The sequence below is a fragment of the Kitasatospora sp. NPDC050463 genome (assembly GCF_040655255.1).
Taxonomy (GTDB): Bacteria; Actinomycetota; Actinomycetes; order Streptomycetales; family Streptomycetaceae; genus Kitasatospora.
The window spans coordinates 56,878-112,267 of record NZ_JBFAJO010000028.1 but is presented as its reverse complement, the minus strand read 5'-3'; the positions used below and the strand labels follow the sequence as shown (position 1 = coordinate 112,267).

29 protein-coding genes are annotated in these 55,390 nt (G+C 74.7%); 9 read left to right on the top strand and 20 right to left on the bottom strand.

Going from position 1 to position 55,390, the window contains the following annotated elements:
* The 9 genes from AB0J08_RS19520 to eccD all read right to left on the bottom strand — a co-directional run.
* The coding region (locus AB0J08_RS19520) for an EndoU domain-containing protein (RefSeq protein ID WP_360635241.1) at positions 1-18,104 on the bottom strand (18,104 nt) is incomplete at its 3' end.
* A gap of 203 nt (positions 18,105-18,307) precedes the next feature.
* Complete coding sequence (locus tag AB0J08_RS19515; protein ID WP_360635238.1) at positions 18,308-18,622, bottom strand: hypothetical protein; 315 nt, start codon at positions 18,620-18,622, stop codon at positions 18,308-18,310.
* Positions 18,615-19,055, bottom strand: coding sequence for a YbaB/EbfC family nucleoid-associated protein (locus AB0J08_RS19510; RefSeq protein ID WP_360635235.1), 441 nt, complete (start codon positions 19,053-19,055; stop codon positions 18,615-18,617). Before AB0J08_RS19510 ends, AB0J08_RS19515 begins: the two co-directional genes overlap by 8 nt.
* Before the next feature lie 73 nt (positions 19,056-19,128).
* Positions 19,129-21,192, bottom strand: a complete 2,064-nt coding sequence (locus tag AB0J08_RS19505; RefSeq protein ID WP_360635232.1) for a hypothetical protein — start codon at positions 21,190-21,192, stop codon at positions 19,129-19,131.
* Between the two features lie 96 nt (positions 21,193-21,288).
* On the bottom strand, positions 21,289-21,699 hold the full coding sequence (locus tag AB0J08_RS19500) for a hypothetical protein (RefSeq protein WP_360635229.1): 411 nt from the start codon (positions 21,697-21,699) through the stop codon (positions 21,289-21,291).
* A 5-nt stretch (positions 21,700-21,704) separates the two neighbouring features.
* Complete coding sequence (locus tag AB0J08_RS19495) at positions 21,705-21,998, bottom strand: hypothetical protein (RefSeq protein ID WP_360635226.1); 294 nt, start codon at positions 21,996-21,998, stop codon at positions 21,705-21,707.
* Between the two features lie 56 nt (positions 21,999-22,054).
* Positions 22,055-22,399 (bottom strand): hypothetical protein, encoded by a 345-nt coding sequence (locus AB0J08_RS19490; protein ID WP_360635223.1) that lies wholly within the window; start codon positions 22,397-22,399, stop codon positions 22,055-22,057.
* 132 nt (positions 22,400-22,531) lie between these two features.
* On the bottom strand, positions 22,532-23,986 hold the full coding sequence (eccB, locus tag AB0J08_RS19485; protein WP_360635220.1) for a type VII secretion protein EccB: 1,455 nt from the start codon (positions 23,984-23,986) through the stop codon (positions 22,532-22,534).
* Positions 23,987-24,050: 64 nt separating this feature from the next.
* A complete protein-coding gene (eccD, locus tag AB0J08_RS19480; protein ID WP_360635217.1) occupies positions 24,051-25,424 on the bottom strand; it encodes a type VII secretion integral membrane protein EccD in 1,374 nt (457 codons plus the stop codon).
* Positions 25,425-25,693: 269 nt separating this feature from the next.
* On the opposite strand from eccD, the gene eccCa reads away from it, so the two are divergent.
* From eccCa to AB0J08_RS19460, 4 genes are all read left to right on the top strand, one after another.
* A complete protein-coding gene (gene eccCa, locus AB0J08_RS19475) occupies positions 25,694-29,809 on the top strand; it encodes a type VII secretion protein EccCa (RefSeq protein ID WP_360635250.1) in 4,116 nt (1,371 codons plus the stop codon).
* 220 nt (positions 29,810-30,029) lie between these two features.
* Entirely contained in the window at positions 30,030-33,245 is a 3,216-nt protein-coding gene (locus tag AB0J08_RS19470) for a hypothetical protein (RefSeq protein ID WP_360635214.1), read from the top strand.
* Positions 33,246-33,334: 89 nt separating this feature from the next.
* Positions 33,335-34,348 (top strand): chitosanase, encoded by a 1,014-nt coding sequence (locus tag AB0J08_RS19465; protein WP_360635211.1) that lies wholly within the window; start codon positions 33,335-33,337, stop codon positions 34,346-34,348.
* A 106-nt stretch (positions 34,349-34,454) separates the two neighbouring features.
* Positions 34,455-36,341 (top strand): acyl-CoA dehydrogenase, encoded by a 1,887-nt coding sequence (locus tag AB0J08_RS19460; RefSeq protein ID WP_360635208.1) that lies wholly within the window; start codon positions 34,455-34,457, stop codon positions 36,339-36,341.
* A 119-nt stretch (positions 36,342-36,460) separates the two neighbouring features.
* Here the strand turns inward: AB0J08_RS19460 and AB0J08_RS19455 are convergent, their stop codons facing one another.
* Together AB0J08_RS19455 and AB0J08_RS19450 are read right to left on the bottom strand one after the other, a co-directional pair.
* Positions 36,461-37,741, bottom strand: coding sequence for a hypothetical protein (locus tag AB0J08_RS19455; RefSeq protein WP_360635205.1), 1,281 nt, complete (start codon positions 37,739-37,741; stop codon positions 36,461-36,463).
* 134 nt (positions 37,742-37,875) lie between these two features.
* Positions 37,876-38,682 (bottom strand): hypothetical protein, encoded by an 807-nt coding sequence (locus tag AB0J08_RS19450; protein ID WP_360635203.1) that lies wholly within the window; start codon positions 38,680-38,682, stop codon positions 37,876-37,878.
* A gap of 223 nt (positions 38,683-38,905) precedes the next feature.
* Between AB0J08_RS19450 and AB0J08_RS19445 the strand changes: the two genes are divergently transcribed.
* Together AB0J08_RS19445 and AB0J08_RS19440 are read left to right on the top strand one after the other, a co-directional pair.
* On the top strand, positions 38,906-40,087 hold the full coding sequence (locus AB0J08_RS19445; RefSeq protein ID WP_360635200.1) for a MinD/ParA family protein: 1,182 nt from the start codon (positions 38,906-38,908) through the stop codon (positions 40,085-40,087).
* A gap of 609 nt (positions 40,088-40,696) precedes the next feature.
* Positions 40,697-43,756 (top strand): AfsR/SARP family transcriptional regulator, encoded by a 3,060-nt coding sequence (locus AB0J08_RS19440; RefSeq protein WP_360635197.1) that lies wholly within the window; start codon positions 40,697-40,699, stop codon positions 43,754-43,756.
* A gap of 38 nt (positions 43,757-43,794) precedes the next feature.
* On the opposite strand, the gene AB0J08_RS19435 is transcribed toward AB0J08_RS19440, so the two are convergent.
* Positions 43,795-44,268, bottom strand: a complete 474-nt coding sequence (locus AB0J08_RS19435; RefSeq protein WP_360635194.1) for a hypothetical protein — start codon at positions 44,266-44,268, stop codon at positions 43,795-43,797.
* Between the two features lie 28 nt (positions 44,269-44,296).
* Positions 44,297-44,803, bottom strand: coding sequence for a DinB family protein (locus AB0J08_RS19430; RefSeq protein WP_360635191.1), 507 nt, complete (start codon positions 44,801-44,803; stop codon positions 44,297-44,299).
* A 293-nt stretch (positions 44,804-45,096) separates the two neighbouring features.
* Between AB0J08_RS19430 and AB0J08_RS19425 the strand changes: the two genes are divergently transcribed.
* Positions 45,097-45,906: a class I SAM-dependent methyltransferase gene (locus AB0J08_RS19425; protein ID WP_360635188.1), complete on the top strand. Its 810-nt coding sequence runs from the start codon at positions 45,097-45,099 to the stop codon at positions 45,904-45,906.
* Positions 45,907-45,915: 9 nt separating this feature from the next.
* On the opposite strand, the gene AB0J08_RS19420 is transcribed toward AB0J08_RS19425, so the two are convergent.
* Positions 45,916-46,062, bottom strand: a complete 147-nt coding sequence (locus AB0J08_RS19420; RefSeq protein ID WP_360635185.1) for a DUF3237 family protein — start codon at positions 46,060-46,062, stop codon at positions 45,916-45,918.
* A 236-nt stretch (positions 46,063-46,298) separates the two neighbouring features.
* Between AB0J08_RS19420 and AB0J08_RS19415 the strand changes: the two genes are divergently transcribed.
* Positions 46,299-47,702 (top strand): condensation domain-containing protein, encoded by a 1,404-nt coding sequence (locus AB0J08_RS19415; protein ID WP_360635182.1) that lies wholly within the window; start codon positions 46,299-46,301, stop codon positions 47,700-47,702.
* Between the two features lie 105 nt (positions 47,703-47,807).
* On the opposite strand, the gene AB0J08_RS19410 is transcribed toward AB0J08_RS19415, so the two are convergent.
* The 5 genes from AB0J08_RS19410 to AB0J08_RS19390 form a co-directional block, all read right to left on the bottom strand.
* Positions 47,808-49,340, bottom strand: coding sequence for a M1 family metallopeptidase (locus AB0J08_RS19410; RefSeq protein ID WP_360635179.1), 1,533 nt, complete (start codon positions 49,338-49,340; stop codon positions 47,808-47,810).
* A gap of 204 nt (positions 49,341-49,544) precedes the next feature.
* Positions 49,545-50,417, bottom strand: a complete 873-nt coding sequence (locus tag AB0J08_RS19405) for a sulfurtransferase (protein ID WP_360635176.1) — start codon at positions 50,415-50,417, stop codon at positions 49,545-49,547.
* A 90-nt stretch (positions 50,418-50,507) separates the two neighbouring features.
* A complete protein-coding gene (locus tag AB0J08_RS19400) occupies positions 50,508-51,587 on the bottom strand; it encodes a class I SAM-dependent methyltransferase (protein WP_360635173.1) in 1,080 nt (359 codons plus the stop codon).
* A gap of 281 nt (positions 51,588-51,868) precedes the next feature.
* Positions 51,869-52,195 carry a hypothetical protein gene (locus AB0J08_RS19395; RefSeq protein WP_360635170.1) on the bottom strand — a complete coding sequence of 109 codons (327 nt, stop codon included), beginning with the start codon at positions 52,193-52,195 and terminating at the stop codon, positions 51,869-51,871.
* Positions 52,196-52,361: 166 nt separating this feature from the next.
* Positions 52,362-53,276, bottom strand: a complete 915-nt coding sequence (locus tag AB0J08_RS19390; RefSeq protein ID WP_360635167.1) for a polysaccharide deacetylase family protein — start codon at positions 53,274-53,276, stop codon at positions 52,362-52,364.
* Between the two features lie 174 nt (positions 53,277-53,450).
* Between AB0J08_RS19390 and AB0J08_RS19385 the strand changes: the two genes are divergently transcribed.
* Positions 53,451-54,305, top strand: a complete 855-nt coding sequence (locus AB0J08_RS19385; protein WP_360635164.1) for an SAM-dependent methyltransferase — start codon at positions 53,451-53,453, stop codon at positions 54,303-54,305.
* A gap of 91 nt (positions 54,306-54,396) precedes the next feature.
* Here the strand turns inward: AB0J08_RS19385 and AB0J08_RS19380 are convergent, their stop codons facing one another.
* Positions 54,397-55,266, bottom strand: a complete 870-nt coding sequence (locus tag AB0J08_RS19380) for a DNA-formamidopyrimidine glycosylase family protein (protein WP_360635161.1) — start codon at positions 55,264-55,266, stop codon at positions 54,397-54,399.
* Between the last annotated feature and the right edge of the window lie 124 nt (positions 55,267-55,390).

Below are 55,390 nucleotides of genomic sequence, written 5' to 3'. Positions count from 1 at the left end.
TGCATGGTCCGCTTGGCGCCGAAGCCCAGCTTGCGGCTGGCCTCCTGCTGGAGCGTGGTGGTGCGGGACGGCGCGCCGTCGGTCCGGCGGGGCGCGGGGCGGATGACCTCGTGGGGCGGCGGGGTCAGGCCCCGCTGGTCGTCCGAGGGGCGGAAGGAGACGAACGTGCCGCCCTCGCCCAGCTCGCCCTCGATCCGGACACCGTCGTACTCGCCGGTCCAGCGGAAGCCGGTCGGTGTCGCGTCCACCGCGCCGTTGCGGCGGGCGTCGAGGTAGGCCTGTTCGGCCGCGTACACGGCACGTTCCCCGGTCCAGTGCGCGGGGAAGAGCGTGCGCTCCCGCCCCGGGGCCGCCTCGTCCCCGATCTCCCTGACCCGCAGGGTGCCGTTGGCGTTGCGGTGGAACACCTCGCCCTGCTCGGCGTGCGGGGACGCGCCGCGCAGGGCGGCCGTCCGGACCTCCTCGCCGAACTCCGCCCTGGCCGGTGGCAGGTTGCCGGCGTGGTCGCCGCCGGGGTGGCCGAGCGCCTGGTCGACCAGGTCGCCCAGTTCCCGCAGCCGTTCGGCCGACGGGACCGGGACGGCCCGGTCCGAGCCGCCGACGAGGAGGTGCTCGACCGGCAGGCCGAGCTGCCGCCCGAGGTGTCGGAGCATCGTCTCCGGGGAGGTCGTCAGACCCCAGGATTCCGGGGACCGGCGCGCCGTCCCGGGTTCCAGGTGAATCGTGCGATGAGCGGCTTCCGGGTCTTCGGTGAACTCCGTTCGCACCCGGAGCAACGTCCCGTCGGGCAGCCGGTGGCCGGTGTTGAAGGCCTCTGCGGCCTCCCTGGCCGTGGTCTTGAGGTGCTCCGCGATCCGGTTCAGGACGGCAGTGTCCTGCTGGGGCCCGGACGGCAGGACCAGGCGCGTGCGCAGGACGAGGACGGTGGCCTCCTCCCCGCTCTCGGCCAGGACGCCGCGCCGCACCTCGAACGGCCGCTGCGGGCGGCCCGCGGGTGTGACCTCGGCCGACGCGTGGCCGGGCTGCAGCACCGACCTCGGATCGGGCACGGTCGCGTGCTGCGCCACGGGCTGCGCGACCGGCGTCGGCGTCGGCGCGTGCGAGGTCTGGAGGCCCGGTTGCTCCACCGCGTGCACCCCGCCGGCAGCCGTCGACTGCGGGGGGAACATCATCCGGTCCCGTGCGAGCCGCGCCTCCTCGGGATCGTCCGCCGGAAGCACTCGCGAGTCCGCGTCGGCGGCCTCGACCCCGGCCGACTGCCGGAGCGTGGCCGACGGGCCGGCCGCCCTCGCCGGCGCGGACTGCCGCCCCTCGGCAGCGGGTGCGGGCTCCGCTCCGGGCAGCCGGCGCACGGGGGTGTCCGGCCCGGGGGCCGGTCCCTCGACCGGCGGCAACGCGTCGACCCGGGCGGTGGCGGGCGGGCGGGTGCCCGTGCCCGCCCGCCCCGGCTCGGCCAGGTCGGCGGCCCGGTGACCGGCCACGTGGGGGGTCCAGTCGCCTTCGCCGGCCGCCTCCTCCGCGAAGACCCTCGCCGTCTCCGGGAGGTCGCCGTCGACGTACGTCATGAAGTCGGGCAGCAGGGCGTCCAGCGTCGGAAGGCTGGAGTCCGCCGGGATCCGGTGGCTGGAATGGGCGCCGTCCGCGCTGTCCGTGAACCTGAGTTCCAGTCGGATCAGCAGGTCGTCGTCCGGGCGCCGTTGGGCGGCGACATAGCGGTCCGCGGCCTTCTGCAGCCGCTCCCTGACCGCCACCCGTTCCGCGGCGGACAGGGCGGGGTCGAAGTCCAGGTGCACCGGCGCGGTGAGGTGGGCACCCACCTGGCCGCTGTGGAAGTAGACCTGACGGACGTCCATCGTCCGCTCGACGTCGTCGCCGAACTCGACGGCCTTGAAACCGGAGCTCCGGTCGATGTCGTCGGGGCCCCACTCGCGGTGCGGCTGGTCCGTGGCCGGACGGTGGACCAGGTGCACGCCGTCCCGGGTCAGGCCCTCGATCCTGACGCCGAAGGCCTCGCCCTCCCAGCTCTCGATGCCGGTGGCCGGGTCGAGCTCCCGCTCGGCCTCGCCGTACGCCCTGCGCACCGCGTCCGCGACGTGGTCGGGCGTCCAGGCCTCGGGGTACAGGGTGTGAGCCTGCCAGTCCTCGTGCCGGTGCCAGTTGCCGGGGAGGTCCGCCTCCGCCGATCCCGGCTCGACGCGCGGGTCCAGGAACCAGACGGCAGCCCGGTAGGTGCCGTTCTCGTAGGTCTTCCAGGCCTGGTCGACGACGACGCCGTGCTCCCGGGCGAGCGCCGCCGGGGGCGCCTGGTGGACCCCCGCGAGCGTCTGGCGGTCACCGAACACGGCCAGTTCCTCGGCACGGTGGCCGAAGCCCGCCGGGGCGGGGCGCAGCCGCGCGAACCGGGGCGCGTCGAGGCCCGTCTGGTCGTCGGCCGGTCGGAAGGACGTGAACTCGCCGTTCAGCAGCTCACCTTCGATCCGGACACCGGCGTACTCACCGACCCAACGGCGGACTCCGCCGTCGGCCGGCTCGGCGACGCGGTTGTTGCGGCGGGCGTCCAGATACGCCTGCTCGGCCGCGTAGACCGCCTCGTCCGCGGTCCAGTGCGCCGGGAACATGGTCCGTTCCCGTTCCCGTGCCGGGGCCGGGGCGGCGGGGTCGCCCACCGGGTCGTGACCGGTCGTGCCGGTCACCCGGTCCACCGCGCGGAAGGTGCCGTTGTGCTGGCGGTCGCCCACCGGCGCCGGTGCGGGGCGGCTCTCGCCCGGTCCGGGGGTGAGGTGGGCGCCGGTGCCGTCCGGCCCGCCGTACAGCACGGCGTGGCGGACGTCCGCGCCGAAGCCGGCGCGCGGCGGAGTTCCCGTCCCGTCGCCGGCCGGGGCGTGGCCGGCGCCGCCGAAGGCCGCGTCGAGGACGGCGCCGAGATTCCGCAGATCGCCGGGCCGGAGCGCGGAGTTCCACTCGACCGAGGCGGCCGGTGCGTGGCCGGGCCGGTCCACGAGGTGACGGCCGAACCGTTCCTCGCCCCGTAGACCGAGCAACCGGCCGAGCTCGCGGACCACGGCGGGCTTCGTGGCGTCGAGGCCCCACCTTCCCCGGTCCAGCTGGTCCCCTCGGGGGTCGAGCTCGATGGTGTGGTGGGCCTCCTCCGCACGGTGGACGAGTGTGACGCCGACCTTCAGCAGGTCACCGTTGGGCAGCCGCTGACCGAGGTTGTAGAAGTCCTCGGCGCCCGCCCTGAGCCTGGCCTTCATCCGTTCGGCCTTGTCGGTGAGCCTCGCGTCCACACCGTCAGGACCGGTCAACCGGGTCTCGTCCACGTACACCCTCAGGGTGAGCACGGTGGCCGTGTCCCCGTCGAGCAGTTCGACTCGGCGGGCCGCGAACCGCGGTCCGCCCCCGTCACCGGCGTCCTCGGCCGGGACGACCTCGGCGTCGGCGAGCCGTCGTTGCGGCTCCGGCACCGGGTCAGTGCGATCGTTCACCACCGTCAGGCCCGGCTCGCCCCAGAAGTCCTTGATCCGGCCGCCTTCCACCCGGACGTTGACCGGAACGAAAACGTGCTGACCGTAGACCACTCCGTCGGAGAGCGGTGGGCGGCCCTGCTCGGCGAGCGCGGCGTTCTCCTTCCGGAGCACCGCCGAAGCGGCGTACCGGGCCTCGTCGTCGGTCCACTGCCGGGGCAGGCTGCGGCCCGCCTCCTGCCAGGCGGAATCGGTGAACTCGGTCCGCCGGCCCTGGACGTCCATCGTGTTGTGCACCACGGCGGGCAGTTGCTCGCCGGGGCGCAGCGACCCCGGTTCACGCAGGTCGGCGGGTACGTGGCCGGGACGGGCCGCCGCCCGGATGTCGTCCAGCGCGGGGGCCATGGTCTTGAACTGGGCCATCAGGTCCGGGAACCCGGTGGCGAGGACGACCCCCGGCAGGTAGTGGTCGAGGGGGCGGAGCCCGGCGCCGGGGGGGATCGGGGTGCTGGAGTAGGCGCCGTCCGGTTCGTCGACGAACTCCAGTCCCAGCTTCATCAGCGGCCCGCCGGGCTGCTGATGAGTGGCGACGTACTGATCTGCGAACTGCTGCACAAGCCTCCGCACTTCCGCGACCTCTCGCTCCGTCATCCCCGGCCGGGGAGTCAGGTGGAGCCGGGCGATGACCTCGACGCCTTCCCGGCCGTCGGCGAACAGAGCCTGCCGCACCCGCAGCGGGCGGTCACCGAGCGTGACATCGGCCGTCGCGGTCAGACCGGTCAGGTCGCGGCCCGGCCAGGCGGCGTCGTCGTGGGGCTGCGAGTCGGCGGGGCGGTGCGTCAGGATCCGGCCGTCGCGGGCCAGTCCCTCGATCCGGACACCGTCCACCTCACCGACCCAGTACGTCGTACGTCCGTCGGGCAGCGTCACCGTCCGGTCGCGGTCCTCGAACGCCCACCGCACCCGCTGAAGCACCTCTTGGGTGTTCGCCCAGCTGTCCGGGTACATCATGTGTCCCGGCGAGCCGTCGCGTCGGCGCCAGCGCGCCGGAAAGCCTCTGCCCATCGTGGAGTCCGGCTCGACCTTGGGGTCGAGGAACCAGACGTGCGCCCGGTAGGTGCCGTTCGGGAAGGTCTGCCTGGGCTTTCCGATGCTCACACCGTGCCGCTCCGCGACGTCCTCCGGCAGCTTGTGGTGCACACCCGTGAGAGTGTGCCGATCCCCGTAGCGGGCCATGTCCTCGGCCCGCTGGCCGAAGCGGAGGGGCTGCATGAGGCTGCTCGGCGCGTGCGCCGGCGGGCTGACGTCCGGCTGGTCGTCCGTGGGCCGGAAGGAGAGGAACCGGTCCCCGTGGATCAGACCCTCGATCCGTACCCCGGCGTACTCGCCCTCCCAGCGCATGACCCCGCCCCCGGCGGGGGTCACGGCCCTTCTGGCCCGAGCGTCGAGGTACGCCTGCTCGGCCGCGTACACCGCGTGCTCCTCGTTCCAGTGCCCGGGGAACATCGTCTTCGTACCGTCGTGCACCGGCGTCGCGAGGTCGCCGGCCCGCGAGTTCGAGTCGACGTGGAAGGCGGACGACGACGTGACCTCGGACGCGTAGCGCGCCCGGAAGGTGAGGTTCGCCTTGGGCTCGCCCAGCACGGCCGGGCGGACCCGCTCCGACCCGAGCTCCGGCCAGAGGTGGCCACCCTCACCGCGCGACGTACCGTACAACGCCCTGCGGCGGACGTCCTCGCGGAAGGCGGCACGGGGTGGGAGACCGCTCTCGTCCCCGGGCACCCGGGGACCGAACGCCCCGTCGATCGACGCGCCGATCTCCCGCAGGCTACGCGGGGCGAGGATCGTCGACTCCTCGGCCGACTGGACGAGATCCGTCTCCATATCGACCCTGATCCGGCCGAAGTAGTCGCGTGACGCCGCGGACATCAGGCCACCGTCGGCATGCACGGGCCGGGCGCCCTTCGCCCGCTCCCGGTACTCGTCGGGCAGGCCCAGCAGGTGGCCGAGCTCGTGCGCCACCGTGCGCGGCTCGGTGGCCAGGCTCCACTCCCGCGAGTGCTCCCGGTGCTCGGGGTCGTCGTTCAACCGCACGGTGTGGTGCGCGGCCTCGGCCGAGTCGGTGAACTCGACCCGCACCCTCAGCTCGTCGCCGTCGGGGAGCCGCTGACCGATGTTGTAGACCTCGTTGACGCCCTCGTGCGCCCGGTCCTTCAGCTGCTCGATCCGGTCCTGGTGGTCGACCTCCTTCGGCAGACCGGTGGTGTCGAAGTGGATCCGGACCACGATCTCGGTGGCCGACGCGCCGTCGGCGCCGGGCAGCGTGCCCCGCCGCGCGTCGAACCCACGGGAGTAGTTGTTCGACACGCGCCGCAGGAAGGGGTCCTCCGGAGAAGTGATCCGCTGAACCGTGTACCCGTCGACCAGGTAGGACCCGGGGGCCGCGACCGGGGCCGGCGTCGGCTCGGGCTGCGCGACCGGCGTCGGCGTCGGCGCGTGCAGCATCCGCGGCTCCGGCCGTTCCGCGCGGGGGCGGGGCCGGTGCTGGTCCGCGAAGACCTGGTCCGGCGTCCCCGCGAAGTCGGTGATCTGACCGTTCGTCAGTTCGACCCGCAGGGAGACGCCGGCGAAGCTCCCCTCGACGGTCTGCGACGGGTTCGCGGTGAGGTCGGCCTGTGCCGCGACCCTGCGCGCCGCGTGGCGACGTTCCACGGCCGTCCACTCGGGGGGCAGGCCGCGGCCCGCGTCGGCGGCGAGGGTGGCCCCGAAGTCCGGTGCGGCGGCCAGGCCCAGGTCCCCGCCGGCCGCCGCCCGGCTCACCGTCGGCGGGCGCTCACCGGTGCCGGGAGTCCCCGGCGGGCGCAGCGGCGCCGCCGGCGCCGTGTCGTCCCCGATGAGGCGGTCGGCCCAGGTGAGGGGGCGGACGAGGTCGAGGAGGTTGTCGCCGAGACTGCGCCTCAGATCGGTGCCGAACAGCATCAGGTTCGCCCGCAGCGGCGCCACCGGCTCCGAACCGGGATCCCCGTCGACGAAACGCAGCGTCAACCGGACCGAGCCGTTGTTCCGGGGAAGCGACCGCGCGGTGTAGTCGTCCGCGGCCAGCCGGAGCGCCTCTCTCATCTCGCCCGTCTCCGCCCCCCGGACCCGGACGATCACCTCGGTGCGCAGCCGGCCGTCGCCGAGCAGCACGCGGCGGACGGTCGCGGGGGCTTGCCGGCCGTCGTGTGTCACCGGGTGCTCGGCGAACCGGGTCACCACCGTGTCCCCGCCGTAGGGCCGGAAAGGCTGCCAGGTGGTCGGCCGGTGGACGAGGTGCTGTCCGTCGCGGAAGACGCCCTCGATCCGGACGCCGTCCGGGGTGGTTCCGATCCAGTGCAGACTCCCGTCGGCCGACTCCGTCTCGTGCTGCCGGTCCCGGAAGGCCCGGTCCACGCGGTCGAGGAGCTGCTCGGGCCCCCATTCCCTGGGGTAGAACATCTGGCTCGGCTCGTCGGCCCGACGGTGCTCCCGGGAGGGGAACTCGCTCAGCGGGGCGTGCGGCGACACCGTCGGGTCCAGGTACCAGACGGTCGCCCGGTAGGTGCCGTTGGCGTTCTGCGGCTGGGCGTCGGCGATGCGCAGACCGTGGTCGGCGGGGGTCATGGCCGGCCCCTGGTGGTGGACGCCGGTGAGGGTGTGCCGGTCGCCGTAGCGGACCAGGTCCTCGACCCGGTGGCCGAAGGCGGACGCCTCCCCGGGCCGCAGCCAGTACGGGGTTTCGAGCCCGCGCTGGTCGAACGAGGGCCGGAAGGACGTGAAGTCGGCCCCCCGGATCTCGCCCTCGATGCGGACCCCGGCGTACTCGCCGGTCCAGCGGTACGAGGCGAGGCCGGTCTCGGTCAGATTGCCGGTCCGCCGGGCGTCCAGGTACGCCTGCTTCGCCGCGTACACCGCGTCGTCGGCCGTCCAGTGGTCGGGGAACATCATCCGCCGCGACCGGCTGTCCAGGCGTCCGGCCGGCGCGTCCGCCAGCCGGTCGCCGAGGACCTCGGCGCCGGCCACCAGGTAGGTGCCGTTGCGGTTCGGAGCCCCGGTGGGCTCCGGCCGGGGCCGGTCGGAGCCCACCGGCGGGGCCAGGTGCCCGCCCCGGCCGTCCGGCCCGTCGTGGAGCGCGACCCGCCGGGTGTCCTGGCCGAACGACGCCCGTGCGGGGAGCTCGCCGTGCTGGGGGTGCCGGGGGGCGGTCCCGAAGACGCCGTCGAGCACGACGCCCAGCTCGTCCAGGTTGTGCGGCCGGAGCGCCGTCTCGCGGTGGGCGGTCCCCGCCCCGTCGGCGAGCGGGTGGTCCGCGTCGTACCAGACCCGGCCGCGCTGGTCGAAGGTGGGAGCTGTCATGAGGCCGCCCTCCGGGTAGACCGGCCGGGGGCCGGCCTCCGCACGCCGGTACTCGTCCCCGAGGCCGAGCAGGTGGCCGATCTCGTGGCCGATCACCCTCGGGGCGGAGTGCACGCCCCAGTTCAGCGCGCTCTCCTGCGGCTGGTCGAGGCGCACGTGGACGACGTGGTGGGCCTCCTCCGCGTGCTCGACGAACTGGACCGCGACCTCCAGCACGTCGCCGTTGGGCAGCCGCTGGCCGTGGTTGAAGACGTCCCGGACGCCCTCCTCCGCGGTGAGCCGCATCCGGTCGAGGTTCCGCTCGATCTCGACCTCGGTGGCGCCGATGTCGACCGGTCGCGGGAGGATCCGGACGGTGAGGACGGTCCTGGTGTCGCCGCCGGGCTCCTCCACCCGGCGGGCCTCGTAGGACTGGATGTACTGGGCCCGCAGGCCGAGGAGGAACGGATCGGCGGGCGGGCGGACCTCCGCCGTGGCCAGCGTCCGCACCGGCAGGGGCGCCGGAGCGGCCGAGGCCTGGTCGCCGAGGCGCTGGCCGGGCTCGGCCCAGAAGTCCATGATCCGTCCGAACGAGACCAGCAGCTTGAGCCGGACACCGGCGAACTCGCCGGTGAGGATCTCGGGTGCCGGACGGCCCCGGCCGACGGCCCCCAGGTCATCGAAGACCTGGCGGGCGGCGTGCTGGGCGTCCTCGCGGCGCCACTGCGGCGGAAGGCCGAAGCCGCCGCGGTCGCGGGCGGCGGGGTCGAACACGGACAGCACGTGCGGCAGGGCCGGCGCGGGCACGTCCACCGCGTTGAGCGGCACCCCGTCGTTGTCGGCGGGGTCGCGCAGCCGGAACAGCGGCGCGTAGTCGGTGTCCACCTCCCCCCGGGCGGGAAGGGTGGCGCGGGACACGGCTTCGACCAGCTCGGCGGCGCGCTCCGGCCGGAGCGCCGACGGCAGGTGGCCGGTGAGGTCCGTTCCGTCCCCGGGGTGGACGGCGATGCTCAGGTCGGCGTCCCCCCGGTCCTCGGTGAACTCCAGCGACAGCGCCAGGCGCCGGTTTCCCGTGGGTTCGTCGGGGTCCGTGTGACCGACGTACCCGTCGAAGTGCCGGTCGGCCTCGCGGGCCAGCTGCTCCCGGACGTGCTGGACCTGCTCGGGCGTCATCCCGTCGGCCGGCCGCAGAAAGACCCTGAGCGAGAGCAGGTGGACTTCGTGGCCGTTGTCGCGGAGGAGCCATCGTCCGCCCGCCGTCAGGGCGTGGCCGAGCCGCACCTCCATCTCGTCCGTCCGGAAGAGCTCGCGGCTCTGCCGCCAGTCCTCGGCGGGGTCGGCCCGGAGCTCGGCCGGGCCGTGCGCCACGATCCGGCCGTCCTGCGAGATCCCCGCGATCGGCGCGTCCTCGTAGGCGCCGAACCAGCGCGTCCGGCCGCGCCTCACCGGAACGACGATGGTGTTGTCACCGGCCGCGGCCTCGGCGGCTCCGCGAGCCGCCTGCTCGGGCGTCAGGCCCTCGGGGTAGAGCAGGTGCCCGTGGGCGTCGGAGGAGGCGTGCCAGCGCGACGGGAACCGGGACAGCGGTGCCCCGGGCTCCACGGACGGGTCGAGCACCAGGATGTCCGCCTGGCGGGCGCCGTACTCGTTCGCCTGCTGCCCGTCGGAGAGCCGCACGCCCTGGCGCCCCGCGTCCGGCAGGCCGCCGCGACGGGAGGGCCGGTCGGTGGTGGACCCGGCCGTCGTCAGGCCGTCCTGATCGGCGGACGGGTGGAACGAGATGAACCCGCCCGCCGCGTCCAACCGGCCCTCGATCCGGACGCCCGCGTACTCGCCCCGCCAGTGGTGGCCGGTCGGGGTCGGGTCGACCGCGCCGGTGCGGCGGGCGTGCAGGTACGCCTGCTCGGCCGCGTACTCCGCGCGCTCGGCCGTCCAGCGGGCCGGGAACAGGACCCTCTCCTCACCCGTCTCGGTCCGGACCAGCAGGGTGCCGTTGGTGTTGCGCCGCGTCACCCGGTCCGCGCCGACCGCCTCCGGGGGAAGGTCCGCCGGCAGGTGTTCCGACGCCCTGCTTCGGGCACCGTCGTCGAACGCCGCCCTGGTCGGCAGCGGCGAGGAGTCGGTCCCGAGGGGCCCGCCCACCTGGTCCACGAGGTCGCCCAGCGCGCGCAGCCGTGCCGGTGCCAGGGCCGGGACGACGCCGCCCGAGCCGCCGCCCGTGTGCACCTCGACCGGCAGGTCGAGGGCGCGGCCCAGCTGGTGGACCAGTTGCTCCCGGGAGATCCCCAGGTGCCAGTTCCGGTCGTTCTGGCGAGCGCTGCCGTCGTGCAGGCGCACCGTGCGGTGAGCCGCGTCCGCGTTGTCGACGAACTCCACCCGCACCCGCAGCAGGCTGCCGTCGGGCAGCCGGTGGCCGGTGTTGAACTGCGCGGCACCCGCCCGGACCCGGTTCTCCAGCGCGGTCAGCGCGGCCGTCCGGTCGATCGGCCGGCCCTGCGCGTCGTGCGTCGGCAGGTCCGAGCGGTCCAGGTGGGTCCGGAGGACGAGGACGGTGGCGTCCTCCCCGCCCTCCTGGAGGGTGCCGCGCCGCAGCTCGAACCGCCGGCCCGCGACCGGTGCGATCGTGGCCGAGGTGTGGCCCGGTGCCAGGGAGGTGGCGGACTCGTGAGCCGACGACGACGAGCCACCGGGCGACGAGGAGGACTCGCCTCCGGCGTCGCCGGTGTGCCGGGGGGCCGCGGGCGCGCCGACCGGCTCCGGGACGGGGTTGGTGTGCTGGGACGGGAACTCCTGTCCCGGCACACCGCGGAAGTCGACGACCCGGCCGTTCTCGGTCCAGACCTCCATCCTGACCCCGTTGAACGAACCCTCGTGGATCCGCCGGTTCGGGGCGGTCGGATCAGGCCGCGAGACCTGGCTCGACATCGCCCGGGCCGCGGCGGCCATGCCCTCGGTGGGGGTCCACCCGGAGGGCAGGCCACGGCCCGCGTCGGCCGGCAGCGGGTCGACGAAGGCCATCCTGAGCACCGTTTCCGTGGCCGCCATCAGGCTGACGGTCGCGGGGCGCCGCCCCGTCCCGGGTGTGCCGGGCTCCTCCAGCGGGCGGACCGTCGGGCGCGTGCCGTGGTCGGTCCAGCCGGTCCTCGGAGCGCCGTCGGCGAGCGTGCGGGCCAGCTCCCGCAGGGGGCGGCCGGGGGTGTCCGTCAGGTCGGGCAGGAGCGTCCGCACGTCGAGGGCGCGGGGGTCGGTGCTCCTTCTGATCACGGTGGTGCTGTGAGCGCTCTCGGCGGCGTCGGCGAGCTCGATCCTCACCCGCACCGGGGTGCCGCCCGCGGTCTCCTGGGTGCGGGTGTAGGCGTCGACGGCCCGCTGGAGGTCCTCCCGGACGTTCTCGACGCGCCCGGGTCCGGCACCGCCCTCGAAGTCCAGGTGCACCCGGGCGGTGAGCTCGACGCCCTCCTGGCCGCTGTCGAAGCGGACGTGCCGGACGCTCACCTCGGGCCCGCCGGGGCCGGTCTGCATCCGGGTCGCCGCGGACTGCGCGACCACGCTCTCCTGGCGCCAGTGGGTGAGCGGCTGCTCGACGGTCGGCCGGTGCACGAGGTGGACGCCGTCCCGGCTGATCCCCTCGATCCGGATGCCGTTCGCCTCACCCACCCAGTGCTCGGCCGCGCCGGCCGCGGGCTCCTGCGTCCTCGACCCCGCGTACGCGGTGTACGCGGCGTGGACGGCGGCCAGGACGTCGGCCCGGCCCCAGGCCGTGGGGTACAGCATGTGCACGTGATCGTTGTCGGGGATGCCGTGCCAGCGGGACTCGAACGCCTGCAGCGGGGCGCCGGGGGCCACGGTCGGGTCGAGGAACCAGACCCTGGCCCGGTAGGTGCCGTTGTCGTGGGCCGGCCACCTGTGCGCGTCCGCCTCCACCCTGATGCCGTGGGCGGCGGCGGCCGACGGGATCGGTGCGTGGTGGACGCCGGTGAGGGTCTGCCGGTCGCCGAACCGGACGTGCGCCTCCGTGTTCAGGCCGAAGACCCGGTTCACGGGTCGCACCGGCTCGTGCGTCGGGGCGGCCAGCCCGCCCTGGTCGTCGGACGGCCGGAAGGATACGGACCGCCCGTTGACCAGCTCGCCCTCGATCCGCACGCCGCCGTACTCGCCCACCCAGTGGTACCCGGTGGCGCTGTCCGTGACCCGGCCGGTGCGCCGGGCCGTGTGGTAGGCCTGTTCGGCCGCGTAGACCGCGTGGTCCGCCGTCCAGTGCTCGGGGAACATCACCTGCCGGCGGGGGCGGGGCGCGGTCGCGAGGTCGCCGGCCGCGCTGGTGGTGGTCCGCGGCTCGGCGGCCGGCAGCTCGACCACGAACGTGCCGTTGCGGTTGACCGGGCCCACCCGGTCCGGCCGGGGCCGGTCCGAGGCCGGTTCCGGGTACAGGTGTCCCACGGCGCCGTTCCCGTCGCCGTGGAGGGCGGTGCGGCGGGCCGCCTCGTCGAAGCCGGCCCGCAGCGGCACCGCACCGGGGACCGCCTCACGGGCGGGTATCCGGAGCGCCGCGTCGACGACGGCGCCGAGGTCCCGGAGGTAGCGCGGCGGCAGGCCCGGCGCGGAACGCTCCGCGACGACCTGTCCGTCCCCGTGGTCCCCGTCGACCCCGTACAGGCCGAACCGGTCCAGGAAGTCCGCGGTCATGAGCCCGCCGTCCGCGTACACGGGCCGCGGGCCCCAGGACGCCTCCCGGTACTCGTCGGGAAGGCCAAGCGCGTGCCCGAGTTCGTGGGCGAGTACCCGCCGAGGGATGTCGAGGCTCCAGTTGCCGAGGTCCTCCCGGCCGTTCGTACGGTGGACGGCGGCGGTGTGGTGGGCGTCCTCCGGCCGGTCCACGAACTCCACCCGGACCTGCAGCTGGTCGCCGCTGGGCAGCCGCTGGCCCCGGTTGTACTGCTCGCCGATCCCCTGCCTGGCCCGGTCCTGCAGCTCGGCCAGGCGGGTCCGGGTCACCGCGTCCAGGCCCACGCCCGGGGCCGGCTCCAGCCGCGAGGTGTCCAGGTGGACCCGCAGCGTCAGCACCGTCCGGGTGTCCCCGTCGGGCAGTTCGACGCGCTCGGCCTCGTACGACTGCCAGCGACGGCCGGACATCCTGCCGCCGAAGGCGTCCGCGGGCGGCAGGACCTCCGCCGTGGCGAGCACGCGTCCCGGGCCGTGCTCCACGGTGTGCCGCGGGGCCTCGTCCGCGGTGCGGGTGCCCCAGAAGTCGGTGATCCGGCCGTTCTCGACCCGGACGACGACCTCGGCTCCCGCGACGGTCCCGCGACGGACGACCGGGCGGGCCGCGGGGGTGGCGAGGAGGTCGGTCCGGTCACCGCTCTCGGTGGACCGCGCGACCAGGTCGGCCGCGAACCGCGCCTCGTCGGCCGTCCACTCGGTGGGCAGCCCCCGGCGCGGACCGTCCCAGGCCTCGCCGGTGAAGGACTGCCGCAGGCCGGGCAGCAGCGCGGCCATCCGGTCCGTGGTCCGGGGCAGCGGCTCGTCCGGGCGGACCGCGCCCGGCTCGTGGAGGCTGCCGGGGACCGGCTCCTGGATCCGGCCCGGGCGGACGCCGTCGAGGTCCCGCGAATCCGGCGCGAGGCGTTCGGCCACGAACAGCAGGTCGTGCCGCCCGCCCGCCTCCATCAGGGGGCCGAGGTGGTCCCGCAGCACCGGCGGCGTGCCGGCGGTGATCCGGCGGCTGGAGTGGCTCCCCTCCGCGGTGTCCGTGAACTCCAGCCGCAGGTCGAGCAGGGTCTCGTCGGGCGACTGCAGGAGGAGGTAGTCGTTCGCCTGGCGCCGGAGCTGCCGCCGCGCCTCGGACACCTGCTCGGGCGTCATCGCCGGGTCGGCTTCCAGGTGGATCCGCGCGGTGACGCGGATGCCCTCCTGGCCGGAGTCGAACAGGACCCGCCGGAACTCCACCTGGCCGCCCCGCCCCGCCCCCAGCCTGTGGACGAGGGGCTGCGAGGCGCCCAGCTCGCCGGTCGTGTCCCAGTGGTCGTACGGCGGGTGCGGGTACGGATCGGGCGCCGGCTGGGACTCGGTCGGCCGGTGGGTGAGGATCCTGCCGTCCCGGCTGAGCCCCTCGATCCGGACACCGTACGCCTCGCCGACCCAGTGCCAGGTCACGCCGTCGGGCAGCAGCTCCCGGGGGTTCCCCGGTGCGCTCTCGGCCCGCGCCGCGGCCCACCTGGTCTGCTCGGCGGTCCACCCTTCGGGGTAGCGCATCGGCGCCGGCGCGTCGGCCGCCCGGTGCCAGCGGCTCGGGAACACGGCCAGCGGCGAGTCCACCGGCAGGGCCGGGTCCAGGTACCAGACGTCCCCGCGGCCGGTCCCGTTCAGGTGCCGCGTCGCCGGATCCACCGGGTCCGCCCGGACGCCGTGCGCGACGCCCATCGCGGCGTCGGCATCGTACCGGGGGTCGTGGTGGACGCCGCTCATGGTGCGCCGGTCGCCGTACTCGGCGGTGTGGCCCGGCCAGGCCGTGTGGCCGGGGGCGGGGCGGTCCGGCGCGTACGCCGGGGCGGTCAGCCCCTCCTGGTCGTTCGACGGGTGGAAGGAGGTGATCGCGCCGTCCTGCTGCTCCCCCCTGAAGCGGACGCCCGCGTACTCGCCGACCCACCGGCGGGCCTGCGGCGACAGACCGCGCTCCAGGGCGCCGAGGTGGGCCTGCTCGGCCGCGTACACGGCCTCGTCCGCCGTCCAGTGCGCGGGGAAGAGGGTGCGCTCCACCACCCGCTGACCCGTCAGCGTCTCCAGCCGCACGGTGCGGTTGGGGTTCTCGAAGTACTCCCCGCCCGGGTTGGCCTCCCGGAGGGCGGGCGTCAGCAGTCGGCCGTCCGGCCCGTACAGCGCGGCGTCGCGGACCTGCGGCGTGATGGTGGAGCGCGGCGCGGGAGCGGCGCCCTCGGGCGCGGCGGCCGGGGTGAAGGCACCGTCGACGGCGGCGCCCACCTCGCGCAGCCCGTGCGCGGCCGGTCCCGACACGGGCCTGCGGGTGCCGCGGCCGGTCTCCCGGTGCGTCTCTCGGTGCTCGCCGCGCAGGCCGAGGGCGTGCCCGAGCTCGTGGGCGAGCACGTCGCGGCTGACCCGCAGGCCCCAGTTCGCGCCGTCCTGGCGGACGGTGCCGGCATGCAGCTTGACGGTGTGGTGGGCGGTCGCGGGGGTTTCGGTGAACTCGACCCGGACGCGCAGCAGGCTGCCGTCGGGCAGGCGGTGGCCGTTGTTGTAGGCGTCGGCCACGGCGGCCAGGGCGCGCCGGCGCACGGCGTCCGCCACCGGGCCGGAGACCGCCGGGGGCCCCGTGATGTCCAGGTGCGTCCGCAGGACGAGTTCGGTCGCCCGGGTGCCGTCCGGCAGGGTGCCGCGCCGGGCCTCGAAGGGCCGCGGTGTGGAAGCGTCCTCGGTGCCGGCGGGACGACCGACGTGCGCCGTCGTGTAGTCCGCCACCAGGAACGAGGCGGGCGGCGGGGGCACGACCTCCTGGTCCCCGCCGACGTGCGGCGGGATCACCGTCGGCGTCAGCGGCTCGGTGGTGTTCCCGGGCACGGTGGAGTCGTCGACCGGGGTGACGGGCGGCACGGCCGACTGGTCGGCGAGGTCGGTGGACTCGCTCGACTCGGCGGACTCGGCGGACGCGGTGGCCGGCCTGCGCGGGGACTGCGGGAACTCGTTCGGCGTCCGGGGCGGCGTCGGCACCGGCGGCTCGTCGCCCGGGGTGCGGCGGTCCCGGGTGGGCTCCTGGCCCAGCAGGACCGACGCGATGCTCTCGGTCTGCCGCGCGGGCCCTTGGCGCGGCAGACCCTCGGTGAGCAGCGGCTCCTGCGCCGGGTGGCGCCCGGCGGCGTCGGGGTCGCCCGGGGGGCGCGGGGTGGGCGCGTGCGGCGGCGGGGCGACCGGGGCGGTGTGGTCGGACGAGGTGGTGGGGACGGGCGCGGGGCGGCTGACGTCCTGGTGCGCGGTGGTGGTCGTCGCCGTGGCGGTCGCGGTCGCCTGCGTCCGCTGCGGGGTGTGCTCGTTCGACGACTCCGTCCGGTGGGGCTGGACCGGCGGTAGGTCGGCGGCGGACTGGGTGGCCCGCGGCGTCGGCCTGCCGGGCGTGCCGGTCTTCGGGGCGTTCTGCCCCGTTGCCTCGGACTTCGGCGCCTCGGACTTCGGCGCTTCCGGCTTCGGCCCGGTCGCCGGGTCGTCGTGGGACTGCACCCGGACGGGCGGGGTGGTGGCCGGCTTGTCGTTCGACGCCAGGTGTTCGCCCGTGCTGGAGGTCCGCGACGGCCGCGCCGGCGGAGGCGTGGCGGGGGCGTCGTGAGCTCCGAGGTCACCGAGGAAGTGCAGCCCGGCCAGACCCGTCGGCTCGTGCGCGGAGCGCTCGTCCGCGAGGAAGTCCGCGTACTGCAGCAGCGACTGCATCCACTCGGCGACCTCCGGGTCGGCCTCCGGTGAGGTGATCTTCCGCCCCGACGCCGCACCGATGTTGTCGGAGAGCTCCTCCAGCGACTTGATGTGCTTCAGGTGAGCGGCCTCGAAGGAGCTGTTGTGGCCCATCCGGGGCACCGGGAACGGGACGACCTTGCCGGACGCGAGGCAGGCCAGGGCCGCGAAGTTGATCGGGTGGTACAACGGGAAGTACTTGGACGCCCCGTCCTCCACCGCCGCGTTCTGGGTCGTCGAAACCCAGTGGGCGTACCTGTGCATCAGAGGGCCGGCACCGAGGTGCATGACGTGGCCCATGATGCCCGTCATCAGGCCGCCGACGAAGCTGCCTCCGGTGACGGTGAACTCGTGGTTCTCCCCGAAGGTGAGGTTGTAGGTGCCCTCGGTGAGGACGTTCTGCACACCGGCCTTGATGTACCCGCCGACCGCCAGTCCGAGCCGGTAGCCCTTGTTCCCGGCGCCCATCTGCTCGGCGAGCGCGGGGAGTTCATGGGTCAGCAACCTCGTCTGACGCGTGGAGAGCTTCTCCGCGCCCTCGTGCGTGAGGACGTCTCCGAGCGCGCCCTTGACGCCGCCGAGCCGCTCCAGGCTCTTCGCCCCCCAGTTGGTGGCGAAGGCCTCGCCGAACTCTTTGCCGAGCGTCTTGGCGACCGTGTCGCCGAGTTCCTTGCCGAAGTGCTTCGTGAAGATCTTCTCCATCTCCTGGACGAAGATCCCGGAGAGCGCGTCGGTGCCCTTCTTGCCGAAGCCGTGGTGCAGTTGCTCGGTGGCCGCCTCCATCAGGCTGCCGAGGTCGCGCGCGAACGCCTTGGCCGCGGCCTTCTCCGGCCCCGTGAGCGACTTGGCCGCCGCGCCCGCCGCGCTCGCCAGCCCCTCCTTCTCGGCCGCCTTGGCCGCCGCGCCCGCCGTGCTCGCCAGCCCCTCCTTCTCAGCGGCCTTGGCCGCCGCACCCACCGTGCTCGCCAGCCCCTCCTTCTCAGCGGCCTTGGCCGCCGCACCCACCGTGCTCGCCAGCCCCTCCTTCTCGGCCGCCTTGGTCACCGCACCCAGCGGGCCCTTGAGCCCCTCCTTCTCCGCGACCTTGGTTGCCGACTCCAGCAGGGCCTTGAGGCCCTTGATGTCGCCATGCACCAGGTAGTTGCTCAGCTGGTCGGCCAGCAGCCGGCCGCCGCTCTTGCCGAGGAGCTTGCCCAGCAGCTTGCCGAGCCCCAGCCCGAAGAGCTCCAGCGGGCCGCCGAGCACACCGCCGATGAGGCCGAAGAGGGCCGCCTGCTTGGTGTACTCCTTGTCGACGTGGTCGCGGTTGCCCTGCCCGATCTGGAGGTTCTGGATGATGCCGTCCATCAGCAGACCGCCCACGATGCCCGAGAAGGTGTGCATCGCGATGGTCTTGAGCAGGTACTTCATCAGGGCCTGGAGCGCGACCTTGGTGAGCAGCTTCCTGAGTACCAGCCCGGACAGGCTGGTGCCGAAGCTGAACGGCGCCCAGAAGATCGCCAGTGCGATCTCGACCATCAGCTGCACCAGCTGGGCGATCGCCATCCACTTGGTGTACTCGACCGAGTTGGCGACGTCGCCGGCGCAGTCGGCCAGTGCCTTGGCGGTCTTGGCCGCCGCCGACACGTAGTCCTCCCCGCCACCGTCGGTCTTACCGATGAACGAGTTCATCTGATAGGCGAACGTCGTGGCGGCCTTGCCCTCGAACTGGTCCTTGCACTGCTTCGCCACCGTGGCGATCAGGTCGTGCAGTTCGGGCAGTTCCTTGTGCAACCGCTCGTAGGCGTCCCGAATCTCGCGCAGGTCTCCCTCCTTCACCTCCGGCCAGGGCATGCCGGTGATGATCGTGAAGAAACGTGCTGTCGAGGCATTGACCTCGATCGACGAGTGGGGCACGTGCTGCCTGCCGTTCCGGTCGTTCCAGGGCGCCCGCGCGCCGTCACTGCTTGTCGAGGGGTCCTACGGCCGGGTTGTCCGCCGGTCCGGGGAGGGGTTCAGAAGGCTGGATCCAGAGGGCCGGGTGCGGTGACCCGGGCTCAGAGGCCGTTGGCCAGGTCGAGGGAATGCTGGTCCGCCCTGTCGAGCGTTTCGGCCAGCACCTCACCGTTCTCGCCGACCGAGCCCATCGTGCTGCTGATCTTGAGGATCAGCTCGTACAGGTTCGTGGTGCCCTCGTCGACCTGCTGGTGGTACTGCTTGCCGATCTCGTCGTGGCCGCCGACGGCCAGGTTCGCGTCGTTGATGAACTTCGCGTCCGCCAGGACCTTCGCGGTCAGCTTCTTCAGCTCGAAGAACTCCGCGAAGCTCTGCTTGAGCATCGCGGTCTTGGCCGTGGTGCCGTGGCTAGCCATGGAACTCCTCCTGACGGTCCGCCTTCTTCTTCTTGTCCTCGGGTTCGTAACCCGGGCGCATGGCCCACAGCGGTTCGAGGATCTCGTCCAGTTCGGTGCCGCCGGTCATGGAGAGCCGCAGCGTCTCCCCCATGCCGTCGAACCGGCCGATCCGTTCGGCGACCTGCTCGCCCACGGCCGCGCGGGCCTCGTTGAGCGAGTCGGTCAGGATCTTCGCCAGCTCGGCGGGGGCCATCTCGCGGTAACCGTTGGTGTGGAAGGTCATCGAGACGACCTGGCCCTGCGAGCCGACCTTGACGGTGACCATCCGGTCCTTGGAGGTGACCGAGGCGGTGAGCTCGTTCATCTCCTTCTGCATCTCCTCGGCCCTGGCCAGCTCGCTCTGCATCTCCGCCATCGCCTGGGCGATCTGTTCCGCGAAGGGGTTGCTCATGTGCTGCTTCCTGTCTTGTCGTCAAAGGCTGGAGCCCCGTCCGTCGTCGGGCGGAAGGGGCGTCCCGGTGGCGTCAGCGTCCGATGACGCCGTGCACGGCACCGGTCTCGGTGCCCCAGGTCTCTTCGTCCTCCGCCAGCCAGGTGGTGCGCCGGCGGTCCTTGTCGTTGGGGCCGCCCTGGCCGGCGCCACCCATACCGCCACCGGGCGGCATCATCGGCGGCATGCCGCCGGAGCTGGTCGGGGTCTGCCGGCCGGTCAGCAGGGCCTGCTCCTGAGCGGCGGCCTTGGCGGCCTTCTCGGCGGCCACCCGTTCGGCGTTGGCCTGGTCGACCGCGGCCTTCATGGCGTTCGGGTCGCCGCCGGAGGCGAGCGCCCGGGAGCTCATGCCACCGCCCATTCCGGTGACCACCGGGCCGCCACCGGGGCTGAGCAGGCCTCCCGAGCCGGAACCGCCCAGGCCGCCGAGGCCACCCGTGTTGTAGGAGAATCCGCCGGGGCCGAAGTTGCCCGGCGTCAGCAGGTCGTCCCCGGCGCCGCCGGAGTACCGGTCGGCGAGCAACTGCCGGTACTCCGAGACGGCGTTGCCCTGGCCGTCGAGCAGGGTGCCGTCCGGCCCGATGGTGTAGTTCGGGCCGGCCAGCATCGGATTGCCGTTGGAGTCGAGTACGGGGTTGCCGTCCTCGTCGACGATCCGCCCGTCCTTGGTGATCACGGAACCGGGCGGCACGGTGACGGGCCTGTTCGATCCGCCGCCCCCCAGCAGGAGGTCGTTGGAGCTGCCGAGGTTGGGGTTGCCGATGAGGTCGAGGCCCGAACCGCCGTTGCCGTTGCCGTTGCCGGTGCCGTTGCCGCCCGTACCGAGCCCGAAGTTCGGCAGGCCCGACCCGCTGCCGCCGCTCCCGCTGCCGTTCCCCTCCAGCTTGAGGTCCGGACCGCCCGGCTTCTTGATGTCCGGGCCGCCGATGTTCTTCAGATCGGGCCCGCCTCCGCCGCCGTTCATCTTGAGGTTGGGGTCGTCGATCTTCGGGTTGCCGGTGTCGTTGGTCTTGTCGTCCTTGCCGGGGTCGGTCTCGTCCTTCTTCGGCGTGGGCATGAGGAGTGGGAACGGCTTGAGCGGCGTGGCCGCGCCCGAGACGATGCCGTAGACCTTGGCGATGTTGCCGAGCGCCGTATTGGCCGCCTTGTCCAGGACGGAAACGATGTTCTCCACCCAGATGGCCCGCGCCCTGGCTTCCACCTTCGTCCAGAATTCGGGCGTTTTGGGATCTCCGAACGTCGCGCCCGTCAGGGTGAATACCAAATCCATTGTGCCGCTGGTCTTGTCCGTGATCTTTCCGGTTACCGTGGCGTCGGTGGGGTTGTCGTGGGTGAACTTGACGTTCTCGGCCTTCTGACTCACAGTCAGCGTCGCGCCCTTGAGCCCCTCCAGGAGGGCCGAGGTCACGGTGTTCGTCGGCCAGGCGTCGAAAGTGCCGTGCCATTCCCACCACGCGGCCATGAGCGTATCCACCGCCGCCGGGACAACGGGGTCGCAGTCCCTCAGGTAGTCCTCGACCTTGGTGCGGCTCATGTTGCGCCGGTCGGCGATGATTTCGTTCCGGAACGCGTTCAGGACGGCGCGGAAGGCCCCCGCCGCACTTCCCTGCCAGTCACTGTCCTTCGAGGCGACGGTGTCCGCCCACTTACCGACCTCCTCGATCCAGCCGTCGAGGAAGACGGCCACGTCCCGCAGGGTGTTCGCCGCGTCGTTGAAGACCAGGGGGTTGAGTTTGTCGTTGACTCGCGGCTTGGAGTTGTACATGCGCTCCAGCGGCGCCACGCTGTGCGTGAAACCCACCAGCTTCCCGCCCTCACCGTCGAGGTTGGGGTACAGGATGTGGGCGCCGACCACATAGCTGGCGTTGTAGGTGGTACCACTGGGGGTGGTGTACTTGAAGAACCAGGCCACCCAGGAGTCCAGTTTCTGACCGGTCCCGCCCGTTTCCAGCCCCTGCCAGCCGGAGTAGTCGTCGGCGACCGTGTTGCTCTTGTCGATCCACGGCTTCGCGTCGTCGTGAACCGCTTCCCGGGTGACCGGCGCCGAGTCATTCGACGCTGCGAGGAAGGTGAGCGCGTCTTCCCACTTGTACACCATGACAGACCCTTCTGCGGCCGAGCGCGACCGAACATGAGACGGGGCCGGCCCATGATCGGGCCGGCTCCGCGGTGCTGACCGGAATTCACCGACGAACTACTTGCCGCCGCCCGCCCCCGGGTTCAGGGTCCGTTCGGCCAACTGCATGAACTGCGCGTAGTCAAGGGCCTCGTCCAGCCCGTTGTTCAGGCGGAGATCGGCGAGCTGAAGGTCGGTGATCAGAGTGTTCAGCTGGTCGACGACGGTGGTCAGCAGCGAGTTGACCGACTCGGTGTAGGTCTTGAGCGAGGTGGCCAACGTGCTGGCGCCCTTGAAATTGGTGGAGTCGTTGCCCACGAGGATCGGGGTCGCCCCCGTCGCGTACCCCCTGAGCTTCAGCACCGGCCCGGCTTCGTTGACGTCCTTGATGAAGCGTTGGAGGTTGTTCGCGGCGAACGTGCTCAGGTAGCCGTCGGTGATCTCGACATCGCCGCCGTGCCCGCCGCCCTCGTCGTCATCGCCTGCCACGGTCGTCAGCCCCCGACGTGGTCGAAGTGGCTGCCGGCCCGCATGTCCGCGTCCTTGATGACGTTGCGGATCTCGGTGAGGGCCTGGTGGGCCGCGACGATCTTCTTGCCCATCGCCTCGTCGGCGGTGTGGAGCGTGTTCGAGAGGTTGCCGGCCGCCATCGAGAAGTCACCCACCAGCTCGACGTTGATCTTGCTGTCGAGGTACGCCTTCAGGTTGCTCATCGCGTCGTGCATCGTCTTCGCGTGCGCTTCGAGGTCGGTGATGGCACTGTCGATGCCGGCGTAGTGGAGCGACATGTTGCCCATGGTGCGGTCCCTTCAAACGGAGTTCTGGTGCGAAGAACGGGCGTCGGCTAGCGGGGGTTCAGGACGTCCTGGACGTGCTGACCCGCGCCACCGCCACCGTTGAAGTTGGCGATGCCCGCCGTGTGGTCGTCGGCCGCGTTGAACATCTGACCGCCGTCGCCGAGCTTCATGTGGAAGGCGTCGTAGTCCCGCTTGACCAGCGCGTACTGCTCCAGCCAGGCGTTGATCTGGTTCTGGAACGTGGTGCTGGCCGCGCCGGAGAAGCTGTCCCGGACGGCCGTGTTGATGTCCTCGATGTAGGCCGCGGTCTGCGACATCTCGTTGTACCGCGACTCGACCATGGTCCTGATGTCCGTCAGGACCTTCTGGTCGACCGTCGTCTGCTGAGCCACCGCGAGTACCTCCTCCATGAGTACCGGCCGTACCCGGCCGGCAACGTGTGCCACAGGCCGGCAGGACCGGCCCGCCAGGGTGAACGGGACGGCGCCACCGGACGGTTCACCGCCCGGTGGCAGGGCCCGGGCTCACCGCGCGCAGCGGCCCTCGGCGGCGGCCGGAGGCTGCACGATGCCGCCGGCGAGCGGCCCGGGGTCGAGGCTGGGGCCGGTCGGCAGCAGCGAGAGCAGGCGGCCGGGCACCGCGGTCGGGGTGGCCCCGACGTAGCCGAGGCGTTCGGCCACCGCGGCGGAGGCCAGCGGGTACTTCACGCCGGTGTCGGTGACCAGGTAGAGCGTGTTGCCGAAGCCCCCGCCGGACAGCGCCCGCACCAGGGCGCCGCCGCCGGGGCGCACCGCGATCCGGTCGGCGGGCGTGCAGCTGGGGATGACGCCGGGCTGGAGGGCCGGCGGCAGGCCGAGCACGGCGGTGGCGTCCGGGACGGCCAGTGAGAGGTCCCCGCCGTCGCCCGCCGGGTTCAGGGACCCGCAGACGGCCTGGCCGCCGGTCGGGGTCAGCAGGGCCGGGGGCCGTGCGGGCAGCTCGGCCGGGTTGAGGGTCGCGGTGGCGGCGCTCGGCGCGGAGTGGGCGGCGAGGTCCTCCGCACCGACCGGGGAGAGCGCGACCTGGCCGCTGCCGTAGGCGTCCCGCTGGGTGCGCAGATCGCCCTGGAGGAGGGCGAGCTGGGTGGCGGTGACGGGGACGAGACCCTGCTCGGTGAGCACGTAGCGCTCCTCGCCGGTCCCGGTGAACAACTGGCCGACCCGGGTGGCGCGCCCGCCCAGCGCGGGGCCGGCGTTGCCCCGGCCGGGCAGGTCGGGGGCGCGCAGGTCCGGTCCGGCCGGGAACGCGGCGAGGAACGCGGCGGTGACCGGGACGGGCACGGCGGCGGTGTAGCCGAGGGCGCGGACGGCGCCGCCGGCCGTGTCGAGGGTGAACCTGCGGCCGTGCCAGAGCAGTTGGACGCTGCCGTCGGGCGCGCCGACCAGCACACCCCGGTCACCGGTGCTCCGGCCGGACTGCCGGGTGCCGATGGCGACGGAGAGCTGGGGGGCGGGGCGGGCTGCGGTCGGGCCCGCCGTCTGGACGGTGCAGACGAGCCAGTCGGCGCCGGCCACCGCGGCCGGGGCGGGCAGCCCGTCGGGGGCGCCGACGATGCCGATCGGGGTGCCGCGTTCGGCCTTCTCCAGCGAGCGGGCGGAGACCTGGTCGACCTTCAGCTGGTCGCCGGCGAGCAGCTTGGCGCTGGCCTCGTTGAGTACGGGGTGGAGCAGCCCGCCGGCGAAGACGTACCGGGCGCCGGTCTCCTTGACCACCACCAGGGTGCCGGGTTTCTGCCAGCCGGTCGCGCCGCCGGGTTTGACCATGCCGTAGACGCCGGCACCGGCACCGATCAGCAGGGCGACGGCCAGGCCGATCGCGGCGCCGCGGTTGGTGCGGCCGACGGGGGTGTCGGGGGCGTCCGGCTCGGCGCGGAGCACGCCCGCGGCGACCCGGCTCATCACGAACAGGTGGGCCTGCACCTGGTCGCGTCGGGACTGCATGCGGTGGTCCTCCTCGGTGCGGGGTTCGGGGGCGACGGGTCGGCGGCCGGACGGCCGCGCCGGCTCAGCCCGCCAGGCCGCGCATCATCTGGTAGAAGCCGAGCACCTGGAGCGCGAGCGGCAGCAGCGCGAGCGCGACGAGCGAGTGCAGAAGGTCCCCGGCCCGGCCCCAGTAGGGCAGCAGCCGTCGGCCGGGTACCGTCCAGGCGGTCAGGGCGAGCGCGGCCGCGGCGATCAGCAGCACGGTGAACAGGACGAACCGGCCGGACTGATCGGCGCCCTGCCCGAACCGCACGGCCAGCAGGGCGACGCCCAGCGCGCCCGGCAGCAGCAGGGCGAGCCGCTGGCGGATGCCGCCGATGTCCCGGGCGTGCAACAGGAGCAGCACCGACAGGTCGGCGGACATCGCGGTCGCGCCCCACCCGCCGTCCCGGGCCGTGGCGAGCAGGGCGAGGGCGGCCGCGCACACCGTGCCGGCGGCGATGAAGAAACCGGCCAGGTAGCTGTCGGCGACGAGGCTGCGGGCGAGCACCCCCTCGGCCTCGAAGGGCTCGATCTCCTCCTGGAGCTCGTCGGCGTTGCGGGGCAGCGCGGGCAGCCGCAGCCCGGACAGCTTGAACGCCAGCCCGGGCACGAACGCGCCGAACAGTACGGCGGCGGCGGCGATCACGGCGGCGGAGTGGGTCGTCGGGATGCCGTAGGTGGCCAGCGCGCCCGCGCCCAGGGCGAGCACGGCCGCCACCACCAGCCCGGCGAAGAACGGGCCGGCCCCGACGAGGGCGAGCGCCAGCACCGTGGCGCCGACCGCCGCCGAACCGCCCGCGAGCAGCCGGGCCGGGCCGGTGACCCCGGGGATCAGGGCCGCGGCCGCGGCCGCGTAGGCGACACCGGCGGCACCGAGCGCGGCACCCGCCGGCGGGTCGCCGACCAGCCTGGTCGCCGCGCCGCCGCCGGCGAGCAGCAGCACGGCGGTGACGGCGGCGGCGGCGCAGCGGGGGCCGTCCGGTCCGGGCACGGCGAGCAGCAGCAGGCCGCCGGCCAGCGCGACCAGGGCGAGGGCCAGCGCCAGGTGGTGGGTGGCGGCGGGCCGCCAGGAGTCGCCGCGGGCGGTGGTGCCGGCCCGGACGCCGTCCACCAGATCGTCGAAGTGCACCTCGGGCAGGGCTTCCTGGCCCGGGCGGAGGAAGAGCTCCTCGCCGTCGTGCAGCCCGAGCGCCTCCAGGGTGCGCTCCTCGTCCAGCGGCGGGCCGCCGGCGCGCTGGAGCACCCAGCCGGAGTGCTCGGTGCCGCCCTCCTCGACGGCGGAGCCCGCGTAGCCGAGGACGGCGGGCAGCAGGTCGGCGAGGACGACGTCGCCGGGCAGGGCGAGTTCGAACGCGGCCTCGGAGGCGCGGAACCTCAGCCGGACCAGCCCTGCCGCCACCGTGGTACCGCTCACCTGTCGCGCCCTCCCGTGGAGCCCCGGCCTGCCCGGGTCTCCCGTTGGACAACTACGGCCGGCGGCGGCCGGACGGTTCACCGGCCGGGACGACCCGCTGCCGCCCACCTCCGGTGAACCGCCGGGGCCCCGCGGGCCGTACGCCTGAGTGCGGCGCGGCCCGAGCCGCCGGGCCCATCGCCACCAGCGGCGTCACCGGCGCCGCGAGAGGAGAACCCCCGTTGAGCGTGGTCCTGGTCGACCGTCCGCCCCGGCGCCCCGGACCGGCGATGCCGGACGGCGAGCTCCAGTTGCAGGAGCCGCCGGTCCTGCCGGAGCAGCAGAGCGGCATGTCCAACGTGATCGCGATGGCGCCGATGGCGCTCAGCTCGCTCTCGATGGTGATGATCTTCCTCAACCCGCAGTCCAGCGGCGGGCCGCTCCAGTACGTGGCCATGGGCATGATGGGCCTGTCCGCCGTCGGCATGCTGGTGACCCAGCTGATCCGCGGCGCCAGCGACCGCAAGCGCCAGCTGCGCGGCGAGCGCCGGGACTACCTGCGCTACCTCTCCCAGATGCGCCGCCAGGTCCGCCGCCACATCGTGAACCAGCGGCAGGCGCTGGCCTGGCGCCACCCCGACCCGACCGCGCTCGGCTCGCTGGTGCGCACCTCGCGGCTGTGGGAGCGGCGCGCGGCCCACCCTGACTTCGGCGACGTGCGGATCGCCACCGGCGCCCAGCGCCTGGCGGTCAAGCTGGCGCCGCTGGCCACCCAGCCGGTGGAGGACCTGGAACCGCTGTGCGCGCACGCACTGCGCCGGTTCATCCACGCGTACGGTTCGATCGCCGACCAGCCGATCGCCGTCCACGTGCGCGGTTACGCCCACATCCTGCTGCGCTGCGAGCACCCCGGGGAGGAGGGCGCCCCGGCCGGCGCGGCCTCCTCCGGCGAACCGGAGACGGCGGGCCCCGGCGGCCTGATCGGCGCCACGATCGGCGCCCCCGCGTCCGACCCTGCCACCGACCCGGACGCCGCCGGCGCGCCGGCCGATCCCGAGCCGGCCCGCGCCCTGGCTCGCGCGATGATCGCCCAGCTCGCCTTCTTCCACGCCCCGGACGAACTGCGCGTCGCCGCCGCCGTCTCCCCCGAGCTGCGCGAGCACTGGGCGTGGCTGAAGTGGCTGCCGCACGCCCTGCACCCCACCGAGACGGACGGCGCCGGGCCGGTGCGCCTGGTCGCCGACTCGGTGCTGGAACTGGAGCAGCTGCTGGGCCCCGAGTTCACCGACCGCCCGCCCTACGAGCCGGACGCCCAGCCCGGCCGGGACGAGCCGTTCACGCTGATCGTCCTGGACGGGGTCAAGCTGCCCAGCAGCAGCCGGGCCCTGCTCGCGGGCTACCGCAACGCCGTCCTGCTGGACCTCTCCGGGGCCGTCGAGTGGCAGCACGCGCCGTTCCGGCTGCGGCTGCGGATCGCCGGCGACCAGCTCGACCTGGTAGCCGCCGACCGCAACCGGCGTGACGAGGTCACCCCGCTCGGCCGCCCGGACACCCTGCTCCTCCCGGCCGCCCGCCGCTTCGCCACGGTGATGTCCCCGTACCGGCTGGGCGACTCGCGTGACGCCTCCGAGCCGCTCAGCACCGACTTCGACCTCACCTCGCTGCTGGGCGTCAACGACCTCTACCAGCACGACGTCGCCCGCAGCTGGGCGGACCGCCCGCGCGGGCAGCGGCTGCGGGTGCCGATCGGCGTCGGCGCGGACGGCAACCCCGTCGAGCTGGACCTCAAGGAGTCCGCCCAGGGCGGCATGGGCCCGCACGGGATGCTGATCGGCGCCACCGGCTCCGGCAAGTCCGAGCTGCTGCGCACCCTGGTGCTGGCACTCGCCCTGACCCACTCCTCCGAGACGCTCAACTTCGTCCTGGTGGACTTCAAGGGCGGTGCCACCTTCCTCGGTCTGGACGAACTCCCGCACACCTCGGCGGTGATCACCAACCTGGCGGACGAGGCCGCCCTGGTCGACCGGATGCGCGACGCCCTTCACGGCGAGCTGAACCGCCGCCAGGAGCTGCTCCGCTCGGCCGGCAACTACAGCTCGCTGCTGGACTACGAGACCGCCCGGGCGGGCGGCGTCCAGCTCGACCCGCTGCCGACGCTGTTCATCGTGGTCGACGAGTTCAGCGAACTGCTCTCCGCGCACCGCGACTTCATGGACCTCTTCATCATGATCGGCCGACTCGGCCGCTCGCTCGGCGTCCACCTGCTGCTCGCCTCGCAGCGCCTCGACGAGGGCCGGATGCACGCCCTGGAGTCCCACCTGTCGTACCGGATCGGTCTGCGCACCTTCTCCGCGATGGAGAGCCGCGGCGTGCTCGGCGTGCCGGACGCCTACCAGCTGCCCTCCCAGCCCGGCAACGGCATCCTGCGCAGCGACATCGCCACCCTCACCCGGTTCAAGGCGGCGTACGTCTCCGGGCCGTACCGGCGCCGGCGCGGGGCGGCCCAGCAGGCCGCGGCGGCCGGCCAGATCGTCCCCTACGGCACCGAGTACACCGCGCCGCGCCGGCCCGACCCGGAGGCGGTCGCGGCCGAGGCGGCCCGCCTGGCCGCGGAGGAGGAGAACACCGCCACCCTGCTGGACCTCGCGGCCGAGCGGATGCTCGACGTCGGCCCGCCCGCCCACACGGTCTGGCTGCCGCCGCTGGAGACGCCGCCCACCCTGGACGAGCTGCTGCCGCCGCTCGCGCCGTCGCCGCACCACGGCCTGGCGCCCGACGGCCGCCCGGCCGTCGGCACCCTGGTCGTTCCGGTCGGCGTGGTGGACCGCCCCTTCCAGCAGATGCGCGACCTGCTCACCGCCGACCTCTCGGCCGCCGGCGGCCACGTCGGCATCGCGGGCGGTCCGCAGAGCGGCAAGAGCACCATGCTGCGCGCCCTGATCACCGGTCTGGCCCTCACCCACACGCCGCACGAGGTGCAGTTCTACTGCCTGGACTTCGGCGGTGGCACCCTCTCCGCGCTGCGCGGGCTGCCGCACGTCGGCGGTGTCACCGGGCGGCACGAGCCGGAGCGGGTCGGCCGCACGCTGGCCGAGGTCAACGCCGTCATCGCCCGCCGCGAGCAGGCCTTCGCCCAGCTGGGCATCGACTCGATGGCCACCTTCCGGCGCCGCCGGGCCGCCGGGGACCCGGCGCTGGCCGACGACCGCCACGGCGACGTGTTCCTGGTGGTCGATGGCTGGAACACGCTGCGCCAGGAGTTCATGGACTTCCTGCCCGCCCTCACCCTGATCGCCGGACGCGGCCTCAACTACGGCCTGCACCTGATGGTCACCGCCGCCCGGTGGGGCGAGATCTCCAGCGGGCTGCGCGACCAGCTCGGCACCCGCTTCGAGCTGCGGCTCGGCGACCCGATCGACTCCATGATCAACATGCGGGCCGCCGAGACCGTCCCCCGCGTCCCCGGCCGCGGCCTCACCCAGGACCGGCTGCACTTCCTCACCGCGCTGCCCCGGATCGACGGCGTCGGCGACAGCGAGAGCCTCACGGACGGCGTCGAGGACCTGGTCGACGCCGTCAACGAGCACTGGACCGGCCCCCGCGCGCCCGAGGTCCGGATGCTGCCGCTCCAGCTCGACGCCGCCACGCTGCCCGCGCCCGAGGGCCGGCTGCGGGTCGCCATCGGCCTGGAGGACACCGCGATCTCCCCGCTCTGGCACGACTTCGAGGAGTCCCCCCACCTGCTGGTGGTGGGCGACAGCGAGAGCGGCAAGACCAACCTGCTGCGCCTGATGGTCTCCGCCATCACCTCCGCCTACACCCCCGCCGAAGCCCGGATCATGCTCGTCGACTTCCGGCGCGGGCTGTACGACAGCGTCCCGGAGGAGTACCGGCTCGGCTACGCCGTCGCCGTGGACGTGCTCCGGCAGGTCGTCACCGGAGCGGCCCGCGCCATGGAGGCCCGGCTGCCCGGCGAGGAGATCACCCCGGCCCGGCTGCGACTGCGCGACTGGTGGACGGGGCCGGAGCTGTTCATCATCGTCGACGACTACGACCTGATCCCCAGCCAGGTCGGCAGCAGCCCGTTCGGTCCGGTCCTCGACCACCTCGCCCAGGGCGCCGAACTCGGGCTGCACCTGATCGTGGCCCGCTCCGCCAACGGCATCGGGCGCGCCTACTCCGACCAGCTGCTGCGCCGACTCCAGGAGGTCAACACCCCGGTCACCCTGCTCTCCTGCCCGCCGAGCGAGGGCACCCTGTTCGGCAGCGTCAAGCCGCGCCAACTGCCGCCCGGGCGCGCGCTGCACATCACCCGGCGCCGGACCGTCCAGGTGCAGACCGGCCTGATGCCGGAGCCGGCCGGCGAGGACGGCGGGGACGGCGGGGACGCCGGATCGGCGGCGTGAACCGCAGGGCCGGTACGGGCCGCCCGGCCCGCCCGACCCGCCCGGCCCGTACAGGTGCGGCGAACGGCCGGAGCGGCGGGGCGGGACGGTACGACGGGACCAGGGACGGCGGGACCAGGGACGGCGGCGGGGAGGACGGCAGGAACGCGGGGACCGGGCCGGCGGCCCCTCCGGACCGGCGGCTGAACCGGCGGCCGGGCCGCGCCCGTATACCCCGACGATGAGTCTCTCCCGCCTCGGCCTGCCCTCCAGCGACCCGGCCGCGCCGCGCCGCCGGTTCGGCCGCCGGCGCGGCGCGGTCGCCGCGCTGCCCGCCGGCCCCGGCACCCCGGGCCCCGCCGCCCCGGCACCGGCGGTCGCCGCCCCCTCGGCGGCGGCCCCGGCGGCGGCCCCGGCCGTCGTCCGCTCCGAGCTGCGCCCGGTCGGCCCGCACTTCGTCATCGCCCCCTCCACCGCCGGGGACGACGAACTGTCGGCGGCCGTCGGCACCCTGCGACCGGTGCCGGGCAGCATCGTCGTGGTCGCCGCCGCACCCGACTCGGCGCCCGTCCTGCGGGACCGGATGGCCGACCTCGGCGTCATCGCCCGCTCGCGCGGCGCCGCCACGCTGGTGCTCGCCGCCTCCGGCCTCGCCGCGCTCGCCCCCAACGGCCGCCGGCCGGCCGAGGTCGTCGCCGACCGGGCCGGCCTGCCGGTGATCGCGCCGGACGGCCTGGTGGAGATCACCCCGGACGGCAACCTCAAGGTCACCGCGCCCGACGGCGTCGCCGAGGCCGCCGCCTGGTGGCACTGCGCGCCCGGCACCGCACCGCGCCGGGTCCGCGAGACGATCGGCGCCACCGCCCCGATCGAACCGGCCTCCACCGCCCTGGCGGTCTCGCCCGCCGGACTGCCCGGGCACCTCCCGGCCGAGAGCCCCGCCGCCCCCCGCCACCGCCCGGCCGTGCACGTACTGCGACTGCCCGCCGGCTTCTGGCTCACCCACCCGTCCGCCCCGCCCGCCGGCCCGCTCCCGGGCCTCGGGCTGGCCGGCGCGCCGCCCGGCACCGTGGTCCTGGTCGTCGGCACGCCGGCGCTGCCCGTCCTGCTGCCCGAGGACTTCGCCGAGGCCGTGGTCGGCCTGCCCGTCGACACCGCCCGGCTGCTGGTCAGCGCGCCCTGGGCCGCCCCCGACGAACTCGCCGCCCTCACCGGGGCGCTGTCGGCCCGGCTGGCCCGCCCCGTGAACGCCGCGATCGGCCTCCCCGTGCTCGGCCCCGGCGGCCCCACCTCCCGCATCCTCGACGCGCACGGCCAGGCCCGCTGGGAGCCGTACCTGCTGCGACTCGCCGCGGCTCCCGGCCAGGGCACCGCGCCGGCCGCCTGGCGCAACGGCGGCGCGTCCTGGCGCACCGGCGGACCAGGTGTCTTCGAGGCGTTCCCGTACTGGGCGCTGGAGGCCGTCCCGGCCGGTCTCTGGCTGCGGCCCGAGCCGCCGCACGTCCTCACCCCGCGCTTCCGCCGGCCCGAGGCGGCGCGTCCGCTGCTGATCGTCGGCGAGCGGGACCGGCCGGTCGAGGCCGATGTCTTCGAGGAGCTGGGCCGTCTGCTCGACCTCCTGCCGTCCTCCGGCACCGAGGGGTTCGGGCTGCTGGTGCACGGGCTGCTGGAGCCGGCCACCGAGCGGATCGCCCGCTTCATCGCCCGGATGCACGACCTGGACTGGCTCGGCCCCGAGCAGCCCGCCGGTTCCGTACCGGGCGTGGCGGCGGTGTCGTACGGCATCGGCGGCCTCCCGGGGGCCCGGCCGGGGGTCGGAGCCGTGCCGCAGTCCGCGCCGGCCGCCGTCGCGGCGCCCCAGGTGGCCCAGCCGCCGGCACTGTCCGGACCGCTGGCCGTCCCCTCGGCCGTGGCCGTCCCGACCGCCTCGACGGTCTCCACCGGGGCGGCGCCCCCCGGAACCGGGCCGCTGGGCGCCGACCCGGCCGACCCCTCGGCCACCGCTCCCTCGGTCGCCACTCCCGAGCCCGACCCTTCGACCGGCCCCTCGACCGCCCCGGCGCCCGAACCGATGGCCGACCCCGGGGCAGACCCCCTGGCCGCGGCCTCGCCCGGACCGTTCCCCGGGCCGTTCCCGGGCCCGGTGGGTCCGCCCACCCGGACCGCGACCAGCGGTGGCCCCGGCGGCCTCGGCTTCCCCGCGCCGGTGGCCTCGGCGCCGAACGGCGCCGCCTCCCACGCCGGAGCCCCGGCCTCCGGCGCCGGCCCCGCGTCCGCCGCCGCACCGACCGCTGCGGAGACCGACCCCCGGCCCGGCCCGGCCGGCGAGCCGACCACCGTCCCAGCCGCCGACCCGCACACCGGGGCCGCCCCCGAACCGCCCGTCGAGGAGCCGGCCTTCACCTGGCCCGCCCCGCACACCTCGCCCACCACCGAGTCACTCGCCTCGGCGTCCGGCGAAGAGCCCGGCGAAGAGCCCGGCGGAGAGCCCGGCGAAGAGCCCGGCGGGGATCTGGGCGGGAGCCTGAGCGGGGATCAGGGCGGTTATCCGGGCCGGGGCCCGGGCGAAGAGCCCGACGCGGAACCGGTCGAGCACCGCGCCGAGGAGCCGGAGGGCGCCCCGGCGTCCGCCCCCGTACAGGCCCGCCCCCTGCGCCCGGAGAACTGCCCCGTCCCCGTCGCCGTCAGCGGCGCCGACGACCGGGACGCCGTCCGGACGCTGCTCGGCGAGCACTACCACCGCTGCTCCGGCCGGATCGACCAGGTCACCACCCGGCTGCCGGGGCTGCGTTCCACCTCCAAGGACGACATCAAGCCCGACCTCGCCGCCGTCCTGCTGCACCACGGCGACGCCGGGGTCCCGGTCGGCCGCGCCGAGTTGATCGCGGCCGCACGCTCCTGCGACCCGGAGCTCGCGCCCTTCCTGCGCTGCCTCGGCTCCGGCCTGCGCCGTCTGCCCAGCCACCACGGCGCCGTGCTGCTCTGCGCCCCGCCCGGCCCGGACCCGGCGGCTCTGCTCGCCCACTACCCGGTCGGGCAGCAGCTGACGGAGCCCGCCCCGGTCACCGGCCTGACCGCCAGTGCCATCGAACTCCCGGGCGCCGCCGTCGAGTTCGTCGTCTGGTCGGCCACCGGCCGGCGCACCTCCGCCTTCGGCTCGGGCACCGAGGAGCTGCGGGTGACCTTCGCCCCGGGCACGACCTTCACCGTCGTCGCCGTCGTCCCCGCCGACCCCGCCGACCCCTCCGGCCGCCCCGCCCGCGTCCTGCTGCGCGAGTCCGCCGGCGCCATCGGCGCCGACCCCGCCGAGCGCGACCGCAGCGCCCTGACCCGTCTGCGGTCGTGGCTGGACCGCCGGGACCGGCTGGGCCCGGCGGAGCGCCGGCGGATCGAGGAGCCCGAGCGCTTCCACCTCACCCCGGGGGTCGAGCTCCTCGCCTCTCCTGACGGTGCGTGAACCGGCCGTCGGGCGGCGGCCGTTCCCCAGACGAACCCGCTCGCCCGCCGTATCCGCGGCCGATCCGGCCGCCCGACCCCGGAGCCTCCATGCCGATCCGGCCCGCCCCGCTGCCAATCGCCCTGACCGCCCTCCTGTTGGCCGGCGCCCTCCCGGTGATCCCGGCCGCCGCCGCGTCCCCGAGCGCCCCGCCGAGTGCCGCGCCCACCACCACGGGCGCCCCGCCCGCTCCGGCGAACCACGGCCGCCCCCACCGGACCACCCAGCCCGCGGCCAAGCCGCCCACCAAGCCCAGCGGTTCGCCGAGCGGCTCGCACAGCGGGTCGCCCAGTGGTTCACCCAGTGGTTCACCCAGTGGTTCGTCGAGCAGCAAGCCCCCGACGACCGGCTCCGGCGACCTCACCGACCCGCGCCTCAAGGACATCGCCCAGCAGATCGTCTCCAGCGCGGAGAACTCCTCCCTCGACTGGAAGGCCCAGTTCGCCTACATCGAGGACATCAAGGACGGCCGCGGCTACACCGCGGGCATCGTCGGCTTCTGCTCCGGCACCGGCGACATGGTCGAGATGGTCCGCCACTACCGCGAGTTGAAGCCCGACAACATCCTGGCCAAGTACCTCCCGGCCCTGGAGAAGCTGGACGGCTCCGCCTCGCACAACGGCCTCGACCCCGACCTCACCTCGGACTGGAAGAAGGCGGCCCAGGACCCGGTCTTCCGCAAGGCCCAGGAGGACGAGCGCGACCGCGTCTACTTCACCCCGTCCGTCACCCAGGCCAAGGCCGACGGCCTGCACGCGCTCGGCCAGTTCGCCTACTACGACGCCATCGTGATGCACGGCCCCGGCAACAGCGCCGCCAGCTTCGGCGGGATCCGCGCGGCCGCGCTCAAGAAGGCCAAGCCCCCGGCGCAGGGCGGCGACGAGAAGGCCTACCTGGCCGCCTTCCTGGACGCCCGCGCCGCCGCCATGCGCACCGAGGCCGCCCACTCCGACACCTCCCGCATCGACACCGCCCAGCGCGTCTTCCTCCAGGCCGGCAACCTCGACCTGCACACCCCGCTGAGCTGGAAGGTCTACGGCGAGTCCTTCCACATCGACAAGTAGCCCCGGACACCGGCAGGGCGGCGGGCCGCCGATGGAGGCCCGCCGTCTGCGGTGAGCTTGATCACAAAGCCGTTTCCCCGGCGGCACGCCGCCCATTCATCACCTCATGACCACCGTTTCCGGCCGTCGCACCGCCCCCACGGACGACCCGCACCCCAGCCCGCCGCCGCCCGCCGATCCCACCACCACCGAGCTCACCCGGCTGCTCCTCGGCCCCGACCGCGAGCGGATCCACGCCCCCTGGCAGCAGCTCCTCGCCGACCCCCTGATGCGGATCGACCTCGCCGCCGGCACCACGGACCGGATCGCCGCCTCCTACCTGCGGTTACGGCGGATCAACCAGGCCGTCGACGCCGCCGCCCTTGCCACCGACCCCCGTGCGCTGACCGCCCTGCACGAATGGATGAGCCCCTTGGACGGCGCGTTGGTCGTCGTCGCCGGCATCCACTACAACCTGTTCCTCGGCAGCCTGCTCGACCACGACCCGCACGACAAGCGCCCGTTGGCCCCGTACGTCGCGATGGAGCGGGTCGGCACCTTCCTCTGCACCGAGCTCGGCCACGGCAACGACGCCACCGCGCTGCGGACCACCGCCGTCTACGACCGGACCGCCCGCACCTTCACCCTGCACACCCCCGACGCGGGCGCGCAGAAGTTCATGCCGAACACCGGTCCGGCCGGCGGGCCGAAGTCCGCCGTGGTGGCCGCCCGCCTCCTGGTCGACGGCCGGGACCACGGGATCTTCCTCTTCCTCACCCCGCTCACCGACGCCGCCGGCCCGCTGCCCGGCGTCACCGTCCGCCCGCTGCCCCAGCGCCCCGGCAATCCGGTGGACCACTGCCTGACGTCCTTCGAGGAGGTCGTGCTGCCCCACGAGGCGCTGTTGACCGGCGAGCACGGCCGGCTGGGTCCCGACGCCTCCTTCACCAGCGCCCTCGGCAGCAAGCGGAAGCGGTTCCTCACCAGCATCGGCCGGGTCACCCTGGGCAAGCTCTGCATGAGTGCCGCGGCCGTCGGCGCCGCCCGTTCGGCGCTGGCCGTCGCGATCCGCTACGCCCACCACCGCGAGGTGACCGGCGCCCGCGCGGACCGCCGCATCCCGGTCTGGGCCCACCGCAGCCACCACGGCCCGTTGCTGGACGCGGCCGCGACCGCCTACGCCATGACCGCGCTGCACCGCGCCACGGTCGAGCGCTGGACCGGCCGGGACGCCACCGACCCGGCCGATGTCGCCGCCGCCGAGCGCCAGGTCGCCGTCGCGAAGGGGTGGACCACCTGGCAGTCCCGGAGCCTGATCATCGAGTGCCGCGAACGCTGCGGCGCCCAGGGGCTGCTGCTGGTCAACGGGATCACCCCGCTCGCCATGGACGTCGAGGGAACGATCACCGCCGAGGGCGACAACCTCGCTCTCTGGGCCAAGGCCGGCGCCGAACTCCTGCTGGCGCCGTCCGCCCCGCCCCCGGCCGCACCCGACGGCGGTCCGGACGACCCGGCCGTCCTCCAGCACCTGCTGCACGCGGCGGAGCACCTGCACCTCGGCCGCGCCCGCACCCTGCTGCGGCAGGCCCCGTCCGGCGACGGCCTGCGCCGCTGGAACACCGCCTCGCCCGCCGCCCTGGCCGCCGTCACCGCGTACGCCGAACGCACCGCCGGCGCCGCCCTGCTCGCCCTCGCCGAGCAGGCCGCCGACCCCCAGGCCCGCAGCCTGCTGCTCGACCTGTACCGGGTCTTCGCCCTGCGCCGGGTCGGCGTCGCGAGCGGCCCGCTGCTGAGCGAGGGTCTGCTGACGGCCGATCAGGTACGCGAGCTGCCCGAGCTGGTCGAACGGGCCGTCGCCCGCCTGGCCGACCGGGGGCGTCAGCTGGTGGACGCCTTCGACCTGCCCGAGGAGTTCCTCGCCACGATCCCGATCGCCGGCCCCGACTACCAGCGCGTCTTCGACCACCCGCAGGCCCACTGGAACCTCGCCGACGGCGCCGCCCGGCCGGTCTGACGCTCCGACCGGCGGCCGTCGCTCGCCTGGCTGCCGCGCCGACCCGTCCAGCGGGCAGGTCGGCGCGGCCGACGCGGCGCGGGCCTCCACCGCGAGCGGGTCTCAACCGCGCCCAGGCCTCACCACGACCGGGCCGGGTGCCCGCCGGGGGCCTCGCCGGCGACCGCCTCCTGCGCGGGAACCGCCCGAACGGCCTCCTGCCCGGCGGACGTCCGCCGGGACACCCCCGGATCGGCCGGGCCGCCCTGAACCGTCCTGCGAGCGGCGGGCGCCTCCCGGTCCAGCCCGACCGGCACCCCCCGGACGGCCTCGTACCCGACCGGCACGGCCCGGGACGCCTCCTGACCGTCCGGCAGCTCCGGCCCGGTGCTCCACACCGCCGGTACCGCCCGCTCCGCAGGCTCCTCCCGGGCCGCCTCCTCCCGAACCGCCTCCTGCCGGGGCGCCACATTGCGCAGGGCCTTCCGCCCGCCGGGCGCACCGCCGGTCGCCTCCCGCCCCGCGAGCACCTCCCGGACGGCGTCCTGCTCGACCGACCCGCCCTGGTCCGCCCGCCAGCGCGCCGGCACCGCCCTGGTCGCCGCCTGCCCGAGCGACCGCTCCTGGCCGAGCGACCGTTCCTGGCCGGCCTTGCGCCGGATCGCGGGCACCATTCCCGGGCCGAGCTCGGACAACGGCACCGGAACCCGCTCCCACCCCTCGGGCACCGGGGGCAGCGACTTCAACCGGGCGTCCGCCGCCGGATCCGGCTCCGAACCGGCGGGCGCCGCCGGGCCGCGCTCGGGCCGCGGGGGCGTCGACGGGGCGTTCTCCCATCGGGCGGGCGCCTGGCCCGTGCGCTGCTCGGCGTACGCCGACGGGCCGTGCTCCCACCTGGCGGGCGCCGCACCGGCGCCGCCCTGCTCGGCCTCCCGCTCGCCGCCCCGCTCGGTCTCGCTCCCGGTCCGGTACCCCCGCCGGTCCGTCCCGGTGAGCGCGGAGGCGCCCAGGTAGGGGTCGGAGGAGGTGCGGGCCACCGGGGTGGCGGCCGGGATCGGTGCCTGGGCGGGCTCCTCCCGCGGCGCCCCGGCCTCCAGGCAGACCAGCCGCAGCGTGAAGTTGCGCTCGGCCGGGTCGCCGTCGACCCAGTCCACGTCCTTGCTGCGCACGACCCTGGTCCGCAGGCCACCGTCGGACTCCTGCAACGGGCCGGGCAGCACCCGGACGTTGGGCCGCCAGCCGAGTCCGGGGGCGTGGTGCTCCAGGTGCAGCTCCCACTCCTGCGCCGGCACGTCCAGCGACGCCCCGACCCGGCCCGGCAGCACCACCGCGCCGTACGGGGTGCGCACCACCACCCGCTGGTCGAAGGCGGCGTCCTTGCCGATCACCGTGATCCGCCATGCTCCGTCCATCCGCAGCACGGGTGTCCTCCCCAGGTCGGTGGGTGCGGGGCCGACCGACCCCGCACCTCGCTCGACGGCTCGTCGGATGCCCGGGGTTCACCGCACGACCGGGGCACAGCGGCACCGGAGGTCCGGGAGCGGACGGGCCTCCCTCAGGCGGTGCGTCGCCGGTGCTGGAGCCGGGCCGCGACCAGGACGCCGCCGCCGATCAGGACGGCGCCGCCGCCGACGCCCGCGATCAGGCCCGCACCGCCACCGCCACCGGTGCGCGCGAGGTCCGTGGTGACGGGCACCGTCGTGGCGGACGACGAGACGGAGGGGCTCGGGGAGGCGGCGCGGCTCGGAGAGGCGGCGGGCGAGGACGGCACGGACGCCGAGGGCGTCGGACGCTCGGACGGCCGGGTGCCGGGCGGCGGCGTCGTCGGCTTGCTCGGGGTGCCGCTGGGCGTGGCGGCCGGCGGCGGCGTCGTCGGCTTGCTCGGCGTGCCGCTCGGCGTGGGCGTGCCGCTCGGTGCGGGGGTCGGCGTGGGTGTCGGGGTCGGGGTCGGCGTCGGCGTGGGGGTCGGGGTCGGCGTGGGGGTCGGGGTCGGCGTGGGCGTCGGCGTCGGCGTCGGCGTGACGCAGAGCGGCACGTCCGCGACCCGCTTCTCCACCTGGGTGTCGGCCAGCCGGTAGCGCCAGGTGTCCCCCTTGCCGGTGTAGCCGACCGTCACCTTCACCGTTCCGTGGGCCTCCACCGTGCCGTGGTACTTCTCGTCGCTGCCGACCCTGGTCAGCGTGTACTCGCCGGCGGCGCGGTAGTCGTTGCCCAGGACCAGCTCGACCCGCCCCGCCTCGGTGCGGCAACCGACGCTCAGTGAGGCGTCCGCGGGCTGCCAGGCCAGCGCCGTCCCGGTGCCGGCCGCGGCGAGTGCCACGACGGCGCTTCCGGTCACAAGGGCCGCTCGAACGTGCTTCATCGCTCATCTCCTTGAGGTCCCGCAGGACGTGTCGCCCGGGGCCGGCGGCCGCGGGGCCCCGCATTCCCTCTACGGCGGCGCGGCGGCGTCCGGTTCAGCTCCCGCCGGGCGGGCCCGGGGCCCGGCCCGGGGGTCGAACCGGCCGCTGAACTGCGGCGCGGCGACGAGCCGTAGAGCGGAGTGGACAGTGCGACCGCAGCCCGTGCCGCAAGGAGGACCCGCCATGACCGCCGCCCCCGACACCGCTTACCGCTCCGCCCCGGCGGCGGCGCTCGACGCCTTCGGCACCGTCCTACTGCCACGACTCGCTCCCGCCCCGCCACCCGCGACCACGCCCGCTCCGGTTGCCGCGGGCCGGCCGGCCACCGCACCGGCCGGCCCCGCCGTGGCGCCCGCCGCACCGCCCGTCACCGCCACCGCCGTTCCGCCGCTCCCGAGCACGCCGCCACCCCTCGCCCCGCTCCCCGCACTCCCCACCGCCGCGATCCCGCCCGTCGCGATCCCCACCGCCACGCCCCCCGCGACCGCGGCCGCGCCGCGCCCCGGGGCGGAGCAGCGACGCAACGTGCTGGACGTGCTGCGCACCGGCGAGCGCCGGGGCCGCGAGCAGCTGCGCCGCATCCGGTCCCCGCTGCACGGCAGTTGCCGGATCGCCGTGATCAGTGCCAAGGGCGGCGTCGGCAAGACCTCGCTGGTGCTCGCGCTGGGGGCGATGCTCGCCACCGAGCGCGGCGAGCCGGTGGCCGCGGTGGACGTGGGAACCCACCCGAACTCGCCGGCCCGGCGCATCCGCCCGGCGGCCCCGGCCGGTACCGCCGAGCTCGCGGCGGCGCTGCGCGACGGCGGCCCGGCGGGCGTCGACCCCGGGTCCTACCTCGCCCCGACCCCCACCGGGCTGGCCGTCCTGGCCGGCCCGCCGTACCCGGGGGCGGGCCGGCCGCTCGACGAGGCCGACTACCGCGCCGTCCTGTCCGTGCTCGCCGAGCGGTATCCGCTCACGCTGACCGACTGCGGCACGGGGCTGCTCGACGGGCCGATGCGCGGGGTCCTGGACCTGGCCGACCAGCTGATCCTCGCCACCACGCCGAGCGTGGACGGCGCGGGCAGTGCCGCCGCGACCCTCGACTGGCTGCACGCGCACGGGTACGGGCAGCTGGCCGAACGCTCCGTCACCGCGATCTCGGCGGTCCGCGGGGCCGGGCGGCTGGTCAACTCCGCCGATCTGCGGGCCTACTTCGGCACCCGCTGCCGGGGCGTGGTGGAGCTGCCGTTCGACGAGCACCTCGCCGCCGGTGCGGAGTTCGAGCCGGGGCGGCTCGGCCACCGGACCCGCAGGGCGGTCCGCGAGCTGGCGGCGCTGATCGGTGACGATCTGTGGCGGGCGGGTCGACCCACCGGCTGGTGAACCTACGGGCCCGGTCCGCCCCGAGCGGATCCGCCCCCGCCACCCGGCCCCCGCCGACTGGCGGGCAGCGCCCCTCGCGGCCCCTGCGACCTGCCGAAAGGCTGCCCGAAAGGTATGCCCTTTCAGGCAGACCGGCATGCCCCTGAGTGCATACCTGGTATGCCCATGTACCCCCGCACCGGAGCGCCGACCGGCCCCGCCCGGTTCGGGTGCTGCGCGCCGCCGGACACCCGATCGCCCGGCCACGCCGCCTCCCCCGGGGCGGGCCGCCCGATGACCTGACGGATCCGCGCCCCCGCCTCCGCCGCCGAACCACGACCCGGCCGCGCACATGGCACGAACGCGTCAGACGGATCTGTCCACCGGGCGTCCCCGAGCGCCACGAGCGCCCGTAAACATCTGACCTCACGTCAGTAAACTCCCCCCGAACGGCGGCCGTACGCCGGTCGGCGCAGCACGGATCGAGCCGCCGACGCCACTCGGAGCCGGATTGCTTCGACGACGTACAGCCGCCTGCCGGGCGGCCCGAGCCGCCCGCCGGGCGTGGCTAGACTGCGGCCGAGATGTGGACGGAAAGCTGGGACGATCCGCTTCTACCTGGGGGGATCTGTGTTCATTCGACTGCTGGGGCCGGTGGAACTGCGGGCCGCCGACGGTCGCGCCGTCGAGCCGGCCGGCGCCAAGCGGTGCGCCGTCCTGGCCCTGCTGGCGCTCGAACTCGGCCGGATCGTCCCGGTCGAGCGGCTCTTCGAGCTGCTCTGGGGCGAGGACCCGCCCGCCCAGGCCCGGGCGGCGCTGCAGGGGCACATCGCCGCGCTTCGCAAGCAGATCGCCGACTCCCCCTTCACCCTGCTGACCCGCACGCCCGGCTACCGCCTCGACGGCCCGGCCGAGCTGGTGGACGCGCTGCTCTTCGAGCGGCTCGCCGCCCGCGCGGCCGGGGAGTGCGCACCGGAGGGCGACGAGCCCGCCGCCAGGCTGCTGCGCGAAGCCCTGGATCTCTGGCACGGCGCCGCGGCTCTGGCCAACCTGCCCGAGACCGATCTGCGGCACGCCGTCGCCGACCGGCTCGACCGGCACCGCACCCGCGCGCTGGAGTGCTGGACCGAGCGCCTCCTGCGGCTCGGCCGGGGCGGCGACGCCGTTCCCGAACTCGAACGCGCCACCGAGGCCGACGGCCTCCACGAGCCGCTCGCCGCCCTGCTGGTCCGCTGCCTGCACCAGGCCGGCCGGTTCGCCGACGCGCTCAGCGCCTACCACCGCGCCCGGCGCCGGCTCGCCGAGGAGCTGGGCGTCCCCCCGGGCCGCGCGCTGCAGTCGGCCGTGGACGACATGCTCGCCGCCGACCGGGCCCCGGCCGGTGCCGCACCTGCCGCGCCACCCGCACCTGCCGCACCCCCCGCACCTGCCGCACCGCGCCCGCCGGCCCCCCGCCCGGGCGTGAGCCAACTCCCGCGCCGGGCCGCCGGGTTCGTCGGCCGGGTGGCCGAACAGCGCTGGCTGGACGCCGAGTGCGGCGGGCAGCGCCGCAGCGGCAGCCTGGCCGTCGTGGTCGGCCCGGCGGGCGCGGGCAAGACCGCGACCGTGGTGCAGTGGGCGCACGCCGCGGCCGACGCCTTCCCCGACGGCCAGCTCTTCGCCGACCTGAACGGCTTCGGTCCGGGTCACCGCACCGAACCGGCCGACGTCCTGGGCCGGTTCCTGCGCGCCCTGGGCGTCGAGGAGCGCGAGCTGCCGGAGGACCGCTACGCCCGGGCCGCGCTCTACCGGGCGCTGAGCCGTGGGCGCCGGCTGCTGGTCGTGCTGGACAACGCCGGCGACGCCGAGGACGTAGCCGACCTGCTGCCCAGCGGGCCCGACTGCGCCACCGTGATCACCAGCCGCAGCTCGCTGGAGGACGTCGTGGTCACCGAGGGCGCCGCCCTGCTGCGGCTCGGCGCGCTGCCGGCCGAGGACGCGCTGGGCCTGCTGGAGCACCTGCTCACCCGGGCCCGGGTGAGCGCCGAACCGGAGGCCGCCGCCAAGGTCGCCGAGCTCTGCGACCGCCTGCCGCTCGCGCTGCGGATCGCCGCCGCCCGGCTGGCCGCCCAGCCCGGCTGGGCGGTCGCCGACCTCGTGCCCGAACTCGCCGACGAGCGCACCCGGTTGCAGACCCTGGACACCCAGGGTGCGATCAGCGTGCGCAGCGCGCTGGGCCTGACGGTCCGCCGGCTCTCCGCCACGGCCGTCCACCTGCTCGCCCTGCTCGCCACGCACCCGGGCCCGGAGGCCGACGCACACGCGGCCGCCGCCCTGCTGCACACCGACACCACTGAGGCCCGGCGGGCCCTCGGCTCGCTGGCCGCCCACCACCTGCTCACCGAGGACACCCCGGGCCGCTACCGCCGGCACGATCTGATCCGGCTCTACGGCGCCGAACTCCTCGACGAGCGCCCGGCGTCGGACCGCACCGACGCCACCCGGGCGCTGGTCGACCACTTCCTGGCGGCCGCCGCGCACGGCGCCGGCCTGCTCCAGCCCGGCCTGGACTCCTTCGGCCCGCCGCCGGTGCCCGGCCCGGCCCGGCCGCGACTGCCCGACGTGCGCTCCGCGCTGGACTGGTTCCGCGCCGAGGAACCCACCATCCGCGGCCTGGTCACCTCGGCGGCCGACCTCGGTGACCACCAGCGCGCCTGGCGGCTGGCCTACCTGGCCAACTGCCTCTACTACGGCGCCGGCCGCCGCACGGACCGGCTGGCCTGCCTGCGGGCGGGGCTGAGGTCGGCACTGCTGACCGGCGATCCGGCCGCCGTCGCCTCGATGGAGGCCTCGACGGCCCGCGCGCTGAGCGGCATCGGGCGGGCGGAGGAGGCCCACCGGCTGGCGCTGGCGGCCGTCGCCCGCACCGAGGACACCGGCGGCAGCGTCCATGTGCACGCCGTCACGGTGCTGGCGGTGGCCAACGCGGCCCGCGGCGAGCACGGCGAGGCGGTCCGGCTGGGCGAGCGGGCGATCGCCCTGGCCGACGCGCACGGCCTCGCCGAACACGCGCCGTTCGCGCTCAGCAACACCGCCGCCCTGCACGGCTTCGCGGGGGACGCCGGGCAGGCGCTGCGCCGCGCCCGCGAGGCCCGGGCGCTGCTCGCCGAGCACCCGCAGGCGACGTACCACCTGTCCGCCATGGTGAACGAGGCGCACGCGCTCCAGCAGCTCCGCCGCCCGGCCGAGGCCGAACGGACCTGGCGGGAGACCATGGAGCGCTGTCGCGCCGCGGGCGCCGTCCATCTGCAGGCCGTGGCGGAGCGCCACTACGCCGACTTCCTGCTCGACGCCGACCGGTCGGCGGAGGCCACCGCGCACCTGCGCTCCGCGCTCCGCCTGTACGAGCGGCTCGGCGACGCCGGCTTCGTCCGGCAGTTGGAGCGCCGGCTGGCCGCGCTGAGCGGCGCCGTCACCGTGGCGCCGTCCGTCCGGAGGGCGTTAGCGACCGCGGCCGGCGCGTGCCGGCGCCGGACGGGCGACCGCGGGAGTCCCTGCGGCACGAGCCCCTACCGACCGGAGGCCGGCGGCCATCGGCGGCTGACGACGGTGCGAAGGGCGTGCCTGCCCGGGGCGTACCGGTCGGCCACGGGCCGTGCGGGCGCCGCCGGGCAGCCGGGACCGCGACCGCGCTCCGGCGGCGAGGCGTAGGTCCGGTCGGTCGCGCGGCGGGACGGACCGGACCGGGCCTACCCGGCCGGGTGCCCGCCCGGAGCGTCCGGCCGCCGGTCCCCGTCCAGTTCGGCGATCAGTTCCTGGACGCCGTCCTCGCCGAACCGGTGCAGGAGCAGCGCCACCCACTCCACCGCCTCGGCCCGCTCCAGCGGTGTCCAGCGGGCGGCGGACGGGTGCTCGTCCACCACCAGGACCTCGGCGACCAGGCGCAGCCCGCCCGGCACCGCCGGCAGCCGCGAACCGTCCAACCCGCGCAGGGCCAGCCGCCGGGCCGCCTGCGCGACCTCCCGGCCGCCACCCGGCGGCGCGGGCAGCCCCTCGCCGCCCCCGGCCTCAGCCGGCGGTGCCTCCACCAGGGGCTCCGCGGCCAGCCAGGAGGCGATCAGCTCCCGGATCTCCGGCTCGTCCGCCATCTCCACCATGCCCGCAAGCATGCCAGCAGCACGCTCGGTCATCATCACCGTCATGTGCACGAGAACGGCTGCCACCCCGTGCGGCGTTCACCCGCGCCTCCGGCTACGCCCCCACCGATCCGTCGATCGCCTCGCGCAGGAAGTCGGCGTGCCCGTTGTGCCGGGCGTACTCGTGGATCAGGTGCAGCATCACAAGCCGCAGCGACACGTCCGCGCCCCACTTCGCCATGTGGCCCGTGACGTCGAGCGACGGCGCCTCCCGCTCGATCCGCCGGGCGTGCTCGACCTCCGCCTCCCAGGCCGCGAACGCCTCGCCGCGGTCGGCGTCCCCCGCGTCGTACGCGACCTGGAAGTCCCCCTCCGGGGACCAGACCAGCGGGACGTCCTCCTTGCCGATCACCCGGCGGAACCACGTCCGCTCCACCTCGGCCATGTGCCGCACCAGCCCGAGCAGGCTCAGCGTGGACGGCGGGCTCGACCGCAGCTTCAACTGCTCCTCGGTCAGCCCCTCGCACTTCCCGGCCAGGGTCGCCCGGTGGAAGTCGAGGAAGGCGCGCAGCATCTCGCGCTCGCCCCCGGTCAGCGGCGGTGCGATGCGTTCGGTGGTCATCTCGGTCTCCCCGGGTGGCTGGACGCCGGCACCTCCTGCGGGCACCACTCCCCATCCAGGCCCATCCGGACCCCCGCTGTCCACCCGTTTTCCGCGCACCGCCGGGGTGTCCCGCACCGAGCAGCGGGGGGCGGCGAGTCCCGCCGCCCCCCGACGCCCGTCAACACCACGCCGTCCGTCGTACCCCCCAGGCCTCATTCGTCACCGAGTGCGTTCGGGCACGCACCGGTTTGGGTACGTACCCCCGCGCGCCCGAGGGTCGGGCGGCAACGCGCGAGAGGGCCGAGCAGCCGATGGACCAGAACCGCATTCCCGCGACCGTACGGCGGACGTACGGCGCCGACGATCTGAGTCAGGCCCCCAGCTTCGCGGGCGGATTCATCAACTTCGGTGACTGGAGCGGCATCGACACCGACGCACCCACCCCCGAGGACCGGATCCGCAGTCAGGAGGCGCTGTACCGCCGGGTGCTGCGCACCTTCCCGGCTCCCACCGAGCGGCTGCGGCTGGCCGAGGTGGGCTGCGGGCGGGGCCTCGGCGCGGCGCTCGCCCTGTGCGAGTTCCGCTTCGCCGCGGTGACGGGCGTCGACATCCACCCGGACCAGGTCGAGCGCGCCCGCGCGGTCAACGCCAAGGCGCTGGCGACGTTCCCGGACCGCCTCGGGTACGGCCTGGGCGCGGCCGACGACCTCCCCTTCCCCGACGCCGCGCTGGACGGCGTCTACTCGGTCGAGGCGGCCCAGCACTTCCGCGAGCTGACCGGCTTCGCCCGCGAGTCGGCCCGGGTGCTGCGCCCCGGAGGCCGACTGGCCGTGACCACCTTCTTCAGCTCCGGCCCGGAGGTCGCGGAGCGGCTGAGCATCCTGCTCGGCAGCTTCGCCGAGGGCCTCGACGTCGCGCACCCGCTCGCCGCCTTCACCGCCGACCTCACGGCCGCCGGCTTCACCGACGTCACCACCGAGTCGATCGGCACCGACGTCTGGCCGGGCCTGGACCGCTACCTGAAGGACACCGTCCCGCCCGGCCACTGGAGCCGCAACTTCCTCGCCGCCTGGCAGAGCGGCCTGCTCGACTACCACCTCGTCACCGCCACCCGGGCCTGAGCCCGATCGCTACCCGAGGGCGTACGCCTCGTACCGGACGGTCTCGGCGGAGCGGGCGGCCGAGGCCACGGCCAGGGTGCGGTGCAGCCGGCGACAGCGTTCGTCCCCGGTCTCGAAGCGGCAGAAGAGCCGGACGTAGGAGTCCGCCGGGTCCACCTCCTCCCCCGCGGGCCGTGGCGGACGCCCGGCGGCCGCCGCGGGAACCACCCCGCCACCGGTCACCGGATCGTCACCACCGGCCCGCGCGTTCGAACACTCGACGCGACCTGGGCGGTGCGCCACACTCGTGCCCTGGCAGCACATGCGTTCCCCTCGCACCAACCCGACGCCCAGGGCACCGCGCACCACCGCAGCACGCGCCGAGTCCAGAACCGCACATCGGAGAGCACACGGTGACCACGAGTCAGCAGCTGGAGATCATCCTCTCGTCCGGCCGGTCCGGCACCGGGCCGGCCACCTGGGGCCAGCAGGCCATCTGGGACGCCGTGAGCCGGCTGACGCCGGCCGACGCGCCGCGGTACAACATCACGGCATCCGCCCCGCTGGACCCGGGCCTGCCGGTACCGGTCGTCCTCGGCGCCCTGGAGGGGCTGCTCCGGCTGCACGACTCGCTGCACACCCGGCTCGTCCGGGACGACCGCGGGCGGCTGCGGCAGATCGTCGACCCGACCGGGCGGCTGACCGTGCACACCCGCCACTGCGACGGTGACGGGGCCGATGTGGCGAAGGTCGGTGCCGCCCTGCACGACGAGTTGGCGGCGCTGCCGTTCGACTGCGCCGAGCAGTGGCCGATCCGCGTCGGCCTGGTCGAGACGGGCGGACTGGCCCGGCACATGGCGCTCGTCCTCTCGCACACGGCGCTGGACGGCGCGGGCATGGGCCTGCTGGTGACGGACCTCAGCGAGCTGGCCCAGGGCGGGTCCGTCGAGTCGATCAGCACCCTCCGGGGCTCCCAGCAGCCGCTCGAAGAGGCGGAGTTCCAGAACTCCGCGCGTGGCCTGCGGCGCGATGTGAACGCCCGCGCCCATGTGGTGCGCAAGCTGCGGCTGGGCCCGCCACGGCTCTTCCCCACCGTCCCGGACGACGAGCCGGAGCCGTTCCCGAACGCCGTGCTCAGCTCCCCGGCGCTGCTCCGGGCGGTGGAGCCGGTCGCGGCCGGCCACCGGGCGAGCAGTTCCTCGGTGCTGCTCGCGGCGGTGGCGGTGATGACCTCGCGGCTCTCCGGATCGCCGGACGCGCTGCTCCAGGTCGTCGTCAACAACCGCTTCCTGCCCGGGCTGGCGTCCGCGGTGAGCGTGGTGGCGGGCGACGGCCTGTTCCATCTGCCGGCCGCCGACGGGGAGTTCGGCGACGCCGTCCGCCGCACCCATGCCGCCTCGATCGCCACCTACCGGCACGCCTACTACGACAAGCGCCTGCTGGACGAGGAGATCGCCCGGCTGACCGCCGAGCACGGCCCGCTCGCCGACCGCTCCTGCATCTTCAACGACACCCGCGACCTGCTCCCTCCGGCGCTCGCCGAGCCCGAAGCCGCCGGCGGGAGCGATTCCGGGGCCGACGCAGCCACCGGGACAGGGGCGGGCGCCACCGGCACCACCCTCACCTGGCCGGTCGAGTTCGCCCCCCGCCCCGGCCTCACCTATGCCCTGGACGCCCTCCAGACCCCGGACGCCCTCCAGCTCGCGATGACGGCGGACAGCTCCGTGCTTCCCCGCTCCGCGATGGAACGATTCCTCTACGGTGTCGAGGCCCTGATCCTCGACGAGGCCCGGGCCCTCGCCGCGTCCACCCCCTGAGCTCCCGGACCCGAGCGTCCGAACCTGAGCGTCCGAACCTGAGCGCCCGGGCCTGAGCGGGGCCGGCCCGGCCGACCGCTCCACGCGGCCGGCCGGGCCGGGGCGTCAGTGCCGCTGGTCGTGGATCGCGTTGGTCTCCTGGATCTTCTTCCAGGACTTCGGCTCCTGCGGCCACGCCTTGGCGCTCGGCGCCAGTGCGGACGCACCCGCCCCGGCCACCGGCGCCGCCGGCACGCCGGCCGAGGAGAGCGCCGGCTTCGAGGCGGTGAACAGCCAGGTGTTGAAGAGCTCCCCGAGCGGCTTGCCGGAGATCCGCTCGGCGTACGCCTGGAACTGCCCGATGGTGGCGTTGCCGTAGCGGCGCTCGGCCGGCCAGCCCTTCAGGATCCGGAAGAACGCCTCGTCCCCGACGGTGTTGCGCAGCGCCTGGATGGCCACCGCGCCCCGGTCGTAGACGGCTCCGGCGAACTGGTGGTCCGGGCCCGGGTCGCCCGGCTTGATGGTCCAGAAGGCGTTGTCGGCCGGGTAGCTGGAGTAGACGTAGTCAGCGAGTTCCTGCGCCGTGCCCTCGTTCTCGTGCTCGGACCAGAGCCACTGCGAGTAGCGGGCGAAGCCCTCGTTGAGCCAGATGTCGCTCCACCCCTGGACGGAGACGCTGTCGCCGTACCACTGGTGGGCCAGCTCGTGGACGACGACGGAGGTGTTGGAGCCGCGGGAGAACTGCGCGGGACTGTAGAAGATCTGGGTCTGGGTCTCCAGGGCGTACCCGGTGGTCACGTTGGGCACGTAACCGCCGATCGAGCCGAACGGGTACTCGCCGAAGTAGCCGCTCAGCCAGTCGACCAGTTCGCCGGTCCGCTCGACGCTGGCCCGCGCCGCGCCGTCGTTGTCGCCGAGGTCCTTGCTGTAGGCGGTGACGACCGGAAGCCCGCCGGGCGTGGTGTCGGTCCTGATGTCGAACTTGCCGATCGCCAGAGTGGCCAGATACGTCGCCTGCGGCTTGGTCTGACGCCAGTTGTAGCGGGTCCAGCCGGCCCGCGAGCTCTGCCCGGTGAGGATGCCGTTGCTGATCGCCTGGGTGCCGTCGGGCACCAGCACGGAGACGTCGAAGGTCGCCTTGTCGGTCGGGTGGTCGTTGCTCGGGTACCACCAGGCGGAGCCCTCCGGCTCGTTGGCGGCGACGCCGCCGTCGGGGGTGCGCAGCCAGGCGGAGTAGCCGCCGCGCTCCACCGCGCCGGGCTTGTCGGCGTAGCGGACGACGACGGTGACCGGGCTGCCCTTGGCGAGCGGCCGGGCGGGAGTGATCTCCAGCTCCGACTCGCCGGTACTGGCGAACGCGGCGGTGCGGCCGTTGACCAGGACCTCCTTGACCCCGAGCACGAAGTCCAGGTTGAACCGGGTGAGGTCCTGGGTCGTGGTGGCGAGGATGGTGGCGGTGCCCTCCAGTTCGTCGGTCGCGGGCTGGTATTTGAGGCGGATGTCGTAGTGCGAGACCTTGTATCCGCCGTTGCCGGCGTACGGGTAGTAGGTGTCGCCGATGCCGGCCGCGCCGGGGCCGCCCTGGGCGGCGGAGGCGGGGACGGTCAGCAGCAGCGCGAGCGCGCCGGCGGCGGCAGAGACGATCAGCCTCTTGCGCACGGTGGTCCTCCGGGGTCACTGGACAGTGGGTCGGATCGATCCCTGTCCCGGTGAGCCCGGGCCCACTCCTGCACGATGAAATGTTCATGAGAAGAAATGAGCCGACATGGTGCCGCCGCGCACCCGTCACCCGCCGCGCACCCGTCTCCCGCGGCCGCACCCGTCACCCGCCGCCCTGGCGATTCACGGCCGGGGACGGCCTCCTCACGCCCCCAGCGCCACCGGCGCCCGCACCAGCGAGCCGTACTCCGTCCACGAGCCGTCGTAGTTCTTGACGTGCGGGTAGCCGAGCAGCTCGGTCAGCGCGAACCAGGTGTACGCGGAGCGCTCCCCGATCCGGCAGTACGCGATCACCTCGCGCTCCTGCTCCACACCCCGGCCGCCGTAGAGCGCGCGCAGCTCCTCGGCGGACCGGAAGGTGCCGTCGTCGTTGGCCGCCTGCGACCAGGGGATGTTCACCGCGCCGGGGATGTGCCCCGGCACCTGCGCCTGCTCCTGCGGCAGGTGCGGCGGGGCCAGCGCCTCGCCCCGGTACTCGGCCGGTGAGCGGACGTCCACCAGGACGGCGTCCGAGCCCGGCTTGGCGAACACCTCGGCCTTGGCCAGCACCTCGTCGCGCAGCGCCCGCACCTCGGGGTGCTCCGGTCCGCTCAGCCGGAAGGCGCTGTGCTGGTAGTCCATCACCTCCTGGGTGAGCTCGCGCTCCTCCAGCTCCCACTTCTTCCGCCCGCCGTCCAGCAGCCGCACCGGGCCGAAGCCGCGCAGCCGCAGCAGCCAGTAGGCGTAGGCGGCGAACCAGTTGTTGTTGCCGCCGTACAGCACCACGGTGGTGTCGTCCTCCACCCCGGCCGCGCGCAGCAGGTGCTGCATGCCCTCGCGGTCGGCGTAGTCGCGGCCCACCGGGCTGTGCAGGTCGGTGGTCCAGTTCCAGCCGACCGCTCCCGGGATGTGCCCCTGCTCGTACGCCGTGGTGTCCTCGTCCACCTCGACGACGCGGATCGTGCCGTCGTCGAGGTGCCGGGCGAGCCATTCGGTGGGGACCAGCGCCTCGGGGTGTGCGTAGCCGTTGCCGGTCATCGCCGCCCTCCTTCACTCGGACTCTTCGAACCTACGTCCGACCGCAGGCCCCGGCCACCCCCGTCCCTGGGCTTCCCCGCCCTCGGGCCGCTACGCGTCGCCCCCGGGCGGCCGCACCAGGTAGTACAGGTTGAACACGTCCCCCTCGACCTGCTTGGTCTCCACCGCGCCGAACCCGGCCTCGGCCAGCATCCGGCGGGCGGTCTGCTCGCCCCAGACCGTCCCCAGCCCCGCACCGCCCTCACCGAGCGAGACCGTCATGCAGTAGAAGGTCGACAGCGCGTACAGCGCCGGGGCCAGCGGGTGGTCGATGTTCTCCTCCAGCCGGCTGCTGGCGGCGATGTCGCCCATCAGGAAGAGGCCGTCCGGCCGCAGCGCGCCGGCGACGGCGGCCAGCGTCCGGTCCGGCCGGGCCAGGTCGTGGATCACGTCGAAGGCGGTGACCAGGTCGTAGGAGCCGGTGAGTTCGGCCGAGTCGGCGACCTCGAAGCGGGCGTTGGCCAGGCCCAGCTCGGCTGCTTCCGCCCGGGCCGCGGCGATACCGGCCTCCGAGATGTCGACGCCGGTGCACCGGCTCGCCGGGAAGGCCCGGGCCATCAGGTTGACCACGTGCCCCTGCCCGGTGCCGATGTCGAGCGTGTCGATCCCGGCGCGCAGCCGCTCGGTCAGCCCGGGGGCGAGTGGCAGGACGCCCTCCAGCAGGGCCAGGTCGTAGACCCGCGAGGACTCCTCGGCCTGGAGTTGCTGGAACCGCGGGTAGGCCGAGTAGGGCAGGCCGCCGCCCTTGCGGAAGGCCTCCACGACCTGCTGCTCGACCTCGCCCATCAGCCCGAGGTACTGCATCAGCCCGGCCATGTTGTCCGGTCCGACCGCCCTGGTGAGGGAGGCGGCGTGCTCCGGTGGCAACGTGTAGGTGGCCTGTTCCGGGTCGTAGTCGACGATCCGGCCGACCACCATGCTGCCCAGCCATTCCCGGACGTAGCGCTCGTTCAGCCCGGCGGCGCGGGCGATCTCCTCGCTGGTCGCCGGCGGGAGCCCCGCCATGGTGTCGAAAAGCTCGGTCTGGTGGCCGATGCTGGCCATGAATCCCAGGCAGGCGTCGTTCAGGATCTGCAGGGTGCGACCCGCGAACTCCTCTTGTTCCACCGGGTCGACTGCCGATGCGGACATCGTTCCTCCTCCGCGCTCGGAGCGGACGAAAACCCTCCTCTCGTCACGCTACGCCGCCCGCCCGCGGTCCCCCAGACCTCGGCCGATGCCGTCTCGACACCGGCCCCACGGCGCCGGCCCGGGGATCGGAGGATCTCCCGGTGGCCGGCAGCGGCGCGGCCGGGGGCCCGGGCGGGCAGCCCGGCGATCCGGGTCGACAAGACCGCTCCCGGTGTCGGCTCACCGGAGTGGTCCCGACCGATCGCCGAACCGCCCCGCACGGCGCCGGGATCGGGCGGGCCTCAGGAGAAGACGACGGAGCTCAGCTTGAGCCGGTCGCCGAGCTTCTTGCCCGGGTTCATGACGTAGAAGACGTCGCCGTCGCAGTCGAAGTCGAGGAAGACCGTGGCGGTCGACGTGGTGAGGTTGTGCGGCGCGAACGCCGGATGCCCCTCGGTCGCCCCCGGCAGGTTGATGCAGGCACCGCTCTGCGGGTCCGCCAAGCCGGCGGGCACCCCGGGGCCGACCTTGTAGAGGAAGTCACCGACGGCCGCGTTGGCGGAGGTGGGAACGGCGAGGACGAGGGCGACGGCACTGGCGACGGCGAGCGCGGCATTGCGGAGACGCATGAAGAGCGGCCTTTCAGGGCGGTACGCAGGGGTACCGGGAGAAGTGATGCGAGATCACCCTAGAAGCCCGAAATCCGCAGAAACGGTTCTCCCAATCCACTCTTTCGGGTGGTTTAGCAGGAAAGGCCGCTACTTCTTCCCCCTTTCGCTCACCGCGCACCCACCCTCACCCCGGCGGCGCGGTGAAGTAGTAGCCGGAGTCGATCAGCACCGGCAGATACTTCTTCAGCGCGGCCACCGTCTGTGAACGGTCCCCGCCACCGTCGTGGTTGAGCACGATCGCCCCCGGCCGGACGTCCTTCAGGATCCGGTCGGTGATCACGGCGGTGCCCGGCCTGGCCCAGTCACGCGGATCCACCGACCAGGCCATGTTCCGCATCCCGAGGTCGGCGGCGATCTTCAGCGATGCCGTCGACCAGTCACCGCCCGGCGCACGGAACCAGGTCGGCGGCTTCCCGGTGGCCTTGTTCAGCAGATCCGAGGTGCGCTCCAGCTCGTCCCTGATCCTGGCATCGGAGAGGTTGCGCAGGTCGGGGTGGGTCCAGGTGTGGTTGGCGATGTGGTGGCCGCGGGCCGCGATCTCCCGGACCAGGTCGGGGTGGACGGCGGCGTTCTCGCCGATCAGGAAGAAGGTGGCCCGGATCCGGTACTGCTCCAGCAGCGCCAGCACGGTCGGGGTGTGTCGCGGGTCCGGGCCGTCGTCGATGGTGAGGGCCACCACCCGCCGCTCGGCGTCGAGTTCGTACACCGGTTTGCTCTCGGCGGCCGCCACCGGCCGGGGTGCGGCCACCGGCGAGCCGGAAGCCGCGGGACCGGGGGCGGACGAAGCGGGGGCGGACGAAACGGGGGACGGCGCCGCGGACTGCGGTACCGAGGAAGCCGACGGGGCCGACGGGACCGAAGGAGCGGCCGAGGCGGGAGCGGCGGCGGGCCCGTCCGACGCCGCACCGGCCGCCTCGGCTCCCGGCGTGGCGCTCCCGCCGTCCGCCCCCTGCGATCCCTGGCAGCCGGCGACCCCGAGCAGCGACATCCCGGCCGCGACCAGCAGCAACCTACGCGAAGTATGACGATCAGACAGCATGATCAATGCTTCCCCCGCGAACCGTCGCGCCTCCCACCGGCAACCCCGACGGCCCCCAGCGTCACTCCGACGGCCCAGGTCCACCCCCGACCCGGCGGACCGGCGACCACCGTCCCGACCGGACCGCTACGCTGACCTCCCCAGTGTGATGATCTGTCTTCAGAGGACGTGGCCATGACGACGAGTCAGGACTTCTCCGACCGGCCCCAGGACGACGCCGTCGAGCCGAGCGAGTGGGAACGCTTCGGCGTCGACACCAGCGCCCCGCACTCCGCACGCGTGTACGACTACTGGCTGGGCGGGAAGACCAACTTCCCGCCGGACCGCGCCATGGGACAGGCCATCGAGCAGGCCGTCCCCAGGGTGAAGGCGATGGCCAAGGAGAACCGGGCGTTCCAGGGCCGCGCCGTGCGGTACCTGGCTCAGGAGCAGGGCATCCACCAGTTCCTCGACCTCGGTACCGGCATCCCCACCTCGCCCAACACGCACGAGACCGCCGAGGCGGTCAGCCCGGGCACCCGGGTGGTCTACGTGGACAACGACCCGATCGTGCTGGCCCACGCCCGTGCACTGATGGTCTCCACCCCGGCCAGCCACACCACCTACATCCACGCCGACCTCGGCAAGCCCACCGAGTTGCTCGGCGATCCGGCGCTCACCTCCACGCTGGACCTCGACCGTCCGGTCGGCCTGCTGATGATCGCCGTCCTGATGCTGATCGCGGACGAGGACGACCCGTGGGCCAAGGTCGCCGCGCTGCGCGACGCGCTGCCCAGCGGAAGCTGCCTCGCACTCACCCACCCCACCCAGGACTTCGACCCGGAGAGCGTCGCCAAGGTCGCCGAGGCGGCCCGGGCGGGCGGGATGACCCTCGTCCCGCGCACCCGTGAGGAGGTCGCCCGGTTCTTCGACGGCTGGGAGCTGATCGAGCCGGGCGTCGCCCCCGTGATGGCCTGGCGCCCCGACGGCGAGCCGCCGGTCGACCCGACCGCCGCCTACTACTGGGGCGGCGTCGCCCGGAAGCCGTAGCCCCGCCGGTACCGGGGCGGCGCGGTCCGGTCCGCCGCCCCGGGGCCCGACACGGACCGGGGGCGCATCCACCGGCCCCGAGCGGCGCGCGCTACTTCAGCAGCCGCGAGAGCCGCCGGTCCGCGAGTGGCTTGCCGCCGGTCTGGCAGGTCGGGCAGTACTGCAGCGAGGAGTCGGCGAACGACACCTCGCGCACGGTGTCCCCGCAGACCGGGCACGGCTGTCCGGTCCGGCCGTGCACCCGCAGGCCGAGCTTCTTCTCCGCCTTCAGCTCCCCCGCCGCCAGCCCGCGTGAACGCTCCACCGCCTCGCGCAGGGTGGTGCCGAGCGCCCCGTACAGCTGGGCCGTCTCGTCCTGCGTCAGGCTCGACGCCAGCTTGTACGGCGACATCCGCGCCGCGTGCAGCACCTCGTCCGAGTAGGCGTTGCCCACCCCGGCCAGCACGCTCTGGTCCCGCAGCACACCCTTCAGCCGGCGCCGCTCACCGTGCAGCAGGGCGGTGAAGTCCGCCAGGGTGAACGCCGGGTCCAGCGGGTCCGGGCCGAGCCTGGCGACACCGGGGACGTCGGCCGGGTCCGCCACCACGTACACCGCGAGCCCCTTCCGGGTGCCCGCCTCGGTGAGGTCGAAGCCGTCCCCGGCAGGCCCCTCCAGCCTCACCCGCAGGGCCAGCGGGTTCTTGCCGCCCGGGCGCGGGGGCTCGGCCGGCAGGCTGTCCTTCCAGCGGAGCCAGCCGGCCCGGGCCAGGTGGACGACCAGGTGCAGACCGCCCGCCTCGATGTCGAGGAACTTCCCGTGCCGGGTGACCGGGCCGACCGTCCGCCCCTCCAGCGCCGTCACCGGCGGGTCGTAGGTCTTGAGGGCGCTGATGGCCACCGGCTGCACCCGGGCGATCACGCGCCCGGTCAGCCGCTCGGACAGGAAGGCGCTGAGGGCCTCGACCTCAGGCAGCTCCGGCATGCGCCCAGTCTCGCGCAGACCGCCGGCACCCGCCCGCCGGTCCGGCCGCCTGCGCCGTCCGACCGTTCGTACGGCGGCCGTCGTTGCCCCGCGGCGGCCGGTGGGCGCAGGCTGGAGGTGCCCG

What these genes read in the sequence shown, in the direction of transcription:
- AB0J08_RS19460 (WP_360635208.1), top strand. Translation starts at nt 34,455, where the DNA reads ATGACCACCGTTTCCGGCCGTCGCACCGCCCCCACGGACGACCCGCAC.
- AB0J08_RS19445 (WP_360635200.1), top strand. Translation starts at nt 38,906, where the DNA reads ATGACCGCCGCCCCCGACACCGCTTACCGCTCCGCCCCGGCGGCGGCG.
- AB0J08_RS19380 (WP_360635161.1), bottom strand. Translation starts at nt 55,266, where the DNA reads ATGCCGGAGCTGCCTGAGGTCGAGGCCCTCAGCGCCTTCCTGTCCGAG.
- AB0J08_RS19505 (WP_360635232.1), bottom strand. Translation starts at nt 21,192, where the DNA reads ATGGTGTACAAGTGGGAAGACGCGCTCACCTTCCTCGCAGCGTCGAAT.
- AB0J08_RS19390 (WP_360635167.1), bottom strand. Translation starts at nt 53,276, where the DNA reads ATGCTGTCTGATCGTCATACTTCGCGTAGGTTGCTGCTGGTCGCGGCC.
- AB0J08_RS19510 (WP_360635235.1), bottom strand. Translation starts at nt 19,055, where the DNA reads ATGAGCAACCCCTTCGCGGAACAGATCGCCCAGGCGATGGCGGAGATG.
- AB0J08_RS19465 (WP_360635211.1), top strand. Translation starts at nt 33,335, where the DNA reads ATGCCGATCCGGCCCGCCCCGCTGCCAATCGCCCTGACCGCCCTCCTG.
- AB0J08_RS19395 (WP_360635170.1), bottom strand. Translation starts at nt 52,195, where the DNA reads ATGCGTCTCCGCAATGCCGCGCTCGCCGTCGCCAGTGCCGTCGCCCTC.
- AB0J08_RS19495 (WP_360635226.1), bottom strand. Translation starts at nt 21,998, where the DNA reads ATGTCGCTCCACTACGCCGGCATCGACAGTGCCATCACCGACCTCGAA.
- AB0J08_RS19400 (WP_360635173.1), bottom strand. Translation starts at nt 51,587, where the DNA reads ATGTCCGCATCGGCAGTCGACCCGGTGGAACAAGAGGAGTTCGCGGGT.
- AB0J08_RS19430 (WP_360635191.1), bottom strand. Translation starts at nt 44,803, where the DNA reads ATGACCACCGAACGCATCGCACCGCCGCTGACCGGGGGCGAGCGCGAG.
- AB0J08_RS19450 (WP_360635203.1), bottom strand. Translation starts at nt 38,682, where the DNA reads ATGAAGCACGTTCGAGCGGCCCTTGTGACCGGAAGCGCCGTCGTGGCA.
- AB0J08_RS19425 (WP_360635188.1), top strand. Translation starts at nt 45,097, where the DNA reads ATGGACCAGAACCGCATTCCCGCGACCGTACGGCGGACGTACGGCGCC.
- eccCa (WP_360635250.1), top strand. Translation starts at nt 25,694, where the DNA reads ATGCCGGACGGCGAGCTCCAGTTGCAGGAGCCGCCGGTCCTGCCGGAG.
- AB0J08_RS19515 (WP_360635238.1), bottom strand. Translation starts at nt 18,622, where the DNA reads ATGGCTAGCCACGGCACCACGGCCAAGACCGCGATGCTCAAGCAGAGC.
- AB0J08_RS19405 (WP_360635176.1), bottom strand. Translation starts at nt 50,417, where the DNA reads ATGACCGGCAACGGCTACGCACACCCCGAGGCGCTGGTCCCCACCGAA.
- eccB (WP_360635220.1), bottom strand. Translation starts at nt 23,986, where the DNA reads ATGCAGTCCCGACGCGACCAGGTGCAGGCCCACCTGTTCGTGATGAGC.
- AB0J08_RS19385 (WP_360635164.1), top strand. Translation starts at nt 53,451, where the DNA reads ATGACGACGAGTCAGGACTTCTCCGACCGGCCCCAGGACGACGCCGTC.
- AB0J08_RS19470 (WP_360635214.1), top strand. Translation starts at nt 30,030, where the DNA reads ATGAGTCTCTCCCGCCTCGGCCTGCCCTCCAGCGACCCGGCCGCGCCG.